Genomic DNA, 53415 nt, shown 5'->3' on the forward strand with positions numbered 1-53415 from the left:
ATTCCACCGATGAGTCATCCATGGAAACATGCTTCGTTTCAAAATTATTTACTAACGATGAAGCATCGTAATGACTGTACTAATGTTTAACTATTTTTGAGACATTTTCAAAAACGGTTGACATGATTTCTAAAGAATTCTAGAATCCATAGCCTATACAACTTTAAATTTTCATAAAAGTTTATTTCTAAAAGAAAAATAAATATATAAATACAGCGAACATTGCTAGCGTAAACAACAAACTCTTTTCAATATCTTCGCCTTCTCTTTTTCTTTGCATAAGTTGTGAAAAGCTAATATATCCATAAATTGCTAAAGCCCCAATTTTGGCATAAACCTGTAAAAAAGGCCATACCATTGATACTATAAAGAGTACAATTATGCCTACGATACCAATCATTCTTAATGTATTTTGATTTTTTTTCATATCATCACCAACCGCTATAAGGATATCATACCTGCTACATATTATCCAATCTTTTTTAAAAGATAAATATTTATATTGTGTACACAATCATCAATACTTATTATATATACTCCGACATATTTGTATGTTATACTTTGAATATAAAGTATTTCATCATGGAGGGAAAAAGATGAAAAAATTACTATGTTTTGTACTATTAGTTGGTTTGTGTATTGGTTTGACAGGTTGTGAAAATAAAAGCGATGAGGATATCGCAAAAGATGTAGACAAGAAGATTGAAAATGCGGGTTGGAAAGTTCAAGACAGACCTAAAGAAGGTACGGTGGCGCAAGATAGCGTACTTATTATAATCGACAAAGATAAGAACTTCGGTATCTCAAGAGATATAGAAAAAAACAAAATATTAAGTATTAGTTTTTTATATTCAACCTCTGAAATTTATATGGTATCTTATAAAATAGAAGACGAGAAAACAGTCGGCAGCCATTTTAGTTCAGATTCCGTGCTAAGTTGTGTTGGCTATGATATAGAAAACGATAAAGTAGATGAAAAAATGGCAACGGAAGGTGTATGTGACGCAAAACAAGTAACAGGACTAAAAGATACACTCAACTCTAGAGATGAATTACTAAAGAGTGCTGATATTGAAATTGAAAATCTTCAAATTTGGGCTACAGAACATTTTAAAAATATAAAGGAGTAAATTTTCAAATTTAATCATAGACATAAAAAGAACGCCATGAGGACGTTCTTTTTACTAGGTTATCGAAAGGAAATGTATTAAACAATGTCAATGTTCAAAAAACCCCTTATTTATCGTGTATATAAATATATAGAAAGAGAATTTGTGAGATAACTGTGAGATACGGCACATTTTTAACTGCTTTTAATCGAATTTTAAAGATTCTTCGCTATCTATTTCATTCATTCTTTTTTCTATTTTCAGCAAGATATCTTTGTTAAAAATCGCTTCTAGATTTGGTTGAACTTTTAACATTTTCATCATAATTAAAATTGCGAATGCGTGTGCATCTATTTCCATATCTTGATTGTTATATTTTTCAGTATCGTTTGAAGAATTGTTTATATATGAATCAAAATCATATTTTTTATAATCATACTGCCATATGTGACGCATTTCATGAGCAATGGCAAAGAATAAATCATAACTTACATTCCCTTTCCTTATATATATAGTTTTTTCGGGAAGCATAACACAAGCCATTTGAGTATCCGTTTCGAAATATGATTCATCATGATCCATTTTCGGTTCTGCAATTTTAAGTATTTCGCTCAACACTCTTACAAAATCATTTGTTTTCATATTCTCTCTCAATTTCATCTCGCACTAATTTTTTGAAAAGGGTTTGTAAATTCTTCCCCTTTAAAAATTCAATAATATCTTGATCGGTATTTTTATTTAACTTCAAGTACTTCCCTACCACATTTTCTTTATCATATTTTGCACTAGCCTTTTTTTGCGCTTCGCTTGTTGCCATTGTAACACCTCATTTCTATTTCATTATATATGGATATACTTATAATGTCAATTAAAAAAAACTTCACACAAATGTGTTGACAATATAAGTATATACTGATATAATATATATGTAATCAAGGTAGTGATATCTAGATTGACGAGAAGGGTGTGATAAAGTTGTCAAGTATTAAAAAAGAGATACTAAGTTATGAAGCATGGTGTGTCGCAAATGATTTCGCAGTCAACCGACACAGTAGCTTAACAAAGTATCTCAAATCATTTAGAGCCTAGGCTCGTAAGGGTGGCTAACCACCACCCTTATTATAAATTAAATTATGATAAGTGGCAACCCCACATAAGGAAAAAAGAAAAATGAAAAAAGTTACTTTTGAGCAAGTTAGAGATATCTTTAATAGACATAACGAAATAAATGGAACAAATAGAAAATCGAATGTAAATGTATTAAAAGCAGTAGTTGTATTTTCTTCTGATTCATTTGAAGATGAATATACAGAAACTGAACGTAGCTACGAAATACGAAGTGACGCAAAGATGTTTAATGCAGATATGATATCTAACTCTTTGTTTGGTAATTGCCTTGATGGAAAAGATATGGGTGTACGATTAGATCATTATATGTATGATGGGTGGAAAATAGAATATTGTTATGTGGTAACCCCACTAGGAGAATTGTTATGAAAGATTATATTGTTTGCGAACGTTACCATTTAGATACACAAGATAGCAAAATTTGTAGATGTGAAACATTAGAGGAAGCTAAACAAGTTGTTGATAACCACAGAAATAGCGATCATTATTTGCAATATTCATATACAATATACAAAACCAGTAAAGAAACTAACAAACTAGAACGTGTCGAATACTAAAAGCAATGGATCAGTCATTGCTTTTTTTATATTGATTATTTAAAAAATATCATATCTGTTAATTTCTTAATATAAACTATCGTATTTGTTAACTTTTAAGTTATTCTTCCTTATATATGATATAAGTTATTTGGAGGTGGTAATGTGTTCGATGAACTTAATGAAGAAGAAATCGCGATATGGGAACTTATGAATGCGCTCATTGAAAGACTGAAAGAAATCCGCGAAGAGAAGAATAAAAAGAATAGAGCATAAAAAATCCTACCCTTATTATAGAGTAGGTTTTTTAATTAAAACATTGAGTTTACTTTTTCTTGTACTGCGTTGGCATTGTATCCAGCACTGTTTAATTTGTTAATACGTTCTTGACCGTTTCCCCAGTTCCCGATCCCTCTGTAGATTTCCAAAGCAACTTGATCTACGGACTTCTTAGCCCCTGGGCTGTGCGGGTCGCTGTCGATTCCTTCATCGTTTGTCCAGCCTGTTCCATTGTTTAATAGATAAGGGTAAGTTGTTCCTTCTACAATCTTTGTGATTGTGCCTTCCCAATCTCCTTTATAAACCTTATCGCCTGTGCTGGAGGTTGCTAAGGTGTTTGTACACACTGGAAGACCAACTTTGTATTTGGCCTTAGATGGTTTTGCAAATAAATCCTTATAGCATTTAGGTCTTAACGCTCCTAACATACAACTATAAGAGAAAGTAACTTCGTTAAATGCGCCAGCAGAGCCACCTTGATTTTGTCCAAGGAATACGCCTGTTCCGTTTCCGTTATCAGCAACGAATATAGCGATATGGCTATAAGGTGTTTCGCTCGTTTCTGCAAACACAGCGATATCACCTTGTTGCATTGTAGAAACAACTTCGCATGATTCCAACATGCCGTTACTTGCACGATTGTTCCAAATGTCTTTTACGTAGTTACTTGAAGTGCAAAAAGCGTAGGCATATCCTAACCATTTCATGTAGTAAGCATATCCATCCCAACATTGTGCGCCATAGTATCCATCAATGTCAAATCGTTTTCCTAATACTTCATTTCTAAAATCTGTCGGTGTTTTCATTTTATCTCCTCCTATTTTGGTAAAGCAGTATCTTCTTTTTTACCTTCAATGAATCTTGTAAACGCTTGGTGCATACCCGTTGAAGCCAATCCTGTGAGCGCTCCATATACAATAGATTCAACAGAAATACCACTTACAAAAACATTCAACAATGTTCCTATACACGCTAAAATTGTAGGTATGTATTTGTTGGGTACAGAATCAAATGAAGTCTTCAAAATATAACCAACAATTAAACAAGCAATCAAAACTACAAAAACAAAATATTGTGTTAATTGACTAAAGTCCATGATATAATTCCTCCTTTATATCACAATCATATAGTAAAAAACATGATACTAGGTATCATGTTCATTTAATAGGTAAATCCCTTATTTCGTCGTTCATGTCCGTTATCATCCCGTTTCCACCAAGTGCATGGTATGATTTGAACATTTCTTCCCAGCGTTCTCGCTGTCTGCGGGTAATGTATCCCTGTGAAGTGGCTTCTGCGTGTAGTTTAACAAGATGTTCTCTAAGCACCGAACACATACCTATACGCATAGCTTCTTCTCTACCTTCATTTTTATTCTTCCTTTCACTACGTAGTCTTTTTGTGTCTTTATATAAGCCCACTACGATAGCGCCTAAAAGTGTTGTAGTTACGCTTAATATAATAGTCGTAATTGTTTCTATCTGCTCATTTCCTCCTATGAGATTCTTTCCCATACATACTTAGTTATGTATGGCTGTAAGTTTTCGGCATTACCAGTACCAGTATTTGAAATTGTTGCACTGTGTCCATGACTTCCTCCATTCCCAACAGATATAGAATGTGCATGGTCTCCGCCCCAACCTATAGAAGTAGATGCACCGTGTCCATGGCTATTGTTTAATTTCAAATAAGCGGCCATGGCCGAAGCATTTCCCGATGGATATGGTTCTCTGCTTGATGGGTCATATATGCCTAATGACCCCGAGTTTCCACCAACCCACGCTGGATGCGCCAATACACGGCACTGTCCTGTGATACTAGCGCTACTAATCGATGTACTGGCGCTATGATTGTGACCTCCAGCACTTCCACTAGATGCACTGTGTCCATGTTCTCCTCCACTCCCAACACTAACTCCATGGCTATGTGTCTGTAAATTCTTGTGCCCCCCTATTTTATCTACCGTCGCAAATTCAGTTTGTGATTCATCAACACCGACAATAACGCGTCCTTTTCTGCGAATCCATGTGGTTCCAGCGTATAATACATTTGGATCAAATGAAGCTAATCCATTTGTGATAACATGTCCAACTGGTAGAAACAAATCTATCAAACTGGATGCGGATGATTTTTCAACTACACTAATTTCAAAACTACTTTCTCCATATTTAACTATAACTTGCTCGCTACCGTTTAAATTCACTTTGTTCGCTAAAGTCAAATATGTAGAATTTCCTTCACTGCTTAGCAATCTAACTTTTATAGTCCCTATCCCTTTCCAATAATCAAAAGGAATTGTATAGCTAATTCTTCCGTCGATTAGCGAAACAACATTTGACGTATGCAAGATTGAAGCATAATCAGTAACCTCAATCTTGAAGTTTGTCTTTTGTGTTTCATTTGGAACGATTGACAGTTCTACAGTGTTATAGTCGGTCGATGCACTAGAAACGCCATTTATCTTCGTGCGGAAGTTAATATCAAGTATATTTCTCATACTTATACCTTCATTAAAACTAGTTTAAAACTAAAAGTAGCATTAGTTGACGACGCCGTTCCACTGTTATAGTTAATGTTTATTCCATCATCGAAATAAACCTGTCTCTCTCTTCCTCCTACAACATTACCCATCGATGAAGTTGTATATCCTTCCGCGTAACCGTAATTGCTTGCTTGAGCATTATTCCTAGACATAAAAGACACAATAACACAATTATCTTTGTTTAAACCGCTAGGGAAACCTACTTTTGTTGATCCACTTCCACTCGACAAAGTTACCGAACCAGTCACAATCACAAAATCACCTTTGAATTTATATCTTGCATCCGCTTCCCCTTCGGTATAATATCTGTCGTCGTGCGTATGTGATGTAGAAGACTTTCCACTCAATAGATTATTCACTTCTGCTTCTGTATAATACCGTTCGTCATGAGTATGTGAAGTTGGATTTCGTGGGTCACTTAATCTAGGATCGTTTCCTTCGCAAACGGTTCCAACAACATTGCCGAAATTTTTATTGAATGCGCTGTTTTTATCAAATACATTCTCTTTCTTTTCTAGTTCAACAGGCAACTTTGATTCAAGTTCATCAATCTGCATTTGCAAACTACCAGCAATATCTTCTCCTAACTTCCCTTTTATTGTTTCGAACCATTCATCAAAAGTTAGCTTTCTTCCATCACTCCATACAACGAATTGCGCTTCTTCATCCTCTTTGAACTCTTTTAAGTGAGTCTGTATCTGCAAATAAATAGTTTGAGAATCTGCCTCTTTAATCGTACCACATACAATACCACATAGACTTATCTCAGCCCTTGTGTCCGTGATATCAGATTGTTTAATTGCTGTAGCGTTTGCTGGTCGATAAATGCTCGCTATACACAAATCATAAACTGATGTGATTCTAGTAAGGGGCGGTGGAGTTGGTGAAGCTGAAGGCGTTCCTGTTAACACTTGAATAGAAATGTTTCTTGCCGAAACGTTATCATCAAGTCTCACGATGATTCTGTCGATTCTAGGTTGACTACTAGCGTTTTCTAGTGTGATATCAAGGTCTTCATCTTGTATCCCTATAGCGCCGTTTATATTGCAATCTCCTTTTTTCACAGTCACTACATTTCCAGCTTTAGCGACTACTTGTAATTCTGTGGACGGGTTCATAAATACTCCGTTTGTAAAGTATCTACTGAATATGCGTCTAAATGTAATACTGTTTACGGCTCTATCGCCGTTTTTACTATCAAATGGGAAACTAATTATTAGTAAATTCTCCTTTCAACCTTTTCTACTGGTTTTAATATCTTGTTACCTATTTCTAATGTGATCGTGTGCTTTGAATCTTTGATAACTTCATATATGCCGATTATTCTAGCCTCAATCAACAAGTGTAAATCTGTAATCATTATATCGCATTTATCTCCTAAATCATAATCTATTAGATATCTATAAGATGATGCCATAGGTTCAAATTCGACGTTAGAAACATTCTCATAAGAAAGCAAATTTTCAAGCCCTAACTGCACCAGTTTGGAATCGTATTGTTCCCTGGACTGTTCTGTCGGATTCCACCGTTCGTTTCTCTTGTCGATGTATATTTTCTTTTTATATCCGCCGTTTGACAAATCAACACAAACGTCGATTCTTTCTTCTGCTTGACCTTCTCCAGCAACCACGGCAAAGTTCTTGAAGTTAGAGTTATCTTTGTCAGCTTTTACACTCAAGATGTTGCCCCACGAAGTAGAGAATGTGACGAAGTTGTTCTCGCTTTGTGATTGCGTTCTGTCGATACCTTTGTATATTTCGACTATAAATTCATTCTTAGGGAAATCATAACGGACGCGGTATGACATTTCTTGTGTTTGAAGTACTTCATTTGCCTTTTTCCCTAATTCCATTCCAGTCTCTTGGAAATCAACCTTTCCTCCAGCATTCAATAGCTTTACTGCTGATATCGGTATATCTTCCTTGTACTGATCGATCATGTTTTTTACAACAGAAGAAATTTCTCCAATTCCATAGAAAGTAGGATGCACGATCTTGTCGTTAAGCCATCTTTCTACAAAGTAGCCACTAATAACTATGTTTTTCGTATTCTTAGAATCTGAATACGAAACCTTGTTAATCATTCCGAGTTCGGGACGGTCCTTCGTATAAATATATTTCATATCGTCCGTATAGTTATCTGCTTGAATTTGTATTGCAAATGATCCGTGTTCGTAATATTTCCTACTCCACTGAATATTTGAAGAAACTATTTGATCAACTATAACGAAATCTTTGTCCAATGCTAATAGTTCCATATTAAATACCTAAGTAACGTTTATTAAAATAAATCGTTACATCCAACATATTTGAACCATCATCTGCATCATACCCGATCATGTTAGTGCCTACGTTGAATTTCATTTCATTAAATGATGAAGTTCTATCGGTTTTACCTATAACATTTTCTCCGTTTTTAGTGATTGATACTGGTTGCTTTTCAAGATCAATGATGATTACATCGCCACTTTCCAAGACGTCTAATATACGTATATATTTATCGTCTTTAATTAAAGATGGGTTTGTAACGTTCCCCTTGGCTGTGATAACCGCCTTACAAAACGTTTCCACATCCCCATCGTTAATGAGTTCAACCTTATTCGCAAATTTATAGCTTGAGAACTCCCATCGTTCGTTAATTTCCTTGTTATATGGAAAGTCGAATTTAGGTTCTATCAATGCTATGTTCTGCGCATAATTATCTTCACTAAGCATAAATGGCATTGTGCATAGCATTGTTACTTCTAGTGTTAACTTACCATTCTCTTTTACAGTTGGTAGGGAAACTGCATACAGTTCCCCTTTACACCAACGTGTAACTCCTTGATAAGTTATATAAACGCTAAACTTGTGTTTCACATTAAAGAAACCACGTACGATTTGTCGCATATCTTTACTCAGCGATTTGTTTTGTAGAACCGCTTTAACGGTCCTATCTTTTTCGGGTATCCTTTTCGACGTTAAATATGATCCGTCAGTGACGGCATTATTTTCCGTAGTAAGTGCTATTCCTGTAAAGTCAAACCCAACTAAACCGTCGGAAGGAATCCTCCAAATTTTATCGTCAATCGTAAATTCTGCGTTATCGTCTCTAATGAATTTTGCTGTTGCTATCCTATCAACCCCATTCTTGCATCGATTCTTAATCTTCTTGATACATCATCGGGCGTTTCTACTGGTTGGTAGAAATTAACCGTTTGACTGTTTTCTGTTTTACTAGCTTGTGGCATATATTGTAGCATTTGACGTGCCACTGATTTTGTCCAATATTTATTTTTGTCTAGCGGAATAACTGCTTCTGCTCCATTTCCTTCTAAGTAGCCTGTCTTTCCTTTTGGCAGGATTCCTCCTCTTTCGAGATAAGCTACTCTTCCGAAAGAAACCTCGTTCAAATCAAACCCAAAGTGTCCCCCACCTAACCAATCGGGTAAATCGAATGATAATCCATTCACAGCACGAACGATATAGTTGATTCCACTTTCTACACCGCCAATCATACCGTTAACAAGCCCGATTATTAAGTTGATCGGTATTTTAGCGATGCCATATATCGTGTCGAAAATTCCTTTAAAGGCTCGGACAATCCCGCTCCATGCTTTTTCCCAATCTCCAGTAAATACACCAACAATAAAATCGATGATTCCACCGAAGAAGTCAAGAATACCACCAACGATTTCTCCAATATTTTTAAGTAATGCGCCTAACAAACTCATTACTATTGATACCATGTTTCCAAATGTATCAGCAACCCACGTAAGGGTATTTACGATTATAGGTCCGAATACAGTTATGAAGAAATCAACGATAGGTTTAATTGATTCCCAAAATTCAGCTAATTTCATAACAAGATTAGCTATAAATTCCTTGAACGCATCCCATAGTGGCTTTATGCCGTTTTCCCATATATTTAGTAATGCGCGTGTAATTGCATCAAATATAGGCTTTCCGACAACATTCCAAAATAACGTTAATGTGTCCATGATTGAGTTCCAAGCGTTCATTACTGTTTGCCTAAATACCTCATTTTCATTCCACAGTTGATAGATTGCTGTTGTTACCAGTGCGATAACAGCTATAATTGCCACAGCTGTAGCTATAATAGGTGCTAATGCTGTGAGTAAAGCCCCGAGCGGTGCAACAAGGCTAGTCGATATCGCAGTACCTAAGCTAACCACTTCTCCAGCTATCGTCATGAATTTAAGCAAAGCAAATGCACCACGCAAACTTATTACCACCGCTAATACTGTTGCTAATACTCCAGCAAGTACGGAAGCACCTTTTATAACACTTTCTACATCTAGGCTACTTACAAATTCAACTGCATACTTTACTACATCTTTTAAACTATCCTTGATACCACCATAAAACTCAATCAACTTTGATGATCCAATAGCTTTAAGTCTCTGTAATTGAACATCAAATGTATCATTCATCTTTTCCGCTGCTTCTTTGGTCGAACCCGAAGAGTTTCTCATAGCTTCTAGGTTGTTGCAGTATGTTACAGCATTATCGCCAGCCATTGCCAAAGCTGATTTACCAGCCTCAATGGAACCGAACATATCAAGTAATGATTTACCGTTATCTTTTGCATATGTTTCCATATCAGCGATGATATCAACAACATTCACGCCTTCATCCATGAGTTCTTGGAAAGTCTTCCTTCCATAGCCCATGCCTTCGTACATGTCCATCATCGCAGTATTCGCAACCGTTCCACTCTTACCTAGTTCGGCAAGCATTTGATTTAGTTGTGTAGTTGCTTGAGCAGTTGGAACACCTTGCGCCGTCATTGTCGCTAATGATGCAGATACTTCTTCAAAACTAACACCCAAACTAGATGCAGTAGGTACTACGTTTGCTATGCTTGAGGCTAATTCATCAACCGTCGTTTTACCTTTATTTTGTGTCATTAAAAGCATGTCAGCGACTTTCGTTGCATCTTTTGACTCCATCTTATAACCGTTTAACACGGTTGTTAATGCGTCGACTGATTTTTCTGTGCTTGTAAAACCACCGCGAGCAAGCAAGGTAGAAGTTTCCAAGAACTCCATTGCTATACCCATATCTTTAGTAACAGGAATCCCAGCGGATAACGAAGAGTACAATCCTTCGTTTAATTCATTCGCCGATATACCAGTTGCTTCGGATAACTTTAAAATCTTATCTGTTAAATTCTCTGTATCTACATTGACATCCCCAAACATTGTGGATGCCTTTGCAAAACTAGTCTCGAATTGTGATCCTAATGAAATGCTTAGTGTTCCTAGCCCAGCCATACCAGCACCTAGAACACCTAGCATTTTCATTGAAGTGTTTTGCACTCCTTTGAGTTTATCGTCAATTCCATTAAGACCAGTTTCCAGTCCTTTAGAATCTAGCTTGGTTTCAAATAATAAAGTTCCATCTGCTATTCATTTCCACCTCCAAAATAGGCGTTAAATTCGTCTATTTCTTTTGAATCAATTTGTTTCTCTGCTACTGGTAACGCATACGCATCTTTTGCCTTTAACATACATTTTTCGTACGTGTCATTTGATTTCTTGTACAATCTAGCCTGTTTGATGTATCCAAACATTGTTGAATCTCCACTTATATTCAATACCAATGCTTGAAATTTATGCCAGTGCATTTCTATTTCAGCAATATCGATGCCATATACAGCGTACAGTGCAGAAAATATATAGTCTCCATCTAGCAAATAATCAAATGCTTTCGGTCCTGTCGAACGTTCCGCCTTAGGAGTGATTGGAGGATTGTAATAGAAACATAGCAATGCGTTCAAAACGTCCACTGTGATAATTGGAGCTTCATTCTCGAACACATAGCTAACATCTGTATCTGCCTCTTGATTCCTTTGGTACTCCTCAAAATCAATTCCGAATCGAATCCACAAACGATAATCAGTTCTTAATTTAAAAGAGTCGCCATTGACCGTAATGGCTTGTGGCAACTCCTTTGTTAAATCAATCATAGCGAATTTCTAGCATCCATTACATGCTTAACTGAATTACCAGCATCAATTATGCTTTTCACTGCTTTGCTACCAGCTACTTCGTTTGCTTTTTCTAATTGTTGATGGTTTGTTTTTTCGCTGTATGCGTTATCAATTAAGTTTGTAACATAAGTCAATTCTACTAGGTTGACTTCGTTCATGACATCAGTACCAAATATATCGACAAACATTTCTCCTAGACAGCATTTTACATAGTTGAATTGCTTTTCGTAAGCATCAACTCTTGATGTTGTTCTTAACAACGCATCCTCTGCTTCTGCGATTTTAATTGTTTTGATAGGTAATTCATATTTTTTACCATTGTATGTGATACTTTCCATGTATTCCTCCTACGCGCCTTGCGCATTTTCTGTAAATGTTACTTTTCCAGTAGTTGTATCGATCTTAGCAACACCCTTTTTAACAGTTCCTCGTATGTTTGAATCAAATGAAATAGTTTTGTCTACTAAATTCATTTCATTGCACACGATTAGTAATGAGAACTGCCAAGCCATATAACCATCTCCTACTTTCTTAGGATAAACGATCATGCCTTCCGTTACAGCGTCACTTCCTGTTTTCAAGTTATAGAAATATTCCCAAATCATGTCAAAGTCGGGTTCCCCTTCATACATAGTCAATGGAAGCCCACTAATTGATGGAGAATATGAACTTAACTCTGTGGTTTTGCTTTCGTCTGCTATGTAATCAAAGTCCTCTGTTTCGGGATTTAAGGATATTGTTAATTCGGTAGCCTTTTGGATACGGATGTAATCTTCAAGCTGTTTTATGAAGAACATTGTTTGATGCTTCTTCCATAGTTTTACTAATTTTGGTGTTTCTGCTAATACATTTGCTGTAGCTATTTTTATCGCTCCTTTCGATATTGGATTTGAATTGTGAGCATATAAATACTTTCGTGTTCGTTATTCTCAAATAGATAGTAACTGCCCGAAACCGTTACTTCCTCACATACTCTTTTTTTATCTAATGTTGGATAGTTTTCATTGTAGTTACAATCATCAATCCAACTTTCTAATTCTTCAAAAAACTTATCATTCGTAATGCGCTCGTCATTTAACTGTGAACTTTTTTTAGCATAGAATGAATAGTATTCAGTTCTACGTTGTGAACCGTCTGCGAACATGTTTACGATATTCGTAGGAGACTTGGACAACACATTCTCTCCAATACTTCCACCTAATAATTCGGTTTCAATAACTTCCGCTACATCTAGCCCGCTAAAACCTCGTAGCCATTCAATAATACTTTCACTTATTGTCATACTTTTTTCGCTCCTGTCATTCGTATAACACCTTCAAAGATGCTTTTACGTCCACCTTCGTTCATAGTACGTTCGAACCACATGTTTCCACGTTTTGGTGCGCCTGTAAATTTAGCTGGATTGTAGTACCATTTCTTACCGTATGGCGCTTTCGCTCCGCCTTGCTTTACAAGTCCACTTCCTATGTCGGTCATTGTAGTTGCACTATCAATTAACGGACCGCCCATTTTAGGGGTGTAAGGAGACATTAAGCGAAGTGCCTCACTATCGATGTATTGCTGAACTTTTCCGCGTTCTTCGAGGTTACGCTCTTTTAATATAGCTTGCATTGCTTTCATCTTCAATGTAACCGTTACTTTGTCTATTTAGCAGTTACCTTCCAATTTTTCAAACAATCAACAAGCGTGTTGTCACTCACTGATGCAAGCGTAAACACATCATAATCTTTGCGCAAGCTAGTAATCGTATAGTCGGAATCAATCGTTTCTACGACCTCTCCCAGCACCACAATATCTTTGTTACTATCAGAGTTTAATGTCCAATATTTGAGCATTTCCTCCGTTGGTAACTTTTCATACTGTCTAGGTGCTATGTAACTATCGCAACAAGGGATGGTTAAGGATATTGCGTCATCTACTTGTATCTTTCCGTTGGCTACTGTTTTAACTGTCTTTTTACGCCACATACAACCTTTGAGTATGGTTTTATTCCATGCCTCTTTTCGTGTCTGTGGATCAATGTAACAGTTAAACAATGTCACTGTGTCGTTAAACATACTAGAATCCGATATAGGATACAATTAGGTAACCTATCCATTCGTTGATAATGGAATTTATAGAATCGTTAAACGTTGCAGTGTTTTCGTAACTTTCGGAATATCCGTCATTTGATGCGCTTGTAACCCCTGTATGGCTTTCGGCCACTTGAAGATAGTTCAATACATTACAGATGCAATCCTTAACATCGGTTGTTTCATCTTCGGTTAAATCCTTTTTGATAAGTTTCTTTGTGACTATTCTTTGAGCCTTGTAGATCAATTTGTTAAACTGATCTTCTGCTAATTTTGGAAAGTGGGAGTTGTAATACTCCCACGTTACCTCAATCACAATTACTGTCCAGCGCCTTCGTTTAAATTACCTTGTGAATCTTCAAGTAATTTAAGTAAGTCGGCTTTTTTCGCTTTCTTATCGTATTCAATACCGTTTTTATCCAGTATTTCTTTCAACTCATTAACGCTAGGCTCATTGGATTTTTTGTTGTCTTGCTCGGCTTCAAACACAAGCCCTACAATTCTGCTCATAAGTTCCTCCTATGCCTTGTGGCTTAGGTAAACACCAGCCACTTTGTTTTCGTAGATATCAACAATTCCATACTTACGATATTTTGAAATATCGCTGTCTGCATCAGCATTCATTGAAGCTGGGATAATATCGCTTGCAACATGCTTGTCGAATTTAATGATTGCTGGTTTGTGAACAATCATAAAGTTGATATCTTTAGCGTCTGTTGCTTTTTTGTAATGTCCTACTTCTTCTCCAGCAGTCTTCCCATCCAATAATTCGATAGCTGTGTAGAAACGACTCTGTGGAACTTTTCTAGTTACGTTGAATGACGCAAGGATTTCACGTGATTTAGTTGTATCTAATGCCATAACTCCATTTAATAAAGTTGGAGTAGCATATAAAATACGTCCTTCTTCTGGTACTTCATCCTCGTCCATCTTGTTTTTAGCTTCAATCAAAGCAGATAGGAACGCAACTGCATCGCTATAAGTTGCTGGAGTAGCGATCGAAATGCCAGTTTTACTTGCTAGCTTAGCGAATGTAAACGCGTCAGCTTCGGGTGCAACCTTTGTACGCATAAGTTCTGCCCCAGCCATTCCAAATGCTAAATTGCGTGATTCTTCGTTGTCCATCGTGTCAACGCTGATTTTTGTTCCACGGTCATAGTTGAACTTAGCTGTTTTCCATTCTAAGTTAACCGCTCCGTCAGTGTATCCGCTGTTACGCCCATAATCTCCTAAGCCTGTAACACTGATTTGTGGATAAATGATCTCATTTGCATTTGCGCCAGCGCGCACCATGCTTGAATCACTTGTTAAGTCTGCCGTTACTGATGCACCTTTGTATACTTCATCTAATAAACTTGTGTAATTTTTTGCTAATGCGATTGTATTTGGTATTAGTCTTTTCCTCCTTCGACAGGTAACCCCATCGCCTTTCTCATGGAAATATCTCCTTCTGTAAGTTTTCCATCTGTTCTACCGATAATATTTAACTTATCAATAGGATCTGTTTCTTCTTCTTTGAATAGAATCGGCTTGCTTTCTTTAAGTGTGCTGAATGCTTTTTCGATATCTGCCGACAAGTCCTTACTTGCTAACAAATCATCGACATTCAACAAACCATGCGCTAATTCATAATCGACGCAACCTAATTCAACAGCTTTCTCTTTCAAAGTGTTTTCAAGGTTTGATTTCGCCTTTTCTGTTTCATACTCTTTTTCTTTGTTCGACAAGGTGTCTGTGAGTTCAGTGATTTTTGTTCTCATACCTTCGACATCTACCCCGTCAAAACCTTTTTTGAACTCATCAAACGCTTTTTGCGTGTCACTATTCTTCTGTTCCGCTAGATTTAGCTTTTCCGTTTGATTTTCATAATCTTTCACGGTCTTGTAATTTTCAAGAGTAGATTTTTCGATTGCTTTTGATTGTTCGTCGTTAAGTTCAATTCCATTTTCTTGCAAGATTTCTAAAATGTTTTTCATTTTTCCTCCTAAAGTATCTTCTTAAACGCACCTTCTGCGTTATGGGTTACTTACATATTAAATAAAAAAAGACGATACCGAGTATCATCTTTATAATCTGTCATTTCTTTTGTAAGTTCCGAACGCTTTACAGAAAGAAGAATATTGAGCATTTTTTATTTTAAGTTTGTACGATGCTTCTTTATCGTCAAAACCATTTTCATTGAGCAATGTTTTTTCTCGTTTTAAAGCCCTTATTTCGCGTTCTATTTTTCTTTGCTGTTGTGCAGCGGAATATCCGTCGTATTCTTTCCCGTTCCATACAAACGGCTTTGCGTTTATGCTCTCGAGATCCTTTTTACTAAACATGTACGGATCATCTTTACTAAACACAGGGAATCGAATGTGTTTACAACCAAATTCTTCGTGTTCTCCATGTGTTAGTTCATTTAACGTTGGATAGTGTCTTCCTGTAGTGTCGTATCGCTTGCCTTGCCATTGTTGATGGCTGGGACGTGCGTTCGCGTGTGCATCGAACTCCCATATTGTAATACCATTCTTTTTAGCAAATTCTTCTCTCAATTCGTGTGTTGATTCTTTGGATGCATATTGTATTTGTTGCCTTACGAATACATCTATATTTCTTGTTGTTCCATTCTCATAGTTAATGATTTTAAGACCAGTACTAGATAATTCGTTTATAGCCTTTTTAACTGCATCGTTTACGGATGTCGTGCCATCTACTACACTCTTAACATTTTGCTCAATGAATGTATTAAAATACTGCAATACACGTTGATTCTTTCCAACCACATAATTGGTACCACCGCTTCGCATATATTTCCTAAAGTATTCGTCGCAATCGGCAACATATCTGCTATTCCCCTTGTATTCGATTAGTTTAGGCGCCTTTTCCTTTAATGAATCATATTCCCTGTCATTAGCGATCGTGATAGCTGTGTTTGATGCTTCCTCTAATGATTTCAGTGCGTTTTTTGTTTCCTTTGAAATAGACTTGCGTATTTCACTTAAAGCAAGTGCTTTAGTTTCATCTTCGCTTAATGTCTTTGATATATGATATGTCAAAAGAAGAAGTATGCTAAGTTCAAATTCCTTCGCTTGTTCCACGGCTTCTAGTGAATCTTTTTCGATGTTATTCTTCTGTTTCATCTCCATCATCTCCACTATTCATTTCGGATAAAAGTTCGACCGCTTCATCTTCCGCAATATTATACCTTTTCATCAAATACCATTTTGTAAGTGTAGGTATCCCGAATGAAAGAGCGTCATTCCTCATAGATTCAGCAGTAGCTTTTTTATCTTCCACATAAGAATCATCAAAATCGATCATGATTTCTTCTTCTATGTTTAAACTCGCTTTATTTAATGCGTTATACATCCATTTGATAGCTTTTACCAAATCAATGATATAATTCTTACTTTCGGATCGTTGCTTATTGATTTCTTGCATGGAATCCTGTCGATCCCCAGCATACTCTGTAGCGGATACTATTCTTCCATCCTCAAACGAATATCGTTTAGTTCCATACCCGAATGAAATTGACAACATACTTAATGCAAGTTCAAAACTCTTTGTAACATCATCGATACGTACTGTTGGGTTGTATTCTTGCCATAGTGCATTTTCTTCGGGCAGTTTAGAATTTTCGCCAAGTTGAACAAATATTTTTTTCATTTCCGCTGTAGGAGGAAGCGGATTTCCGTTTTTATCTTTCCTACATAGGATATCGTTCATCAAGACTATTTTGTCGGATTTTTCAAGATCACGTTTCCACATAGTATAGGATAAATCTAATATCTTCAAATTAGGAATTGCATTCCATAGTTTTGGAAAACCATATCCAATCATATCGAGGTTATTAACTTCTGCTGTCCTCATGATTGAGAAAGGTTTTACATCTCCAAGCGTAATTGTGCTTTCTCTTTCTTTTTGTTCAACTCCCAAAGAATTAAAGACCACATTTTTACATATGTATTTACCATTTTCAAGCGTAAACATTACCAATGTTATATACTCGTCTTTTTTATCTCTTGAAACACCAGTAAAAGCACATTCGATGATTTGGTTATTTTCAACATTAAGTGGAATTATATTCAGCGAATTGCAATAGTTAATCTTGATATCTCCACCTTTAAGTGTTCCATCTTTCATAAGACCAACATTATCAACTCGGATATAAGCACCAACTGTTCCATTGGCACTCATTTCTTCTGTTTGTTTCCTGTACATTGCTTCAAATTCATTGTTGGTTAGAATTTTGTTTATAAGGTCGTTCTCATTCGTGTTTTTGGATACATTCACTTCCACTACTTCAATTAAGTTTGCATCATCCGCGCATAATCTTTTTGCGAAATTCATTCTTTCAAGGTCGTAAGATTCTCCATTGATTGTAAATGCTTGATGAAAGTCTTCTTCATTATTTTTATACCACTTGTTTGTTTTTTCGATGATCGTTTGTGAATCACTGTCAATGTTATATCCTTGAATAGCTAAATAATCTTTAATACATTGTTTTATTCGTTGTTACCTCCTTAACTCAATATATTGAGTATGTGTTATAAACGTATAACAGAATGAATCCCAATCATCATTTATGTTACCTTTGTTCTCATCCTCGGGTTCATCCTTTTTCTTTTCGTCCCATACTAGGCTTTTCAAAGCCTTTCTAGCGTTTTTACACTTTCGGTTGATTTCTAGTCGTCCCGAACTCAATAGTTCGTCTACAGTCTTAGGACGGTCACTTATGGGGTTCTTAACCACACCAGCAATGCAGTTGTATGGAAGTCCAGCTTCACGCGCTGCTGTTCTTAATGTGTTAATCAATGTGTTGGATGCACTATCACAAAATATCCATTCGGGTTGACCCCATTTTTCAATAACTAGCTTATAAAATTTAATGAACGTCTCACAAAGCATTTTAGCATCTATACCGTTAGATTTTTTCATATCAGTTTCATCTAGTGCTTTCATCTTCTTCCAACTATCGATGAATCCGCTTAAATGAAATGAATACTTACTACCGCTATCTCCGAAATCAATACCCATAATCAAATGACTAAATCGCCCCTTAAGTTTAAGTAACTCTTCTTCATCAGCAAGATATGTCTCTTCATCATCTGCATAATATGGGAATATCAGCCCTTCTGCTGTCTCTCTATGACCTAATATATCTCTCTTGTACCATACAGAATCTTTTTTATATGTACTAAGTTCTTTTTTTATTTTTTCGTCGCTTAGAGACATATTATCGGCTATTGAAGTGTGTCCGTAGTTGTAGCCATATGATTTATTAGTTTTTTGGGAATCTTCGTGAAACTGTAAGAAGTCAACGTAATACCAATGGTCTTTATCTTTAGGGTTTAAGTCATGAAACACCTTTCTGCGACTACTGGAAAGCGTTCTGTCCATAGCTTCTTGCAAGAACTCCTTACAACATAGATTTGCTTCTGTGATATACACTGAACCATACGTGTAACCTCGTATATCTGCTTCACTGCCCTTTTTCTTGCCTCCAGCAAAGAAGATAATCTTTTCACCAGCTTTTGTTTGAACATAATAGCAATCCTTTGCTTCGTACTTTCCTTTGCGATATCTTCCTTCAAAGTAGTTGAACAATCCATAGCCATCACAATCTCCGATGTTAACACGCGGGCTTGACTGATCTACACCAGCAATTAAATGGAATCTATCGGGATGTGTTTCTAAATTCACACAGAACGCATATGTATTTAATACATTCTTACTTCCACGCTTCCCACCTTCCAACACATTGAACCATGAATCAAATGTATGAAATAGATAGTTTATCTGCTTTTCATTAAATGGTGCTGGTATATTCATTACTCTAGATCCTCAATATCACGATTCTTTACTACACTCTCAACAACCGATTTATTTAATGCTTCTACCTTCTTAGCTATTTCATTCGCCTCTGTCGATACTATCTCCTGTTTGTCTCTCCATGCTTGCGATCTACGATTCTTCAACCAAAATATTTGAGCTGTGGTATCTGCTGGTATATGTACTTCATCTATAGCTTGTACAAGTTCCTCTTTATCCTCTATTAACTTTCCTGTCGTTTCACTGAATTTTTTCGTTCTTACCTTGAAAGTCTTTTTAACTTCAACGTTATATCCTTTAGCCTTTTTAAGTAAAGAGTTTTCTACTTCAATATCCACTACTTCCTTATCCTTTTTTAAGGCTTCTTGAATCTCTTTATAAGTGGCTTTCCATGTTTGTAATGTAGAACACCCAATACCCATGTTGTGGGCTATTTGTGTATCTACTAAGCCATCTCGAGCCCAAGCCTTTAGCCTAAGTAAATTATCGGGTTCTAACCACTCTTTATATTTTCCTTTCGCTATTGGTCCACACCTCTCTTATATGACAAAACCAACCCTTTGAGGTTGATGTTATTCCTATTGGTTGCGGGAGGGATAATCGAAATCCCGATATCCAGCTAATAAGACTGGCGAATTAACCACTATTCTATCCCGCTACTTAATTATCTTAAAAAAAACACGATACTAAGTATCATGTTTATAAAATTTTCGATAGTGCTGTGTCAATGTTCCTGTACATCTGCATTTCGCTTAGACTGTATTTGATTGACGTCTTTGTTTTAGAGAATCCATTTACCCATAGGTCGTTTACAATTCCCCTTGTTCGCGGATCGCGTATTGAACTAATCACATCATCCACATAATTAAGTCTCAATGTTATGCTTTCCTTTTCTTTCAAAAGCGCTTCTTCTCCATACATGTTTTCTTTGTAGTTGTTTGCTTTAGCACGTAGGATATCGTTTATGTACTTCAATTCATTTTCAATTTCATTTAATCTTTTCATCATGAAATACTTGCTTTTACATTCCCTTTTGAAATAGTTTCTCTTCTCTTTTGTAAACATCGTTTATTCCTCCTAGTTTGTATGATATAATTTAACTAGGTTTTACCTCTCTTTGCTTTGGTCGGCGGTGGGAGGTTTTTTATTTACTTCTTTATCGGCTCTATATTACCGCTTCTTATTACTCTTCCATAATTGATTTAACGTTTTCTTTTCGTACCCACCAAATATCTTTATACTTCTAATCAAATCAACTGCACTCACTCCAACACTTGCTCCAATAATAGTCATCTTTTTTATAGCTTTAAGCATACATTTATCGAGATAACTCATATTTCTCTCTTTGATTATTCTTATTGCTCTCCACCGTGTATTCACTCATTTACCTCTATTTCTTCCTCAAGATATTCTTTTAAATTCCTAATTCTAAATTTTAAATTTAATGCTATTTTTAGCGCCTCTAACAATTGCTTATGCCAAGGTAATGAGTTTAAATAATCTACCCTTCTAGTTTTCATCCTTTACCTCCCTTGCGAAGAAACAACCATCTCGATAACCATAAGTTTCTTTATACTGTTTCTTGGTGCTTATCACATCAATTTCTTTATTTGCCCCATCTCTAACTGCAAGTAATAGAAACCATTCTTTACGATCGTTATTAAAGATAGGCTTGCCAATGAGTTGTTTCAAATTGTTCATGTTCAAAGGTGGATTGTCGAAGTGTTCGTTGATCTTATGGATCATTTCTTTTTTGAATGGTGGCAAATAACAACCGCAATTATTATCTTTATAATTATTACAATATTGACACCAATGCATCTGTAGTTCTCCTACCAAACACAATGCCATTTCCTTATCGAATTTCTTTTTTTTAAAGTCTTCGTGAAATTTTATTCTAGGTAAATTAAAATGTTCTTTTTCATTCATTTTCACACCACTCTTTCCAATATTCATATTGACTATCTAAAAATTGAGTTCCTTCATCATTATCCAAAGTTATTTTTTTAATAGCCTTATCCAACGCTTTATCTTTTGCTTGGAGTTGATTCCTTAACTCTGTTATTTCTTGCTTTTGACTCACCATAGAAGCATAAATCATAGCGTCAGCAGTATCGTCGGTTCCTCTGTACTTTTTTAACTCTGCATTCTCTTTTTCGAGTTGTTCGAAATTAACAATTATATTTCTTATAATTCCTTCTATATGTCCATAATTTATAGAAGTTTTATCTTTAGGTAAAAGACATTCTATAAGATATTCTACTTCTTTATTTTCCATGTTGGTTCTCCTTTAAAATTCTTCTACTTCAATTTCTTGAATATCTACTTTTTTATATTCTTCAATAAGTTTTTTGATATTATTCTCTTGTTGCAACAACAATTTTCCTTGCTCTTCAATTTCTCTAAAATTTTCATTAAGCCTATCCAAACGCCTTTCATGATCTTCGAAATTTGATTTATAATTTTCAATTATATTTCTTATGTCATAGTAATGATTGCCATTGACTGATAACAAGGAATCATGCCGTCTTCTTTCTTTGTTAAAAACAATTCCTTTTCTATATGTATTATCTTTTTCATCGTTATAATCATTGAAAAATATTTCTTCATCAACCAATACATAGCCTACCGTGTTCCATCCATTTATTCCTTTAACTTCTTTATAAATAAGTTTATTTTTGATATAGCTTAATACTTTTTCTACCTTATCAATGTCCTCATTTATTTTCTTTTCAGTAGCTTTTCTTTCTTCTTCTAACTTTTTGTTTACATTCTCATATGCTAATTCTTTAATTTTTGATATTATATCTTTTTTTTCATCTTTCATTCTTCATTTCCTCCAACTTCTTCTCTGCTTCTTCGTAAGTTAAGAACAAATCTTTTCCATAACACGAAATAGGATATTCATAAAATATATCTTTTTCCGATTCTCCTGTGAAATAAAAAGCTCCTTGGCTATATTGGTTCATATAGCCCTCTTCTTTTTCTACTTCTACAATTTCTAATTGTTCAGTATCCTCATTTTTTACAATGACATAAAAGAAATCCCCTGTATGAAACATACATGTGCAGAAATCTTCTAACGGCATTCCTATTTGTTCTTCTAAATCTTCTAGTTTGCCTAGTTTTTGAAAGATTACGTTTTCCATAGCTTCTCCCACATCGTCAGTGTTAGGTGCATAAAATCGTCCGTTTTCATCTTTGCATTTCTTTGTTAATCTTTTCATCTAGTTACTCCTCTTCATCTTGATTATCTTCAAGGTATTTTTCATATGCTTTATCACAAGCACAACCTTCACACAAATTCCAAGGTCCTGTATTTATTTTTTCAAAACCATAGTCTGTGCATGGACAATATTTACATAGTTCTCCATCTAACTCTTCTATTGTTTTTGGCATTCCTCTTCCTCCCACATTTCTTTTTGCTTGTGTAAAACTTCTATGATTTGCTTGTGCTGTTCTATTAGCCCACTATAGACAGCTAAGTCCGAAAACTTACCTTCTCTTTCAAACTTCCGAGCTTTTTTTTCTAAACGATCAATGTTTTCTTTCACGACAATGCAAAGCATTTGTAAATACTTATATGGTATTTGAAGTTTGATAAGTTCGTTAAGTTTATCAATGCAGTAATCTTTTGCGTTATCATAATCAAATTGTGAAGTATAATCATCATCACGAGAAAAACCTTTAGCGAATTTATCCATTTTATTTTCATCATACAAACAATCTAACGCCTCTTGTGCCTTATGTTTCATTTCTCTAGTACCTCAATTCCTAGGATGCAATATCCTTTTTGTAAACCTTCATAGTTCTTTAACACGAATGTAATAACACCTGTGTATTTTCTGCCTGTATATCCTTTTTCAGTTTCATGACAAGTGCCAAAAGGGCTTCCTTCTAAACACTTTTCATTTGAGTATTCATGTGAAACAAATAAATCTCCTACTTGATATTCTCTGTCGTTCTTACGAAGCTCAAATTTCTTTATACCTAATCTCCCAGCATCGAAGAATGGCTGAACTGTTTTGACATTATGCGTTTTCATATTCTTTACTACTTCTCCCAAGTCGATACTTGTTGCCACTTTTAAATCATCTTTAGTGAATGTATTATTAAACATTTCATTGAATGAAACGATGGTGTGCATTTGTGATATATAATAATCATAGTTACCATGTTTGAGGTAACTATCGTATCCATAACATATGTTGTAATCATCATTAAAATGAGTACAAGTAACATCATCCCACATCCATCTCATACCATTTTCAAAGCACCACTTAATAAATCTTTTTGCCTCGTTTTCAGTTTTACAATTTACAACTATCTTTCCTCGTTTAAACCTTTCTACTAATTTTTCATTCATTGTTTTTTACCTTCATCCTCCCACGAAATCGCTTGTCCACATTCTCTACAGAACTTTGTTTCTACATCTTTACAATTAACCGATAAGAAACAACCGCATACAGGACAATCACATTGATATGAACCATGTTCTTTACTGATAATTGTTACTTTTACTTTCTTTTGAGTAGCACGATCAATTAACTTTGTTATTTCTTCTTCTATACAATCAACACATGACAATTTTTCATGCTTCAATTTGCATTTATTATTTGCTTTACAAACTTTGCAACAGATAGAATTTGGAACACCATACAATGTTTTCGCCACATCTCTTAATGTTTTAAGCATCTAACCACCCCAGTTCTTTCATTTGCTGGTGGATTGCTTTAAATAATCTTAAATCCACATCAATAAGAGTTTGACTTTGCCAATATCCATACTTTGAGCAATATGTAATCCAATCAGATATATCTTTATTTTCGTATACATCTTTATACCAATTATCAATTCTAGGTATCCATCTACTCCATGTAACGCAATAACTTTTTATTTCTTCATTAAAATACACATTTAATTTGTCTGTTGGACTTTCACAAATATAAAAGTAACTTTCTGCTAAAATAAAGCCTATTTTTTTAAACATCTCTTGTGCTGTCATACTTCCACTTCCTCGTCTAATGGCATGTTGAACACAATTATAGAAACGTGTTCACAACTACTCCATTCACTGTCTTTCGAATATGGTAAATATTTAGTTTTTGCTTCAACTGCTTTTGCTATTTGGTTTTGTATCATATCCAACACCTTGATAGCTTTTTCTTTTGATGAATAAATACCCATTCCACAAACTTTGTATACTGTTATAAAGTTTTCCTTACCGCCTAAAACACTGCCATAGTACTCTTTAGTTTCTTTGTGTTGATAAAGCATTTCAATATAAACGTTACTTACTTCTCTTAACGTTTCTTTATCTTGTGAGCGTATCCATATACCCATGTTATTTACCTCCTACCAAAAATACATATTTACTCTTTTCGTTGCACAAAATTTAAACATATTGAGCCATTGCTGGTGCATGTCATATTCGTTCATTGTCGCATAGTTATGACCTCTCATATTTACTTTCAAATCTTTCATAACATCATAGATTTTCTTACACTCTTTCCATGTCAATTTACCTCCACAATCACTATGATTTAAAAACAAATCTAAATCATCATTACATAACTCATTCCAACGCTTTATATCTTCTTCATTACTTTCGTAAAAGAAATTTTTATATGGCTTTTCATAGATTTCTCCAAATTCTTTGTTATAAGCTGTCGCAACAGCACATCTATACAAACCAAATGTAATATATCCACAATGGTATGTATCTTCATATGACATGCCTTTTATACTAATATCCAATCCCATCTCATTTACCTCCAAATATAAGTTGTACAGCTTCCCATTTTGCTCTCAGTTCATTGAGTTCCTTATCTTTTTGCATAATTTCTTCACTCTGCTTCATGATAGTTGTTGCATGGCGTGATGATAATTCGCATTCAGATTTATACATCACTGTAAGTTTATCTATTTCTTTCTTCAAACTTAATCGTTCCGCTTCCCAATCACAAGGCACTTCTTTGTCGAGTTCTGCTTGAACTTTATCTAAAGCATTATAAAATCCTTTTGCATAATCTATGTTATGAAAATTATCACATGCAGAATTTTCTCTCACTATATCTACTGCGTTCATATGTTTTCCTCCTAATCACTAGCCTTGAAATTATAAATAGGCTTGATAATATCAATCACTTCCACTGTGTCTCTTATACAGTCTAAAATTTCTTGCATAGGTTTATAAGCCATTGGCGCTTCATCTAAAGTATCTTTACTTATTGAAGTAGAATAAATGCCATTCATCGCTTTTTTATACTCTTCCATAGATAACTTCTTATTAGCTTCACTCCTGGACATGATACGTCCAGCACCATGAGGCGCAGAACAATTCCAATCTTCATTACCTTTTCCAACGCCAACAATACATCCGTCTCTCATATTTATCGGAATTAGTAACGGTTCATCATATTGTGCTGAAACAGCTCCTTTTCTTACGATGTTATCCTCTCCAATATAATTGTGAATGGTATGAAATCTTCCATTTTCTATCAAATCACACTTACTTAAAATTTTATCTGCTATGACGCTTCTATTATGCTTGGCATACTCAATGCAGATTGCCATGTCCCATAAATAATCTTCTTTATCTTTACCTTCCAAGTAGCATAGTTCTCTCGGTAATTTCAATTTACCTTCATATTCTTTTTTGATGCGCTTAATAGTTTTTTCAATTTCGAACTCTTTTCCACTTGCTTTAAGGTTACTTATTGCTTCTCTTGTCTCAGATTTACACTCTTCGTCAAATGAACAATGTTTAATTGCCTTCTCTTGATAAATTTCAGCAACTTGCTTTCCTATGTTTCTTGACCCTGTGTGAATAACAAGAAATTTACACCCCTCCTTATTTTCGTCAATTTCAATAAAATGGTTTCCTCCACCCAATGTACCCATACTTCTATAAAGCCAATCATCTTTATTTTTGAGTTGATCCTTGCATCTTAATAAATCAATCAATTCTTTTCCATTCAGTTCCTCACTAACGTTCATTCCTGATGGAATATTTTCTCTTATAACTTTATCAATCAAACACAAATCAATATCTTTGTTCTCCAGTTCTACTAACAACATTCCACATCCAATATCTACGCCTACAATGTTAGGAATTACTTTGTCTCCTAAATTCCCTGTAAATCCAATAACACAACCTTTGCCAGCGTGAACGTCGGGCATTATCCTTACCTTGCTATCTTTAAATGCATCTTGTTGCATAAGTGTAAGAACTTGCTTGTGTGCTTTTTCTTCGATATTGCTTGTATATATTTTTAAATCCATATTTCCTCCTAGAACAACCTTTGTTGTTCGTTATTCTTTAATCTATATCCAATTCTTCTGTATTCTTCATAAACTGGCTTCCAAATGTATTCACATTGTTTGCGTTCATTCGGTAATAATCTTGCCATTGTCTCCAACTGATCTTGCAGTGTTAATGCAAACGGACATCCTTTGCATCCAGTACGCACAAAGTTATAAGGCGGATAATACAGCTTACACAATTCAATGTTGCGTTCTGTGATATACCAGTTTTCCCATTCATTTGTAACTTTTAATAGTGGGTGGAATTTCTTTACCCCCCCCATTTATTTTTGATTATACAAGACGGAATGCTTTCACGAAGTCCTTTCTCTGTTGCCATCATTCCTGTTATGCAAATAGACTTATTATTTAACTTCGACCATTTTTCAACAGGCTCTTTTTTTAATTTAAGACAACATTTATCACTTATTTTCAAATCAAACTGTTCTGTGAATAAAGGCTTTAAAATATTAGGGCATTGAAATTTCCCTCTGTCTCCGTTTAGATATCTAATTACAGATGGCATCATTCCGCCATGTTGATAGATTGCTAATAAGTGTGAAAATTCCTTACTCTTAAATGGGTATCCATATTTATCAAGAACTTGCTTAATATTTTTACTTGGATTGATTATTTCTATTCTTTTATCGTCTTTAGTCATCCCATATACAAAATCCTTAATTGCGTCATATTCGATACCAGTATCGACGAACACACGAGTAATCATATTATTAGGTATTGCTTCATCAAGTAGATAATGTAATACTGTACTATCTTTACCTCCACTGAACGAAAGATAGAAGTTCTCTTCTCCGTATTTTTCAACCACATCACGAATTACATGAATGCGATCAAATAATGTTAGTTCATTGTCCATTTCCAATAAACCCCTGTCTATACAATTCTTTGAATATTTCCATCAGCATATTTACTACTATGCTATTTCCCATGAGACTAGATATTTGCTTGTCATTCAATCCACTATTTTTAAGTTTATAGTAATCATCATCCTCAAATCCTGTTAATCTAACATGTTCTTTTGCAGTTAAATATCTTAATTTCCCATCGTAATAAATTACTTGCTTTGGATTTGTTGTTAATGTATTCGCTATCTGCTTTCCAACTCTTCCTCTACGTGTTTTACTATTTGGTCTTTCAACATTTACTACATCGAACTCTTCAACCAACTTATATCCAAGTTTCGTGGCTTCTTTAACAAATAAGTTTCCATCCATCTCAAAGAAAAGAGATTTTTCATTTTCTGACAATTTATAATCATCAAAGTTCGTATCATAATCTATAAATTCTTTTATTGATATCCTCTGTTCATTGCCTTTTGGAAATACGAACGGAATACCATTTAATGTGCTTACAACAATTAGACGTTCACGCTTTTGCGCTATTCCAAACTTACTAGCGTCTACTATTTGATAGCTGTTCGTATAGCCCATACGTTCCATACTTTCAATGTAATGTACAAAGTGTTCCCTATGTCTTTTTGATAGAAGGTTTGGAACATTCTCCCATACTGCCACTGGAGGTTTATAAAATAATTCTATATCAATAATTTCGAGTGTTCTTTCATACAGGATAGATCGTCCAGTATTTATGTTGTTCAAACCGTTTTTACTAAAGTCTTGACATGGACTTCCATGAACTAAAATATCTATATTCATATTCCAGTTGATAATGTCTTGAGGTATATAATCGTTGTTGAATATCTTATTGTATGCAAATACTGCATATGGCAATATTTCAACATAGTCTTGTGATTTGATATTGAAGTTTGCCTTCTCCATTCCTCTTCGCGGTGCGCCAATACCTCCAAACAGTTCTAACAACTGGATAGGTTTTGTGTTACTTTTAGGTTTCATTTCTTAACCTCTTTATTTTTTCTTGTAATTCACTTTCATCGAAATCTTCTACACCAGTATCAATGTTACTTTGATCTTTATACCATGCTGGCAACTCTTTATTGTTACGTGATTTCTCTTTTTCATCCTTCCTACTCCATTGAAGGATAGTGGCATAATGATTCACATAAGGTTTTCCTTTTTTATTAGGAATGTATAAAGATAAATCATCGATGTAGGATAATAAATTCAATTCAATAATCTTTGAATATTCATCATCTGTGAGGAGAACATTGGAGAGTTCTCCATACTCTTTTTTATCTTTTATTGTTTTATTTGTTTTTATTGTTTTATTTGTTTCTTTTTTAGTGTTGGCTTGCTGTTGCCTTCGTAGATTGTTCGGTGTTGCCTTCGTAAAATCTTCATTGTTGCTTTCGGTGTTGCCTGTGTAATAAGAAACATCTTGATAAACGTCGTATTTTACTATACTTATCAACATTCCTCGTGTTGTCTTCGTTGTTGCTATCATTGGTTGTTTACTGTTGCCTTCATTGTTGGGTTCATTGTATGCTTCATACGAACCTTCGTAAGAGGTTCTTAACCACTCTAAAATATCGAATATTTGGCTCTTGCTAGGTATCATTTTTTTAAACCCAACATACCAATGATTATCTTCTTGTATCTCTTTGATAGATACAAACAACTGACCTCTTTTTATATTACCAAAATCATCCCAGCAAGCCTTAGCTAATAGATAACTCCATACTTTCCAATATAAAGGTGGCTTGTGCCATATCTCGGATTCGAGTGTTTTTCTAGCCACTATGTAATAACCCTTAATCATGTTTATGCCTTCTTCTATGGCATTTTTCACATAGAGTTATTCCATTATTTACGTCATATCTTAATTTAGGATAATCCTTAAATTTTTTTAAGTGATGTGCATTTAATGTGCCGCCCTTTTTGTTACAATCTTGGCAAATGTAGTTATCTCGTTCAAATACATTTTTACGCCATTTCTTATACTCTTTTGTTTGCCGATAATCTTTATTAGTTTTTTCAAAATCATATTTTTCATTTTTGCGTGCTATGTAAATTTGCCCTTCATGAACTATTGCTTTTGCGTCTATGCAAATTCCTACATTGTTCAAATATTGTTGACTTGTTATAGCACCAATTTTAAATGCACAATCAGTACAATAATATTTACCGTTTTCAGTAAATTCACATACTGTTTCTTCTTTGCATACACAACAAACCCCAATAGGAACTACAATACTTGCAAATTCTCCTAAGTTGTATTCTTCATATCTAATGACATTGTTGTCTACTTTCCCTAGTTCCTCCAATTTTTACCACCTCAATTCATTAAAATGGTAAATCATCTGATGATATTTCAAATGTACTACTGCTAGATGCATTTCCATAGCCTGTATCACTTGTTTCTTGATTAAATGTATTCTCGTTCATTCCATTGTTTTCGTCACTCTGTGCGCTTGATTTGGTGTCCAAGAACTGCACGCTTTCTGCAACAACTTCTGTAATGAAAACTTTTTTCCCATCGCTTCCATCGTAACTTCTTGTTTGTATTCTTCCTTCAACACCGATTAAGGCACCTTTGTGCGCATATTTAGCTATGATATCTGCTGTTTTATTCCAAGATATATTGTTAATAAAATCAGCAGTTGGTTGACCTTCAACTTTTATTTTTCTGTCACATGCTAGCGTAAATGAAGTAACACTAGCTCCAGCAGAAGTTTTTCTTAATACTGGGTCTTTAGTAAGGCGACCAATAAGCACTACTCTGTTAATCATGTTGCGTCCTCCTCATATTTATCAAATCAACACACTACTTCTAAAATGTAGTCGGTGTCAGTTTGATTCTTTTTTGCGTCTGGGATCAAATGTTCACATTCGCTCATTTCACAGACAAAACCATGTTTTTTTAACTCTTCAATTATTTTTTCTTTGCCGTTAGACTTAACAACGGAATTCGGTACAACTGTATTTCTATACAATCGTAATTGATTCATAATACTAGCTAACACTTTAGCTTTCATTTATTTCTCCTCTTACCTTCTTGTCGTGATATGTCACACCTACAGCTATAGCTTGCCAAACGTCTTTTGAAACGCCATAGAACCAACCTTGATTCTTCTTCGTTCCAACAACTCCGAAACGGTCTATAAGAGCTTGCCTTATATTTCCATCTTTTGCTTTCATGTTTCCGCATAGGTTAATCTTTTCTTCTCTGCGCATCAAATATACAGGCTCAAATCCAGTGTATAAATGATATAATTCTGTAAATCTCCCAATCCATACACATGTATCGAAAACAGTTTTACCAGCTGGCATCCCTGTACCATAATGACCTATCATTTCAATCACCATAGGAATATTTAGGATTTCACATCCACTGTATTTTGAAATAATTAAATCTATCATTTCTTTGTTCGTAATTTTTCCAAACTCAATAGGTTTCAATTCCTCATTGAGGAGGGAATAAGCGCTGTACTCATTCCCAGGATCAATTGATAATATATATGACATACTCTTCTACAACAACGTTGCGTTGCCATCTAGGTCGGTTTTGACTTCCCCTGTTTTTGCATCATATTTGATATCAGTGGATTCCTCAAACTCTGCATCAAAGAACTCATTAGGAATTGATGACATATCATCAGATAAGTTTGTTTTAACCGTTTCATCCTCATTGATTTGGTGCATAAATTCTGTTCGCATTGGAGCATATTTAAGAACTTTCTTGATAACGGTCTTCTTTGCCATTTCATCAAAGTTAGTTTGCCAAGGACCGTTACTAAATGTTTTAGAGAATGATTTAGCATGTTTTAATACATCATCTTTACTCATTACCTCGAAACCTTCGCCTCCGTTTACAAGTTTAAATACTGCATAATACCAAATAGGCTCCCCTCTGTCTTTTTTTGCAGGTATATGTTTGAGAACAGGGTTTAGCCCAAATTCAAATGTAAATTCATCATTTTCATATACAGCTTGTGCCATGATTGTTTTTACATCTCCACTACGATATGCTAGATCAATGATTCCTTTATAGCCTAGTTGAAATTGACACGTGTTGCCGTATGGAATTAAATAAGCCTGTCCTAGCGGTGTATTAGGTTCTAAACCAAGTTGAGCTGCATTCATCATTGCGCCCAAGAATGATGCAGGCGTGCAAGAAGATAACTTAGGCGTATTCGATACAGCAGATAGACAAATTCTTGTAAATCTTTCTGGTGTCATTACCTTAGGCAGTGCCTTTTCAATTTCTGGCATCATAACCGCAATATAGTCTTTTATTGTTTTTGGTTCTTTCTTCGCTACGCTTGGATTGATTGTTTTAGATAAAGCTCCCTGTTGATTTGTTGTTGGCATTTGTTTAGCCCTCCTCTTTTATAGTTAATCTTTTACTTTTTACAACATTTGAACATTCTTCATATATATTAGGATACATTGCTCTTAATAAATCACTGTCGACCCTTCTAGACTCCGTGGGGGATAGTTTTACTTTGTAAGTATCGCATTGACCATACACACAATTTTCTAAATCACGTTTTAAATTATTTTCAATTTCTCGTTTTTCTGTCTTAATTTTTTTTTCTAATAATTTCAATTCATCTAACCGTTTTAACTCTGTACCTCTGTATAAAATCACTGTTGAATTAAAATCGGAATCTGGATACATTTTCTTAAGTGTCTCCATTGTGCTCTCTGAACCATCAATAGATGGCTCTATATCCTCGGTGACACAATTCCAAAATTCATCTTCTAACTTGATTAGAGATAGTATTTCATCGTCATTCCAATTAACTTCAAACCAATAAAATTCAACACCTAACACAAGTATTGCAATATACCACTTTTTCTTTCCTGTTACCGCCATATAGTGCATACACTGAATGTAATATTGAAATGGGATATCTCCTTTATCGTATTTAGTTCTTGTTAATGCAGATGTAGTTTTGCATTCTAAACCAGCATCTTCGCCGACAATTAAGCGATCAACATTTGCCAACATGTGTGGATGCTCTTTTGACTGAAAACTAAATGAAGATTTACGAACCTTTTTTCCTGTCTTTTCTGTAAACCGCTGTGCTACGTAATCTTCTAAATCACGCCCTAATCTCATTGGTTCATTGTCTTCCTTATCGTTGTCAATACGCCCTGTTTTTTCACACCACAATGTATAAGTGGAACACCAAGGAGATTTACCAATAGATGCGGAAGCGTCAGAACCGCCTATACCAGCAAGTCTGTTCTTTTTCCACTCTTCTCTGCTTTCTGGAATTTTATGTTTTATATAGGACATTAAAACACCTCCTGTGTCGCTTTTCTATCTCGTTCAGCTTCCAACACATCGCCCCATACCACACAATCATTTGATATTTCATCAAGCTGACACTGTTCACAAGCGTAAGCACTATCGTGTCTTTTATAAACATATTGGCTCGTTGTCAGAGGCTTTCCACAAATAACACAACATTCACGTTCTTGCTCTTTTGCTACTTGGAGCATTTCTTCTCTTTTTTCTTGTTGAAAATCAATATTATCTAATACGTTATTTTGGTTAGGCTCAAAAGAATCCATTATTCGACCACCTCGATGAACTCGGCATCGTAATTATTCATTTTTACTTTCCTCCATTTATTTGTTTCCATAGACCAATGATTTCGTCTATGTCCTTTGTCTCACACCACTTCTCTCTTACCTCTATTGCAGTAGTTCTTTTGCCTATGTATGCAATAGAACCATCAACATACTTACGCAATAGCTGAAACATCGACTCTATACCGTCTTCCTTTGTGTTGTAAGAACAATAATCCAATCCGCATGTAATTCCAGCAGGATTGTTTCCGTTGATCCAAGCTGGGCTATGTTTACCCCATCCTGTCTCTTTGATGAAGACCGCTAAAGCATATCCTCCATCAATTCCATAACTTTTTGACAACTTGTAGAATGATTCAACATCAATTTGTTCTGATAATCCATTATCATTAACGAATCTATTCAAGTTGTATTCTGTTGTAATTACTTCATCAATTCTTGTAGTTGATGAAATGGCTCTTCATTTCGCTTGTAACTCTTGAACCTCTTTAAGTTGTGATTGAAGATTGTTATTTTCTTTAACTAATTCTTCGTAAGCATCTTTGCTTACTGAATTTTCTTTTAACGTTGCAATTCTTTCTTCTAAAATATCTTGTGAATTATCTGCACTAACTGACATTTTGTTGATAACAATTCCAAAAACAACGTTTAACAAAAAAGAGCACACCAACACAACTACTATGTAAATGAAAACTCTTTTCTTCCTTATTGCCACACTCATGTGTTTCCTCCTGTTATAAATCCATCTTTTCTTGCGTTTGTTCACGAATATATTTGTTATATGTAGCGATACATTTGAATGTACTCTTTGCTCTTTTAATACGTTCGTTCTTAGCGTGAATAACTTCATCTACTGAACTTGGCAAGAAATATCCTTTGTATGATGATGAAGAACAAATAGGAACTTCATCTTCATCGATAAGAGATACAACCACTCGCCGAATCATTCTTTCATCAGTATTCAATCTGCGAGCCAATTCGTAACGATCAATTGCATTCTCACTACCGTGTTGCAAAGCTTCTAAGACTTGTTGTTTTAATGTTTCGAACTTCACTAAAACTCCTCCGTTCTTGCTTTTTGGTTTAATTAGACATATAATCTAATTGGGTTATCTATACCCTTGAATCTTAGCTATCCAAAGACCGTCAAATCAGTTGGGTAGCTTTTAATTCGCTTTCTTTCTAAATTCGCCATTTTATGTATGTCGGATTCTTTGATTCCAGCACATTCAAGTACATACTCGTAATATGCTCTTTTCTCTAAATTATTCTTACCTTTATCAACTGCCATTTGTCTGGCTTTTTCATAAATAGCATCAGATACACTCCATGAACGCCTCAATAACTTTTGAACATCAGTTCGAGTAAGATACAACTTAGAAATTATTCTTTCTCTCTCGATACATGGATAATTATTTGGTTTTGTCAAAGTATCCCTCCTATCTTTTATTTCTTTTTAAATTTGATTCTTGTGGCGATGAAACCATACCGCTAACAGCTAACCTAACAGATTGACCAATATCATCAATAACCTTCTTGTTATCAATCAGTGTTTCATTCGAACTAGGTGTTACTGCATCTAGTTTTTTATTGATAGAACGTAATTCAATTAAGATATCCTCAAGGATTGCTTTTAATTCATTGTTCATAAGTTCCCTCCTCTCTTTTGTTAATATCTTTGTAATTTACTTTTCTCTTAAATCGTCTATAATGTAATTAAGAGAAAGGAGAATAAATATGCCAAATATATATGTTGATTCAGATGGTAACACCATTGATTTAGACAAACTAAAATATGATTTAGCAATGATTTATGCAAATCGTAAATTTAATGAAGTTAATTTTACCCAACCTCAATCATCAAGAATTCCTGATTACATTGAACATGTGAACTCTATACTTGAAAATTTTGGTGTTGCGTATCAAGAATTGTGTAATCTAGGAGAAGATTACTTAATTAACAAAATAGATATTACTCATGAATATAAGTGCGATGATTGATTTCGTAGTCTAACTTTTTAAATAATTTCTCTATTTCATCAATATTTAATTCATTTTTCTTGATAATCAAAATTATTTCCTCAGCTACCCTCCCTATTTTATGAGGGTCTTTTTTATATTTTTTTTCCATAACCATCCCTTTCTTCTTTAATTCCAAATACCAATGAATAACCAAAATACATTTCTTCTTTATTTCTCATATCACTCCTCCTCTCTACAATAATTCTTCTAGCGGTACGCCAAAGTACTCGGCTAGAATTTTAAGTTTGTCTACCTTGGGTTTACAGCGGTTTGTTCTCCAACTACTTATAGTCGCTTGACCTATTCCAGTATCTTTTGATAATCGATATACTGAAATACCTCTTTTACCCATAAGTATTTCAATTTTTTCCCACAAATTAACACCTCCAGTCTTGTATTACTCAACAAATGTGATATACTATATTTGAATTTAATTTATAAATAGCAATCACTATGCATTTGTTGACTACAAACGTAGTATACTATCTGTTTTATAGTATGTCAACTACTTTTACTATGAATTTGTTGATTGCTAAAAAATGGAGGTATATTATGTATGAAATATACGAAAGATTATTAGAAGAAAAAGGTATTACATCATACCAAGTATCTAAAGCTACTGGTATATCACAAGCAGTCCTAAGTAGTTGGAAAGTAAAACGAAGTAAACCTAAATATGAAGCAATAAAAAAAGTTGCAGATTTTTTAGGAGTTTCAGTTGAATATCTAACTGGAGAATCAAGCGACAGAATACTAAAGCCAGAAAAAAAAGAGCACACTGTACAAATGCCCTTGTATGCTCAAATTTGTTGCGGTAATGGTGGATTTGTTGATGATGATATCATTGAGTATATTTCTCTTCCAGATAGCATCCTAAACGGAAGCAAAGAGTACTTTGCGCAATACGCAAAAGGCGATAGTATGGTAGAGGCAAATATAAACGAAGGCGACTTACTTATCTTTGAAAAGACTAATGTTCTTGATAACGGACAAATTGGTTGCTTTTGTGTAGATAATAACGATGCTACATGCAAAAAGTTTTATAAAACTGATTCTGGTATTATCATGTTACAGCCAGCAAATGATGCGTATGATCCAATTGCTGTAACGATTGAAAATACATGTTTTAGAATATTGGGGAAACTTGCTTTAACAATAAGCAAAACAAACTACTAGGAGGAAACCGAGGGATGAAGAAGATTTTAGCAGTATTGATGTGCAGTCTTATGATTCTAGGAATTAGTGCGTGTGGAAAAAAAGCTAATACAGAAATATCGCACAAGGACGACAAAGAAATCATTGAGCTAATGGATGAAAACGGATACGAGTTGAAAAATAGATATGATAACGAAAACCAATGTACTGAAGTGTACTTTAAAAATGAAAAAACAGGAAATGCGTTCAGTTTGAATGAAAAAGTGGAAAACGAGTATTACGGAACTATCATTTTTCAATATAACTCAAAGGATATGATTTTAATAGGTCAGGACATTGTTGCTATAGGCAATGAGCCATATAAAAACACCTATCATAAATATACTGATGAGCTTAAAAGACTTGATTTATTAGAAGAAGATTTATTAGACTTGTTACAAGGCGAATTAACCAAAGCAATCACAACGGAAGAATCAAATAAAGAAGCGGTTGAAAAGGAAGAAAAGGATAAAAAAATAAGCACATACCTTGAAAAACTAGATAATAATGAAGTCGCTTCAAAAATCAAGAACAACGGATATGAATATGTATATGATATTAACAGTCCCCTAGGCGATACTCGATTCGAGAAGAAAACCAAATCAGATAACGATGTAGATTTATATTATAATATTGATCCAAAAAAAGCTTTATTTACAATTTCTGATGGTAGTGAAAAAAGGGAATATTATTATCAAACACAGTTAGGTTATAGCAAATATTGTGTTTTAGATTTTACAAATGGGCGGTATGACACAACTAATTCCTTATTTATTTCAAAAACAGAATGTAGGCCATATGCAGAAAACATGAACTTTTTAAAATCTGTATTTGAAAAGGAATTAAACTTGATTGGTCTATCGATAGATGATTTAAATAATTTTGCAAATGCTTTAGAATAAAAAAAACACCCCTGTTGGCGCAGAGGTGCAAGTTAGAAAAATCATGTCGAGCGAGGACAATACTTTTTCTATACCATATTTTACCAAAAAAGGAGGTATTTAGCAATGGCTGTAAAGAAAGATGAACGAGAAGTAAAGAGCAAAAAGAACAAGAGTAAGACTGTAAAAAAGATAACTTATAAGTGTGAAGGTTCATACATCGATATAAACGGTGTTTCGCACCGTTACCACAAACGAGGTTTTTCATCTAGCGAGGAAGCCCAAGATTGGGAACGAGTGTTTCTGATTAAAGCAAAACAGGAAGCAGATAGCAGCACAACATTTAAAGAACTTTACAATTTGTATATCATATCTAAGAAAAACACAGTAAAAGAACGTTCTTTATATGATATACAGAAAGTAATCGAAAAGCACATACTCCCCTATTGGACAAGTATAAAATTATCAAAGATTAAGATGCAAACAATAGATGGATTCCAACAACAACTATTGAACTCTAAGAAAAGTGATGGTTGTTTGTACTCTAATGAAACACTTGAAAAAGTTCAAGTTAGACTTAAATCTATCTTTAAATATGGTTTTGAAAATGGTTATATTAGCGAATACAGGATAACTTCATTCAAGAATGTATCAAGAGTTGCTGAAATCAAAAAAGATATGGCATTTTGGCAACCTAAAGAATTTGATAAATTCATGAGTATCGTTGATGAAACAGTATATATTGCACTATTCAATGTTTTATATTGGTGCGGTTTGAGAATTGGAGAAGCACTCGCCCTTACTTGGAATGACATTGATCTAAATGATAAATCAATTAGAATCTGCAAATCATATACAAAGCATAAGCGACAAACGACAACACCTAAGACACAAAACAGTATTAGAACAGTCATAATGCCTATAAAGTGTTTTAACGCCGTAGAGAAGCTATATAACGAGCATAAAGATATCGTAGGTTTTGATTTAGGTAAATTGTTGTTTAATTTCAACAAACCTCTTGACGATAATACAATTAGGATAAAAAAAGAACGTTGGGTTTCACAAGCTAAAATCAAGAATATACGCATTCATGACTTTAGACATTCCCATGTTTCTTTGTTAATAAATCTAGGATTCAATCCATTTGATATTGCAAAGCGTTTAGGACATTCTGTTGATATGGTAAACAATGTATATGGACATTGGTTCAATGAAGCGCAACAGAAAATGGTAGATAAGCTAAATAATATCTAAATTTACACCAAATCCCACCAAATTTAATTTTTGCATTAAAAAAGCCCTTTAATTAAGGGCTTGCTTACTTAATGGGGCGGACGATGGGAATCGAACCCACGCATGACTGGACCACAACCAGTAGTGTTAACCACTTCACCACGACCGCCATGTTTGTTAAGCGAGTCTAATTATAGCGTAAGATGTATGGTTTGTAAACACTTTTTTATGAATTTTTTAAAATTATTCTTGATAAAACTTATTCTTATATAAATCATAGAAAAAAAAGCCAGATATTTATCTAGCGCTTCTACTTTCCGACATTGTTCAACGATTGTAAATTATCAATAAAGATCTTTTCAAAATCCTTGTTATCTTTTGTAACAAACCACTCATCATCTTCCTTTACAAGTTTTATTGTAACTTCCTTTTTTAGAGACATTTTTGCTTTGTTTAAATTTTTGAAAATAACCGTATTAATTTCTGCTTGTGCCCTAGCATCGGTAATATCTTCTTGACGACTCAATTCTTCTGCTTTTGTAGTTGCTTCTTTTATCCCTTGGGTAACCGTAGGTGTAAAATCATATAACATCAATGTAACTTGTACACTCGCACTATCGCCGTTGATACTTTCTTTGCCTTCTTCATCCTTAAAAGATAACATTTTAGCATAAACTTCTTTTTGAAGTTTTTTATCAACACCATCGATATAATCACTTTCTTGGATATCAAGTGCTTTTAGTGCATAATCTTCCCATTTGGAGAATTCTTTTATCTTATCCAAATCTTTTGTACGACAAGCCTCAAAGAATGCAGCTGTTACTTTTGATGGGGTGTCTTCTTCTCTTTTATTTTGACATGCTGCTAATGTGATTAACATACATGTGCATACTAGTAATGATATGATTTTCTTCATATTGTCCTCCATATTTTTATCCACCCTATTGTAACAAACCTAAAATAAAAATACAATCTATTACGAAATGTCATAAACCATCGAAAAATTAAACTAAAATGATAGTTTTTCTATACAAAAGTGTTAAAATAAAGATATATAGGAGGTATCTACTTATGAATAGTTTTAGTGAAGACTTGAAAAAAATTATGTTAGCAGGTGTTGGTGCAATTGCGACAACTGCAGAAAAGAGCAAAGATGTAATTGATCAACTAGTAAAAAAAGGTGAACTTACCATCGAACAAGGAAAAGTATTAAACGAAGAACTCAAACATGATATTAAAGAAAAATTTAGAACACCTGCAAATGCAGATGAAATTAGCAAAGATTTAGAGAAACTAAGTAAGGAAGAACTAGATGCTATAAAAGCAAAGATTGAAGAATTAGAAAAAGGCAATGAATAATACAGAAACAAAAACATTAAGTAGTAAACGTCGCCTTGCACAGATTCTTTCAATCTTAAGAAAGCATCACATCACGAAAGGTGTAAATCCCATCACCTTTCGAGAAATCTTAGAAGACCTTGGTCCTACCTTTGTAAAAATCGGACAAATCATGGCTTCTCGTCAGGATATGTTTTCACAACGCTATTGTAAAGAACTTATCAAATTACGTGATAATGTATCCCCTATGAGTTTTCAAATCGTACGTGAAGTCATTGAAGATGAGTATGGTTGTCCATTAGAAGAAGTATTTGAACACTTTGACCAAGAACCTTTGGGTTCTGCCTCTATCGCCCAAGTACATCACGCTACATTGAAAGATCATAGTGAAATTGTTGTGAAAGTACAACGTCCTGGAATCTACGAAACTATGGAACGTGATATTTCTCTCATTCGTAGAGCTAGTAGATTGCTTCACTTATCTGAAGTACTTGGAAGTGTGATTGATATCAATATCGTACTTGATGAATTCTGGTTTACCGCGAAGCAAGAAATGGATTTCTTAAACGAAGCAAGCTTCGCTCAGAAATTCGCAAAACTTAACAAAGATATCAAATATATCGGATGCCCAATCATAAATAGCGACCATACGACAAGCAAAGTTCTTGTTATGGAATATATTGATGGGTACATCATAGATGATTACACAACTTTAAAAAGTGATGGATATGATCATAAAGAAATTGCGAGTAAATTAGCAGAAAACTACATCAAACAGATCGTAGATGATGGTTTCTTTCATGCAGATCCACACCCTGGTAATTTACGTATTCGTGGTGGTAAAATTGTATGGATTGACTTTGGAATGATGGGATTTTTAAATCAAAGTGATAAAGATCTTATGAAAAATGCGGTTATAGCCATTAGTAGTAATGATACAGAGAAAATGGTTGATGTCGTTTTGACTTTAGGAATACATGATAAACCTATGGATTATACACAACTTTACAACGAAATGGAAACCTTTATGGCAAAGTATGTTACTTTGAACTTACGTGAGATACATCTTGGTGAAGCCATGCAAGAAGTTTTTGGGATTGCTCATAAATATAACATCAGTATGCCAAAAGGAATTAGTATGCTTGCTAGAGGTCTAGTAACAATTGAAAGTACCATGACCTTATTAGACCCTGATACTAATATCATAGAAATTGCCGCAGCACATGTATCTAATCATATGCTTAAAAAACTTGATATAAAAGATAGCGCATTAAATACTTCAAAGAAAGTATATGAGAGTGTAAAACGTACCATAGAGCTCCCTATCCAATTATCTGAACTGATGCGTTTGGTGATGAAAGGGAGAATGAAAGTAAACCTAGAGATTATGGATTCTAGTGTTCCTCTTACCCGTATCAATCACATGGTGAACAAATTGATTGTTGGCATTGTCGCAACTGGTTTGCTCATGGCAAGTGCATTGATATGTACGACGAATATGACACCAAAAGTCTTTGGTATTCCTGCCCTTGGTTTCTTTGGTTTTATGAGTGCTGTAGTACTAGGATTCTGGTTGTTATATACGGTGCTAAAAAAAGATAAAAAATAGAAGTCAAATTTCTGACTTCTTTTTATTCGACCACTTGTGATAAGACTTGTCCAATAGGCTCGCGAATTAACAAATCTGCGGTGTTATCCATGTCTGTCGCATCTTTGTTAATCAAAACTAGCTTTCGCCCCTTAAAATACTGTAATAGCCCTGCTGCAGGGTATACAACTAATGAGGTACCACCTACAATCAAAACATCTGCTTGTGAAATATATTGTATTGCCTTTTGTAAAACATTTTGGTCTAGACTTTCTCCATATAATACAACCTCAGGTTTTATTGTACGTCCACACTGTGGACATTTAGGAACTCCATCCTTTTGTTTTAGCATCGCATCTAAATCATAAAATGTTCGACACCCTCTACAACGGTTACGATGAATACTTCCATGTAACTCAAGGACTTCTTTTGACCCAGCCATTTGATGCAAACCATCAATATTTTGAGTTATAACTGCCTTTAACTTTCCCATTTCCTCTAAACGTGCCAATGCCTTATGAGCAGGGTTTGGCAAAGCATTCTCATAAATCATCTCGTGGAAATAGAAATCATAAAATTGATCAGGATGATCATAGAAAAAATCCGAACTAATCATTGTCTCTGCACGATATGGATATGTTTTTTTACTATAAATCCCACTTTGAGAACGAAAATCAGGAATGTTACTTTCTGTACTAACTCCAGCACCTCCAAAGAAAACAATATTATCACTTTGTTCAATAATTACTTTTAAATCCTCATACATTGTATTCACCTCACATCTATTTTACCATACCATTTTCTTATCCCATAGAAAAAGTGCATTCTTCAATATTTACTTATTGAAGGCTGCACTCAAAGTTAAAATCAAATCTTACGATTTAGCGTATTTTTTTCTTTTCATATAGAACACACATAAAAGAAGCCCACTAATAAGTAATGTTTCAAAATAATAGTTTTTCGTATCCATTGTCGCTGGTCGCTCTTGTGGTTTTTGAGGTGTATCTGGACTTTCAGGCTGTATTGGATCATTGCCATCTTTAATTTTTTTATTTGTGCAAATAAGCTCTGTAATGATAGGTTCTTCTTTTGTATAGTTAGCATCTGCCGATTCAATAGTCACTGTGTATCGATTATTCTCTTCGTCAATCGCATAACCATCTGGTGACTTAATTTCTTTGAAATAGAAGGTTTGTTTAGATACTATATTTCCAATAGAAATTTTTCCTTCTTTATTTGTAACTAATGTAGAAGTACCTTGTTCATTAGGAATATACATATTCTCTGTTTCATCATAAGTAAATTTCATCACTTCATCATTACTTGTATACATTTCAAAATGCGCATCTTCTAACAATGCATTCGTTTCCTTATCTTTTTTAATAAGATCAATTTGATACTCAATTAAATAGTTATCAACAAGTTTCACTAAAGTTGCACTGTCTTTTTGAATATCAGTTTGTGTCACTTCCACAACAATTGGATCACGTTTCAACTGATAATTATCCAATGTTTTAGTTTCTATAAAATAATATGTACCTACCTCTAACTTATCTACCAGTATTTCTCCGTATTTATCACTTATCAAATCCGTTGCTATTTTCGTATCACTTTGAATATCAATCGTATCTTTATCCTTGCGATACAAATCAAAGACAACTCCTTTTAGAGGTTTCTTTACCTTGATTTGTGTATCCGCATTCTCATAAAAAATTTGATCTAATGTTTTCTCAATACCGTCAACTTTTACACTTGCTCCAAGTGCACGATCATACTTAATCAGCTTAATACTAGCTTTCCCTTTCTGATTTACAACTTGATTCTGAGCAACTTCCTCCATAACATCTTCATTCAACGTTCTCGATGCGTTCAACTTGCTTTCTATTGTAGATGAATCAATCGTAAAATGGTAGTGCTTATCATTTAACAAATACCCATCAGGAGCTTTTACTTCTTTCAAATAATAATCCCCTTCTGGTAATGAACTGATTGAAATATCCCCATTATTATTTGTAATCAATGCGTCTTGTGCCATATTGTTTGCCGTTATAAAAGATCCATTTTTATTGAACTGAGTAGCATCTATAAGGCTCCATTCATCATGATTACCACTTGACCATGATGCACCTGTATTTCTTTTATAAAGCTGGAAATGCGCATTTTCTAAAGGTATACTTGTATCTTTATCATCTACTTTTTGCATACTAATAGAAGCCTTTTGCTTTAGATTATAGATATCACCTAAATCAATTGTTGTAATATCATTTGTATAATCTTCTTTTAATTCAAATTCATGTTTTTCATCTGACAAGATATATCCAGGAAGTGCTGTAACTTCTTTAAGATAATATTTACCTGCCGGCAAATTCCGTATCGTTAAAGTTCCATCTGCCAGTGTAAGCAATGATCCTGTATCTGCTGCTTGATTCGTATACGTATAATACTTTTTCCCTTTGATTTCATCTACTTTAAACCCATTTAAACGTTGGTCATTACTATCAAACAACGCAAATTCAACATTCTCTAATTCCTTGTTATCTTTTTTATCCAATTTATTTAGGGTTACACTGCGTGATACATTTTCAATCAATTTATAGTTTACTTTTGTAGAATCAACAGTAAATGGAATCTTTTCGTTATCTCCATGATAATACCCATCTGGTGTACTCACTTCTTTTAAATAATAATTATGAGTTGGTAATAAACCTGAAATGACAATTTTACCATCCGCATCTGTAACTAATTCACTTGTAAAATCACTTCCAGATGCACTTGTGCCATAAAATTGATATTCTCCACGTTCACTTAAGGATGGATTAAAGAAATATAGTTTTTTATCTGTATCTACATCGTATGCTTCGAATTTGATATCCTTCATTCCAACCAAATTTTTTGATGAAGACAAATCACTTTCGGTATAACCATACGTTTGATCCGCTTTCATAAGAACAATATCCCCTTTTGAGAATACCCCACTTATTCCAGAATCGTAGGAATGATTTACTTCAGAATCCACATCATATTCTAACTTACCTGTTGTAATTTTAGCTTCATTCGAAACTTTTCCTGTCGATGTATTTACAATCTTTGTTTTATATTTCAAATTGAATCCATAAATACGATTTTCTTGTAGACCATAGTACGTTTCAGCCTTTTTAAGTGCTTCAATTGTATCTGCAACATTTTTTATATATTTCGCATCACAGTTTATACCAGATTCACCACATTTGGTTTTAGCTTTCTCATATTTCTCAAGTTGTTCTTTGATCAAAGTCGAAAGATTTGTATATGGAGTCATATTGTCTTTACGAGTTGTAATCATATCTGCAGTAATACCCATCTTAGAATCTGTAGTTCCAAGCGCGCCAAGATTGATTACTAACTTTTCTCGATTAGAAACTTTCACAATTGTCCACGAAAGTGGAGTGCTTCTTACCTCTTCCTCTGTATTCAATTTTTTAAATTTATCTGAAGTAGGTTTGATAATATAAAATGAATTTCCGTTACCTTCTGTATTTACCGGATTTATAAATCTATCTGATTCATCGGTATAATAACCTACTGCGCTTTGAGTGCCAGGCAAAATCACTGGTATATCTAAAAAGAATGGTACATTAAAACCACTTTCAACTTCTACAAACTCTTGATTTTCATCCAGAATATCTTCAATAATTAAATCTGAAAACACTTTATCTGGCTTATTGTTTAGATCTGTTTGAATTTTATGAATTAAGTCAGTGAAAACTATTCTCCACCCAAAAAAAGGATCATTGAAATCTTTGAAATACGTCGATTTTCCCATCGTTATCAATTCTTTGTAAATAGGTCGAACGGATGGTAATCCAACACCTGGTTCACCATCTCCACCTGGAGGGTCTACTCTATCGATGATGGTTATAGATCCTTCAGATCCTGCTTCAAATTCAATTTTGACTACTTTATCTGTTGGTTTATCTACGAAAGTAGTATAACTTGTAAAATTACCTTGTAAACTTTCAAAATATTTAATACTTTCATTAAACGTTACCGAATAGACTAGTTCATTTGCATCATATGTAAGTTTTGATTCAGCAACTTTAATACCATTTATATATAAGTTGCTAGTCTTTGCTATGTTCATATTAAGTCCAGTGATTGTACCGATATTTATATGGAATGTATCACCACTACTAAATCTTTTTGTACTATCTTTTGCTTTCCAATTTAGTGCGAATTTAAAAGAAGATCCTCCGTATATGGTATCCGGAAAAGTACTTCCTTTTCCTTTTTCATATACAAGATTACCTGCGATCCATGCTTTTAAATTCACAACTTCTATTTCAGATGTTATATCGTTTCCTACAGTTCTTGTATCCATAGAAAACATGTTTATTTCTGTATCGAAGCTTTCTACTTGTGTCCCATTAATTTGATTCGTTTCTTCAAGTGAAATTTCTCCATTCGCACTTTGTGCTACTATATTACCTGAGTATATTGTCCCAAATCCAATTGTAATTGCCAACAATATACTAATACATTTTATTATCCTTTTCCTCATTATATTCCTCCTTATACTCTTACATTGTAAAGGAATAAAAAAATATTGCAAGATTTTTTTCACATCAATATGTGATACAAATAACAAATATAGCCTATCTATCATACAATAATAACACGATAGTCACATATAAGTCACAAAATATAAAAACCACACATATCACTGTGTGGCTTCTGTTTCTTTTTCAGGTTTTAAAACAGTATAGTCTCTACTAAATGGAACGGGTAAATCATTGAATTTCCAACGTACTGCCATTTTTTCAGGAATGTTTTCTACACTTCCCCATGCGAAGTTATATGTTGTACGTGCGGTCACACGATTTCCGCTTGTTTTTACTTGTGTATCTACGAAATTTACTAATGGAGTTACAACGAAATCATCATTTGTAATAATGGTTGGTGTATGAACAGGATTTGTATCCATATATACATATTCTAAGGTGATATCTAAAGACGCTCCTTTTAAGATGACTTCTTGCCTAACTGATATAATATAGTCGACATATACAGTTGTTTCTTTGATAATACTTTTACCATCCTCTAGTATGACTTCTAATTTTATCTTATTATCTCCAGTTGGAAAGTTGTATACGCTTTGGGTGAAAGAATAAGAACTAAATGATGTTACATCTAATGGCTCATTATCATTCAAATACAGCTTAATTTCTTCGATGATAGATGCGTTTTTACTAATACTCCAATTAATCGAAATAGAGTTACCAATAGCAGAAGAATTGTAGTTCGCAGATAGTGACTTGATAACTGCTTCCTTATCACTGTCATCTTTTCCTGGTACAACAGAAGGTGGATCTACCGGTATATTGGAAGTGTTCTTATCTTGAATGATATATACTCCTAATGATAGAATCACAATCATCGCTATGGATAATAAACTAACAAAAAATTTATTTTTAATGATAAAGCGTTTCATGTTGTCCCTCCTGTTTTTATATATTATACTGTTTTATCTAGTAGAAAGCCACATTTTCACGCAATTTAACATTATTCCATAAGAAAAGAGTGCATTTTCACACTCTTATATTTTATTCTACTGGAACTTGAGGAACAACGATTCCATCATATTTTTCATTGATAAAATCTCTTACATCTTCAGTATTTAACGCATCAATTAACGCTTTTATTTTTGCGTCATTTTTATGAGATGGTTGTACAGCAATGATGTTTGCAAAGAATTTTGATAATTCGCCGTCTCTTGCCTCTGTGATAATCACTTTATCTGTGATTTTAGCGTTTAATGCATTGTTTGTATTTACAACAGCGTAATCCACATCTTGAATATTAGATGCACATACTTCAGCCTGTAATTCAACGATTTCTACTTTTTTGTTATAGGTTTCGATATCTGCCTTTGTAGCATCTAAACCTTTTCCCTTCTTCAAAGTAATGATTCCATTATCTGCCAATAATTTTAATGAACGACCTCCATTTGTAGGATCGTTTGGAATAGCAATTTTAGAACCTTCTGTTATTTCATCTAAAGAAGTATGTTTAACAGAATAGATTCCAATTGGTTCAAAGTGTACTGCGAAGATGCTTTCAATGTTATCTGTTTCTTTTGCTTTTTTAGCCCAATTTTCCATGTATGATTTATGTTGGAAGAAGTTTGCATCAAGATCTCCTACAACTAATGCTTGATTAGGTTTTACATAATCTGTGAATTCTTTAATAATCACTTCATATCCTGCTTTTTCTAATACAGGTTGAACGTGTTTGATAATTTCAGCATGTGGTGTTGTACTCGCTCCTATACGGATCACTTTATCATCATTTTTAGTGGAACCACATCCTGCTAATAATGCAACTGCAAATAAACTAACTAATATTTTTTTCATTTTCTTTCCCTCATCTTTCTTTTTCATTCGACTCTGTTTCTTATAGGCTACACATTCGACAGATTCGAACTGCCTGTTTTAATATATGTTTCATATGTTCACCTCTAGTGTGTTGTCTTACGCACAAAGATATTACCAATAAATTGAATCAACGATGTGATTAACAATAATACGATTACACAAACAATCGTTACATCGTATTGGTAAGAGTTAAAGCCATAACGAATCGCAAAATCTCCAATTCCTCCTCCACCAATCGCCCCTACCATGGTAATAAATCCAAGTAAGGAAATCAGAGTAATGGTAGTTGCACGAATGATACCCGGGATGCTTTCTCTTAAATATACTCGAAAGATAATTTCAATAGGAGAACTGCCCATAGCTTGACTCGCTTCAATTAATCCACGATCAATTTGTGCTAATGCACTTTCTACTTGTCGGGCGAAGAATGGAATTGTACCGACAACCAAAGGTACTAGGGCTCCTTCTACGCCAATTCCTGTCCCCATAATCATGCGTGTTATTGGAGATATAAAACCAACTAAGATAATAAATGGAATTGCGCGAAACAAGTCTACAATCTTTCCTAAAATAAAGTAAACCACTTGATTTTCAAGGATATCTCCTTTGCGTGTTACCACTAGAATCACACCAAATACAACACCAAACAACAACGATATAACACCTACAATACCTAGCATAATAAAGGTATCTATAATAGCTTGATAGAAATCTGGAAGTTTATCCATAATGTTTGGTATGAAATTGTTCAAAAATTCATTCATGCTTTTAACACCTCTACTTTCACATCATGTTTTTCTAAATACACGATTGCATCATCAATCGCTTTCTTTTCGCCACTTAAGATAACCACCAAATCACCTAAAGGTGTACCAGAAATAATTTCCACATTTCCAAAGATGATATTCGTATCTACATGATAATCACGTGATATTTCTGAAATTAATGCTTTGGAAGTATTCACTGCATCATAATTCAACTTCACTAAGCGTTGACCTTCTTGGATAGAAGTTAATGCAGAATTATCTTCTATCATTTCATAGACACGAGAAATATTACTAGTAGATTCGATGAAGTTTTTGGTCACTTCCTTTTGGGGTTTACTAAATACGTTGAGGATATTCCCTTCTTCTACTACGTATCCATTTTCCATAACCGCTACACGATCACATACTTCTTTTACTACTGCCATTTCATGAGTAATCAATACAATGGTAATGTTCAATTTTTCATTGACTGTTTTCAATAGTTTTAAGATACTTTTTGTTGTTTGTGGGTCAAGAGCACTGGTTGCCTCATCACACAACAACACTTTAGGGTCATTGGCCAACGCTCGCGCAATCGCAACACGCTGTTTTTGACCACCTGATAATTGAGAAGGATATGCATCTTTTTTATCCTGCAAATCTACAAGTTCCAATAAAGAAGCAATCTTCTTTCCTTGTTCTTGTTTACTAAGTTTACTTCCTTTGAATGGATATGCAATATTCTCTTCTACTGTACGAGAGCGCATAAGATTGAAATGTTGAAAAATCATTCCTATTTTCTTTCGCTCTTCTCTTAATGCTTTCTCTTTCATCTTTGTCAAGTCTAAACCATTCACAATCACATTTCCAGAAGTAGGTCGCTCTAATAAATTTATACAACGTACCAAAGTAGACTTACCCGCTCCACTAAATCCAATGATTCCAAAAATTTCACCATCTTGAATTTCTAATGAAACATCTTTTACCGCATGAATTTCGTTGTCTTTACCATGAAATGTCTTTGTGATATTTTCTAATCGTATCATACAATTCCTCCTATACTATACAAAAAAGCTTCCATCCATAGGACGAAAGCTAACGTTCGTGTTACCACCTAAGTTTATCCACCTCTCACAAGATGAACCTCTTCAAGTACGCTTATTGCTAAGTTATACTCTATCGCTGTAACGAGCGAACACGTCATAATCTAAAATCTTCGATTATGCAACTCCAAGACCATTTTCCACAGATAGAATCTTTATTCTCTTTCACCAAATGAGAACTCTCTTTGAAAGTCTGTTCTGTGTACTCTTCTTTTCAATGTCATTTTGTTTATGTGTGTATATTACTTTATTTTTTTTGATTCGTCAACACATTTACTCTATTTTTTTTATTACTGAATTTTATATTTCAACTTATATGTTTTTCCTTCGCTTTCATCATCGAAGTATTCCGTGTAGCTAAGCATAATTTTTTTTGCGGATGAAGAAATAATAAAAATCAATTTCCCTTTTACTTCTTCTTGTGGTTTTAAAGCATATTCATCTGCTAATTGTTGCTCCGCCCCAAAGTACTCTTCCGCTTCAAAAGGTCCTTCATCATCAAACGTAATCATAAAATCATCTTTGTACATAGCCAATATTTCATTTGTAATATTTTTAATACTCACATGCAAAATTAAAAATTGAGCACTTTCATCTACTACAAATCCTTTCATTTCTTTTCCTGCAAGTTCTATCTTCAATAACTTACAAGTAAAGAATATCGTTTGAAACTCATTTGTCATTGCCTGATTTGGACAATAATCTTGCGTAAGTAATACATTTAATTTATCCCTGTTCATTTGCATGATTTCCATAATCTTCACCTCTTTCAACATACTATATGATGAAGAGAGTGAAAACTGTCGGTTTTTGTCTTTAAATAAGCAAATTTGGATAAATACGCACGCCTTTATGAATAATTTGTGAGATACAGTTTTGATCTAACGAGTAGAAAAAAGAATGAATATCTTTTACAGATAGTAATATTATATTTGCACATTTTCCTATATCCAGTACACCTAAGTCTTCTCGTTTTAAAAATCTTGCTGGATTGATGGTAATTGCCTTTAATAATTCATAGGCATCGATATGATCTTTCATAGCTAACAATTGTGCTGCCATCATTTGACTTTGTAAAGATACTTGTTCATGAGAACTACTGATACAAAAATTACATACTTGTAAATGTGAGGTCGTATTCATATGAGAAAGTGTATGTACAACCGGATATGAGGTGTCCACTTCCACATCTTTTAGCACTTCATAATGATAGTTATGTAATAAATCTTTTCGAATAGCGTGTTTCATATGGATACACAATGTACCATTTTTCATATAGCGCATAAAATACTCATTTTGTTCAAGAAGACCCTTTTTTTCATTCTTTGACATACTACCATTCACTTCGATAAATGCAGGTACAGCGATATGATTTGTACCATCTAAGATGCGCGTATCTTTATCCACGAGATGCATAAAATCATGCGTACCTAAATCTATAATTTGATCGTGATGTATCGCAATAAAACCATGTTGAAATTGGATGTTTTGATTTCCTTCTTCCTGCATGGTATATATGGTATGGATATGTTTGATTAGTAACGTTGCTTTTTTTCCCACTGGCATCTCCTTTGGTATCTACCCTCTATTATAAAGCAAAAACCACTGGAAAGGAAAGTGAAATATGTTATAATGAGGCATAGAAAGGGTGATCGAATGTTTGAGAAATTAAAGAAATGGTTATTAAAGGAAACTTTAACCCCAGAAACACTTCCCCCTGTCGTTGTGACAATCCACGGATATGGAAGAAGAAGAAAACATGAATATGACAACTTTGTCCTTTGGGGTCAAAAAGATGGCTTTGAGATCATTCAATTTGATATGTACGATTTGTTCGATGAAACAGATTGTGATTGGATGCATTGGGTCGCTAAAGCAAAGGAAGTACTGGATAGCTATAAACAAAGTGGTCGAGATATCTATCTCGTTGGTTTTTCCATGGGTGGCGTCATTGCCTCTTATTTGGCAAATGTAACACCTGTTAAAAAACTTATTTTATTAGCTCCTGCTTTTCAATATATGAATATGGATATGATCACAGATGTCATAGTTAAATCCGCAACATCTTTTATGTCCAATGAAAAGAAAGAGGAAATCCCAATTCCTCGTGCGTTCTATGGCGCATTTACAGATTTGATTAAAAACCTAAAAAAATATATAAGTAGCGTAGAGTGTCCGGTATTGTTGCTTCATGGAGATCAAGATGAAGTTATATCCCCAAAAAGTTCACTTTATGCTTATGATAAAATTCCACACGCTCGTAAAAAACTTGTTTATTTACATGGAGGTCATCATCGTTTATTTATGGATGAAACAGTAAACTGGGAATGTTATCAAATCATGAAGCTGTTTATGGAAGATAAGATTTTAGGTGAAGATGAAATACCACAAGCTATAGACATTATGGAAGAGCTATTATTAAAGTATAAAAGCCTTCATCAAAGCGATACAAATCACGAAGAGACAAAAAAAGAAATCGTCTGATTTCTTTTTCATTGCTCTATTTCTTCGCAATATTCCTCTGGTAGAATTTTTCGTATACATCTACAAAGAAATTGCTTTTTCCACTTTTTATATAACGTACAATGAAGATTGTTAACAACAATCCTGCTACCGTAGCACATAACATATCTGTAATAGAATCATGTACACCTTGCGTTCTATGATTGATACAATCGTTATTAAAGAAGATCAACATTGCATATTCATAAAACTCCCAAATAAGCGCAATTGCCATATTCCCTGCGTTAATAAAAATTAAGAATATCCAACGATCCGATTTCGTAGATAATTCATTGCTCTTACGAATATAGAAAAATACGATTACCACAAGCGTTAATAAGAATATACCACTACAAAAATGTAATACTTTATCAAATCCCGTATACGAATACCAATGGAAACTACTTCCTATCAATGAGGCAAAATATACAAATATGGTAGAGATAATATAAATCTCATACACTGGTTTAAATTTCAACATTTTAAATCCAACGGGTACAATAAGTGGCGTTAAGATTGCCACAAACGCCATACCCAAAGCTACATAATCTTTGATGATGAAATTATGTAGTAAGGCATACACAAGCGTTACAAGATATACAAATACGCATACATAAAAGATATTCTTTAATCGTTTTTCATGTTTTGTATCGGTATTAGACATGCTTTACATCCTCCAGCATCTTTAATTTTAAGTCTAAAAGTTTCTTACTTAAATCCACATAATACGTTTGTGGATATTCAAAACGTAATACTTCATCCCAAATATGAGAAAAAGCTTCTTTGCTATGTTCTCGAATTTGATGTAAGTTTGGTACATCATAAACAAGTTTTCCATCCACAAAAACAGGAACTAAAAGATTTTCAATACGATAACTTCCAGCTGATATCGTTTTATTTTTCCAACTATTGGTTTGATGATAAATTGTTAAATCTTTTTGTACATCCATTTCTTCACCATAAATGGTCATAATATCACCAATAGCTTTCCCGCTTTCTTCATCATATATACGATAAAGGTCCTTATATCCAGGATTGGTTACTTTTTCAACATTCTCACTCACTTTGATCTTTGGTATCATAGTGTCACCTTCGAAGATGGAACTCATCTTATAAACTCCACCAAACACTGGTGTG

Annotated in this window: 80 protein-coding genes, 2 tRNA genes and 1 other annotated feature (1 of these 83 only partly in view); of the genes, 10 read left to right on the forward strand and 72 right to left on the reverse strand. The window is 34.1% G+C overall.

The genetic code is table 11. The annotated features are described in order from the left end of the window. Positions 1-187: 187 nt before the first annotated feature. Complete coding sequence (locus tag ACWG0P_RS07020) at positions 188-427, reverse strand: hypothetical protein (protein WP_455801104.1); 240 nt, start codon at positions 425-427, stop codon at positions 188-190. A gap of 169 nt (positions 428-596) precedes the next feature. On the opposite strand from ACWG0P_RS07020, the gene ACWG0P_RS07025 reads away from it, so the two are divergent. Further along, positions 597-1130 (forward strand): hypothetical protein, encoded by a 534-nt coding sequence (locus ACWG0P_RS07025; protein WP_455801105.1) that lies wholly within the window; start codon positions 597-599, stop codon positions 1128-1130. Positions 1131-1313: 183 nt separating this feature from the next. Here the strand turns inward: ACWG0P_RS07025 and ACWG0P_RS07030 are convergent, their stop codons facing one another. Continuing rightward, entirely contained in the window at positions 1314-1751 is a 438-nt protein-coding gene (locus ACWG0P_RS07030; RefSeq protein ID WP_455801106.1) for a hypothetical protein, read from the reverse strand. Next, on the reverse strand, positions 1738-1926 hold the full coding sequence (locus tag ACWG0P_RS07035) for a hypothetical protein (protein WP_455801107.1): 189 nt from the start codon (positions 1924-1926) through the stop codon (positions 1738-1740). The genes ACWG0P_RS07030 and ACWG0P_RS07035 overlap by 14 nt, the downstream gene beginning before the upstream one ends. A 353-nt stretch (positions 1927-2279) precedes the next feature. On the opposite strand from ACWG0P_RS07035, the gene ACWG0P_RS07040 reads away from it, so the two are divergent. Both ACWG0P_RS07040 and ACWG0P_RS07045 read left to right on the forward strand, forming a co-directional pair. Beyond that, the gene (locus tag ACWG0P_RS07040; RefSeq protein WP_455801108.1) at positions 2280-2606 is read left to right on the forward strand and encodes a hypothetical protein; all 327 of its coding nucleotides are present in this window, start codon (positions 2280-2282) and stop codon (positions 2604-2606) included. Beyond that, positions 2603-2794, forward strand: coding sequence for a hypothetical protein (locus tag ACWG0P_RS07045; protein WP_455801109.1), 192 nt, complete (start codon positions 2603-2605; stop codon positions 2792-2794). Before ACWG0P_RS07040 ends, ACWG0P_RS07045 begins: the two co-directional genes overlap by 4 nt. Before the next feature lie 290 nt (positions 2795-3084). Here the strand turns inward: ACWG0P_RS07045 and ACWG0P_RS07050 are convergent, their stop codons facing one another. The 55 genes from ACWG0P_RS07050 to ACWG0P_RS07320 all read right to left on the reverse strand — a co-directional run bounded on the left by ACWG0P_RS07050 (position 3085) and on the right by ACWG0P_RS07320 (position 34910). Continuing rightward, positions 3085-3858: a CHAP domain-containing protein gene (locus tag ACWG0P_RS07050; RefSeq protein ID WP_455801110.1), complete on the reverse strand. Its 774-nt coding sequence runs from the start codon at positions 3856-3858 to the stop codon at positions 3085-3087. An 11-nt stretch (positions 3859-3869) separates the two neighbouring features. Next, a complete protein-coding gene (locus ACWG0P_RS07055; RefSeq protein WP_455801111.1) occupies positions 3870-4148 on the reverse strand; it encodes a phage holin family protein in 279 nt (92 codons plus the stop codon). Positions 4149-4209: 61 nt separating this feature from the next. Next, positions 4210-4566, reverse strand: coding sequence for a hypothetical protein (locus ACWG0P_RS07060; RefSeq protein WP_455801112.1), 357 nt, complete (start codon positions 4564-4566; stop codon positions 4210-4212). Further along, on the reverse strand, positions 4548-5549 hold the full coding sequence (locus ACWG0P_RS07065) for a phage baseplate protein (RefSeq protein ID WP_455801113.1): 1002 nt from the start codon (positions 5547-5549) through the stop codon (positions 4548-4550). The genes ACWG0P_RS07060 and ACWG0P_RS07065 overlap by 19 nt, the downstream gene beginning before the upstream one ends. 2 nt (positions 5550-5551) lie before the next feature. Continuing rightward, on the reverse strand, positions 5552-6712 hold the full coding sequence (locus tag ACWG0P_RS07070; RefSeq protein ID WP_455801114.1) for a hypothetical protein: 1161 nt from the start codon (positions 6710-6712) through the stop codon (positions 5552-5554). A gap of 98 nt (positions 6713-6810) precedes the next feature. Further along, the gene (locus ACWG0P_RS07075) at positions 6811-7851 is read right to left on the reverse strand and encodes a Gp37-like protein (RefSeq protein WP_455801115.1); all 1041 of its coding nucleotides are present in this window, start codon (positions 7849-7851) and stop codon (positions 6811-6813) included. 1 nt (position 7852) lies between these two features. Continuing rightward, complete coding sequence (locus tag ACWG0P_RS07080) at positions 7853-8482, reverse strand: phage distal tail protein (protein WP_455801116.1); 630 nt, start codon at positions 8480-8482, stop codon at positions 7853-7855. A gap of 221 nt (positions 8483-8703) precedes the next feature. After that, positions 8704-10899, reverse strand: coding sequence for a phage tail tape measure protein (locus ACWG0P_RS07085; protein WP_455801117.1), 2196 nt, complete (start codon positions 10897-10899; stop codon positions 8704-8706). 101 nt (positions 10900-11000) lie between these two features. Then, a complete protein-coding gene (locus ACWG0P_RS07090) occupies positions 11001-11564 on the reverse strand; it encodes a Gp15 family bacteriophage protein (RefSeq protein WP_455801118.1) in 564 nt (187 codons plus the stop codon). Next, positions 11561-11926 (reverse strand): hypothetical protein, encoded by a 366-nt coding sequence (locus ACWG0P_RS07095; RefSeq protein WP_455801119.1) that lies wholly within the window; start codon positions 11924-11926, stop codon positions 11561-11563. Before ACWG0P_RS07095 ends, ACWG0P_RS07090 begins: the two co-directional genes overlap by 4 nt. Positions 11927-11935: 9 nt before the next feature. Continuing rightward, positions 11936-12385, reverse strand: a complete 450-nt coding sequence (locus tag ACWG0P_RS07100; RefSeq protein WP_455801120.1) for a hypothetical protein — start codon at positions 12383-12385, stop codon at positions 11936-11938. A gap of 68 nt (positions 12386-12453) precedes the next feature. Beyond that, positions 12454-12870, reverse strand: a complete 417-nt coding sequence (locus tag ACWG0P_RS07105) for a hypothetical protein (protein WP_455801121.1) — start codon at positions 12868-12870, stop codon at positions 12454-12456. After that, the gene (locus ACWG0P_RS07110) at positions 12867-13199 is read right to left on the reverse strand and encodes a hypothetical protein (RefSeq protein ID WP_455801122.1); all 333 of its coding nucleotides are present in this window, start codon (positions 13197-13199) and stop codon (positions 12867-12869) included. Before ACWG0P_RS07110 ends, ACWG0P_RS07105 begins: the two co-directional genes overlap by 4 nt. Before the next feature lie 32 nt (positions 13200-13231). Next, complete coding sequence (locus ACWG0P_RS07115; protein ID WP_455801123.1) at positions 13232-13555, reverse strand: hypothetical protein; 324 nt, start codon at positions 13553-13555, stop codon at positions 13232-13234. 91 nt (positions 13556-13646) lie between these two features. Next, positions 13647-13976 carry a hypothetical protein gene (locus ACWG0P_RS07120; protein WP_455801124.1) on the reverse strand — a complete coding sequence of 110 codons (330 nt, stop codon included), beginning with the start codon at positions 13974-13976 and terminating at the stop codon, positions 13647-13649. 2 nt (positions 13977-13978) lie between these two features. Beyond that, positions 13979-14170 carry a HeH/LEM domain-containing protein gene (locus ACWG0P_RS07125; protein ID WP_455801125.1) on the reverse strand — a complete coding sequence of 64 codons (192 nt, stop codon included), beginning with the start codon at positions 14168-14170 and terminating at the stop codon, positions 13979-13981. Between the two features lie 9 nt (positions 14171-14179). Continuing rightward, positions 14180-14953 carry a hypothetical protein gene (locus tag ACWG0P_RS07130; protein WP_455801126.1) on the reverse strand — a complete coding sequence of 258 codons (774 nt, stop codon included), beginning with the start codon at positions 14951-14953 and terminating at the stop codon, positions 14180-14182. A gap of 98 nt (positions 14954-15051) precedes the next feature. Further along, positions 15052-15636 carry a phage scaffolding protein gene (locus tag ACWG0P_RS07135; protein ID WP_455801127.1) on the reverse strand — a complete coding sequence of 195 codons (585 nt, stop codon included), beginning with the start codon at positions 15634-15636 and terminating at the stop codon, positions 15052-15054. Between the two features lie 90 nt (positions 15637-15726). Beyond that, positions 15727-16785 (reverse strand): phage minor capsid protein, encoded by a 1059-nt coding sequence (locus ACWG0P_RS07140; RefSeq protein WP_455801128.1) that lies wholly within the window; start codon positions 16783-16785, stop codon positions 15727-15729. Next, positions 16769-17995 (reverse strand): hypothetical protein, encoded by a 1227-nt coding sequence (locus ACWG0P_RS07145; protein ID WP_455801129.1) that lies wholly within the window; start codon positions 17993-17995, stop codon positions 16769-16771. Before ACWG0P_RS07145 ends, ACWG0P_RS07140 begins: the two co-directional genes overlap by 17 nt. 165 nt (positions 17996-18160) lie before the next feature. Continuing rightward, positions 18161-19477 carry a phage terminase large subunit gene (locus ACWG0P_RS07150; protein ID WP_455801130.1) on the reverse strand — a complete coding sequence of 439 codons (1317 nt, stop codon included), beginning with the start codon at positions 19475-19477 and terminating at the stop codon, positions 18161-18163. Next, complete coding sequence (locus ACWG0P_RS07155) at positions 19477-19899, reverse strand: hypothetical protein (RefSeq protein WP_455801131.1); 423 nt, start codon at positions 19897-19899, stop codon at positions 19477-19479. The genes ACWG0P_RS07150 and ACWG0P_RS07155 overlap by 1 nt, the downstream gene beginning before the upstream one ends. A gap of 160 nt (positions 19900-20059) precedes the next feature. Further along, positions 20060-20135, reverse strand: a tRNA-Ile gene (locus ACWG0P_RS07160). 41 nt (positions 20136-20176) lie between these two features. Then, on the reverse strand, positions 20177-20542 hold the full coding sequence (locus ACWG0P_RS07165; protein WP_455801132.1) for a hypothetical protein: 366 nt from the start codon (positions 20540-20542) through the stop codon (positions 20177-20179). Between the two features lie 105 nt (positions 20543-20647). Next, on the reverse strand, positions 20648-20791 hold the full coding sequence (locus tag ACWG0P_RS07170) for a hypothetical protein (RefSeq protein WP_455801133.1): 144 nt from the start codon (positions 20789-20791) through the stop codon (positions 20648-20650). A gap of 62 nt (positions 20792-20853) precedes the next feature. Beyond that, positions 20854-20997, reverse strand: a complete 144-nt coding sequence (locus ACWG0P_RS07175) for a hypothetical protein (RefSeq protein ID WP_455801134.1) — start codon at positions 20995-20997, stop codon at positions 20854-20856. Beyond that, complete coding sequence (locus ACWG0P_RS07180; protein WP_455801135.1) at positions 20987-21433, reverse strand: hypothetical protein; 447 nt, start codon at positions 21431-21433, stop codon at positions 20987-20989. The genes ACWG0P_RS07175 and ACWG0P_RS07180 overlap by 11 nt, the downstream gene beginning before the upstream one ends. Beyond that, positions 21399-21755, reverse strand: a complete 357-nt coding sequence (locus ACWG0P_RS07185) for a hypothetical protein (protein WP_455801136.1) — start codon at positions 21753-21755, stop codon at positions 21399-21401. Before ACWG0P_RS07185 ends, ACWG0P_RS07180 begins: the two co-directional genes overlap by 35 nt. 12 nt (positions 21756-21767) lie before the next feature. Then, entirely contained in the window at positions 21768-22304 is a 537-nt protein-coding gene (locus ACWG0P_RS07190; protein WP_455801137.1) for a hypothetical protein, read from the reverse strand. Continuing rightward, positions 22294-22704, reverse strand: coding sequence for a hypothetical protein (locus tag ACWG0P_RS07195; protein WP_455801138.1), 411 nt, complete (start codon positions 22702-22704; stop codon positions 22294-22296). Before ACWG0P_RS07195 ends, ACWG0P_RS07190 begins: the two co-directional genes overlap by 11 nt. Positions 22705-22708: 4 nt before the next feature. Next, the gene (locus tag ACWG0P_RS07200; RefSeq protein ID WP_455801139.1) at positions 22709-22876 is read right to left on the reverse strand and encodes a hypothetical protein; all 168 of its coding nucleotides are present in this window, start codon (positions 22874-22876) and stop codon (positions 22709-22711) included. Further along, positions 22861-23232 (reverse strand): hypothetical protein, encoded by a 372-nt coding sequence (locus tag ACWG0P_RS07205; protein ID WP_455801140.1) that lies wholly within the window; start codon positions 23230-23232, stop codon positions 22861-22863. The genes ACWG0P_RS07200 and ACWG0P_RS07205 overlap by 16 nt, the downstream gene beginning before the upstream one ends. Further along, a complete protein-coding gene (locus ACWG0P_RS07210; protein ID WP_455801141.1) occupies positions 23229-23843 on the reverse strand; it encodes a DUF3850 domain-containing protein in 615 nt (204 codons plus the stop codon). Before ACWG0P_RS07210 ends, ACWG0P_RS07205 begins: the two co-directional genes overlap by 4 nt. Further along, positions 23840-24172 (reverse strand): hypothetical protein, encoded by a 333-nt coding sequence (locus tag ACWG0P_RS07215; RefSeq protein WP_455801142.1) that lies wholly within the window; start codon positions 24170-24172, stop codon positions 23840-23842. The genes ACWG0P_RS07210 and ACWG0P_RS07215 overlap by 4 nt, the downstream gene beginning before the upstream one ends. Continuing rightward, on the reverse strand, positions 24165-24482 hold the full coding sequence (locus ACWG0P_RS07220) for a hypothetical protein (protein ID WP_455801143.1): 318 nt from the start codon (positions 24480-24482) through the stop codon (positions 24165-24167). The genes ACWG0P_RS07215 and ACWG0P_RS07220 overlap by 8 nt, the downstream gene beginning before the upstream one ends. Next, positions 24479-24820, reverse strand: a complete 342-nt coding sequence (locus ACWG0P_RS07225) for a hypothetical protein (protein ID WP_455801144.1) — start codon at positions 24818-24820, stop codon at positions 24479-24481. Before ACWG0P_RS07225 ends, ACWG0P_RS07220 begins: the two co-directional genes overlap by 4 nt. A gap of 12 nt (positions 24821-24832) precedes the next feature. After that, a complete protein-coding gene (locus ACWG0P_RS07230) occupies positions 24833-25240 on the reverse strand; it encodes a hypothetical protein (RefSeq protein WP_455801145.1) in 408 nt (135 codons plus the stop codon). 1 nt (position 25241) lies between these two features. Further along, positions 25242-25565 (reverse strand): hypothetical protein, encoded by a 324-nt coding sequence (locus ACWG0P_RS07235; RefSeq protein WP_455801146.1) that lies wholly within the window; start codon positions 25563-25565, stop codon positions 25242-25244. A gap of 11 nt (positions 25566-25576) precedes the next feature. After that, positions 25577-26761, reverse strand: a complete 1185-nt coding sequence (locus ACWG0P_RS07240) for an RtcB family protein (RefSeq protein ID WP_455801147.1) — start codon at positions 26759-26761, stop codon at positions 25577-25579. A gap of 8 nt (positions 26762-26769) precedes the next feature. Then, the gene (locus ACWG0P_RS07245; protein ID WP_455801148.1) at positions 26770-27066 is read right to left on the reverse strand and encodes a hypothetical protein; all 297 of its coding nucleotides are present in this window, start codon (positions 27064-27066) and stop codon (positions 26770-26772) included. Further along, the gene (locus tag ACWG0P_RS07250) at positions 27054-27659 is read right to left on the reverse strand and encodes a phosphoadenosine phosphosulfate reductase domain-containing protein (protein WP_455801149.1); all 606 of its coding nucleotides are present in this window, start codon (positions 27657-27659) and stop codon (positions 27054-27056) included. The genes ACWG0P_RS07245 and ACWG0P_RS07250 overlap by 13 nt, the downstream gene beginning before the upstream one ends. Beyond that, positions 27649-28656, reverse strand: coding sequence for a DNA cytosine methyltransferase (locus tag ACWG0P_RS07255; RefSeq protein WP_455801150.1), 1008 nt, complete (start codon positions 28654-28656; stop codon positions 27649-27651). The genes ACWG0P_RS07250 and ACWG0P_RS07255 overlap by 11 nt, the downstream gene beginning before the upstream one ends. Beyond that, positions 28646-29479: a hypothetical protein gene (locus ACWG0P_RS07260; protein ID WP_455801151.1), complete on the reverse strand. Its 834-nt coding sequence runs from the start codon at positions 29477-29479 to the stop codon at positions 28646-28648. Before ACWG0P_RS07260 ends, ACWG0P_RS07255 begins: the two co-directional genes overlap by 11 nt. Then, positions 29472-29984, reverse strand: a complete 513-nt coding sequence (locus ACWG0P_RS07265) for an HNH endonuclease (RefSeq protein ID WP_455801152.1) — start codon at positions 29982-29984, stop codon at positions 29472-29474. The genes ACWG0P_RS07260 and ACWG0P_RS07265 overlap by 8 nt, the downstream gene beginning before the upstream one ends. Positions 29985-30003: 19 nt before the next feature. Continuing rightward, on the reverse strand, positions 30004-30450 hold the full coding sequence (locus ACWG0P_RS07270) for a single-stranded DNA-binding protein (protein WP_455801153.1): 447 nt from the start codon (positions 30448-30450) through the stop codon (positions 30004-30006). A 26-nt stretch (positions 30451-30476) separates the two neighbouring features. After that, complete coding sequence (locus ACWG0P_RS07275; RefSeq protein WP_455801154.1) at positions 30477-30695, reverse strand: hypothetical protein; 219 nt, start codon at positions 30693-30695, stop codon at positions 30477-30479. Continuing rightward, entirely contained in the window at positions 30685-31185 is a 501-nt protein-coding gene (locus ACWG0P_RS07280; RefSeq protein WP_455801155.1) for a hypothetical protein, read from the reverse strand. The genes ACWG0P_RS07275 and ACWG0P_RS07280 overlap by 11 nt, the downstream gene beginning before the upstream one ends. Positions 31186-31191: 6 nt before the next feature. Beyond that, on the reverse strand, positions 31192-32031 hold the full coding sequence (locus ACWG0P_RS07285) for a recombinase RecT (protein WP_455801156.1): 840 nt from the start codon (positions 32029-32031) through the stop codon (positions 31192-31194). Positions 32032-32035: 4 nt separating this feature from the next. Beyond that, complete coding sequence (locus ACWG0P_RS07290) at positions 32036-32965, reverse strand: YqaJ viral recombinase family nuclease (protein ID WP_455801157.1); 930 nt, start codon at positions 32963-32965, stop codon at positions 32036-32038. Then, on the reverse strand, positions 32965-33243 hold the full coding sequence (locus ACWG0P_RS07295; RefSeq protein WP_455801158.1) for a hypothetical protein: 279 nt from the start codon (positions 33241-33243) through the stop codon (positions 32965-32967). The genes ACWG0P_RS07290 and ACWG0P_RS07295 overlap by 1 nt, the downstream gene beginning before the upstream one ends. 43 nt (positions 33244-33286) lie before the next feature. Continuing rightward, positions 33287-33667, reverse strand: coding sequence for a glucosaminidase domain-containing protein (locus ACWG0P_RS07300; protein ID WP_455801159.1), 381 nt, complete (start codon positions 33665-33667; stop codon positions 33287-33289). Positions 33668-33721: 54 nt separating this feature from the next. Continuing rightward, positions 33722-33982, reverse strand: a complete 261-nt coding sequence (locus ACWG0P_RS07305; RefSeq protein ID WP_455801160.1) for a hypothetical protein — start codon at positions 33980-33982, stop codon at positions 33722-33724. A 13-nt stretch (positions 33983-33995) separates the two neighbouring features. After that, positions 33996-34316: a hypothetical protein gene (locus ACWG0P_RS07310; RefSeq protein WP_455801161.1), complete on the reverse strand. Its 321-nt coding sequence runs from the start codon at positions 34314-34316 to the stop codon at positions 33996-33998. Positions 34317-34393: 77 nt separating this feature from the next. Then, positions 34394-34690, reverse strand: a complete 297-nt coding sequence (locus ACWG0P_RS07315; protein ID WP_455801162.1) for a hypothetical protein — start codon at positions 34688-34690, stop codon at positions 34394-34396. Positions 34691-34700: 10 nt separating this feature from the next. Continuing rightward, complete coding sequence (locus ACWG0P_RS07320; RefSeq protein ID WP_455801163.1) at positions 34701-34910, reverse strand: hypothetical protein; 210 nt, start codon at positions 34908-34910, stop codon at positions 34701-34703. Positions 34911-34998: 88 nt separating this feature from the next. Here ACWG0P_RS07320 and ACWG0P_RS07325 point away from each other — a divergent pair, with 88 nt between their 5' ends. Continuing rightward, positions 34999-35262 (forward strand): hypothetical protein, encoded by a 264-nt coding sequence (locus ACWG0P_RS07325; protein ID WP_455801164.1) that lies wholly within the window; start codon positions 34999-35001, stop codon positions 35260-35262. Here ACWG0P_RS07325 and ACWG0P_RS07330 read toward each other — a convergent pair. Next, positions 35234-35419, reverse strand: a complete 186-nt coding sequence (locus tag ACWG0P_RS07330; RefSeq protein WP_455801165.1) for a hypothetical protein — start codon at positions 35417-35419, stop codon at positions 35234-35236. The two genes, ACWG0P_RS07325 and ACWG0P_RS07330, sit on opposite strands and share 29 nt — an antisense overlap. A 57-nt stretch (positions 35420-35476) precedes the next feature. After that, positions 35477-35659, reverse strand: coding sequence for a helix-turn-helix domain-containing protein (locus ACWG0P_RS07335; RefSeq protein WP_455801166.1), 183 nt, complete (start codon positions 35657-35659; stop codon positions 35477-35479). Positions 35660-35835: 176 nt separating this feature from the next. On the opposite strand from ACWG0P_RS07335, the gene ACWG0P_RS07340 reads away from it, so the two are divergent. The 3 genes from ACWG0P_RS07340 (at position 35836) to ACWG0P_RS07350 (ending at position 38612) form a co-directional block, all read left to right on the forward strand. Then, positions 35836-36459 (forward strand): S24 family peptidase, encoded by a 624-nt coding sequence (locus ACWG0P_RS07340; protein ID WP_455801167.1) that lies wholly within the window; start codon positions 35836-35838, stop codon positions 36457-36459. A 14-nt stretch (positions 36460-36473) separates the two neighbouring features. Continuing rightward, positions 36474-37379: a hypothetical protein gene (locus ACWG0P_RS07345; protein WP_455801168.1), complete on the forward strand. Its 906-nt coding sequence runs from the start codon at positions 36474-36476 to the stop codon at positions 37377-37379. A gap of 105 nt (positions 37380-37484) precedes the next feature. Continuing rightward, a complete protein-coding gene (locus ACWG0P_RS07350) occupies positions 37485-38612 on the forward strand; it encodes a tyrosine-type recombinase/integrase (RefSeq protein ID WP_455801169.1) in 1128 nt (375 codons plus the stop codon). Positions 38613-38684: 72 nt separating this feature from the next. Here ACWG0P_RS07350 and ACWG0P_RS07355 read toward each other — a convergent pair. Both ACWG0P_RS07355 and ACWG0P_RS07360 read right to left on the reverse strand, forming a co-directional pair. Next, positions 38685-38760 (reverse strand) — tRNA-His (locus ACWG0P_RS07355). Positions 38761-38901: 141 nt separating this feature from the next. Further along, positions 38902-39507, reverse strand: a complete 606-nt coding sequence (locus ACWG0P_RS07360; RefSeq protein WP_455801170.1) for a hypothetical protein — start codon at positions 39505-39507, stop codon at positions 38902-38904. Positions 39508-39662: 155 nt separating this feature from the next. Between ACWG0P_RS07360 and ACWG0P_RS07365 the strand changes: the two genes are divergently transcribed. Together ACWG0P_RS07365 and ACWG0P_RS07370 are read left to right on the forward strand one after the other, a co-directional pair. Then, a complete protein-coding gene (locus ACWG0P_RS07365) occupies positions 39663-39950 on the forward strand; it encodes a phasin family protein (RefSeq protein ID WP_455801171.1) in 288 nt (95 codons plus the stop codon). After that, entirely contained in the window at positions 39943-41538 is a 1596-nt protein-coding gene (locus ACWG0P_RS07370; RefSeq protein WP_455801172.1) for an ABC1 kinase family protein, read from the forward strand. Before ACWG0P_RS07365 ends, ACWG0P_RS07370 begins: the two co-directional genes overlap by 8 nt. Before the next feature lie 22 nt (positions 41539-41560). Here ACWG0P_RS07370 and ACWG0P_RS07375 read toward each other — a convergent pair whose 3' ends face one another. From ACWG0P_RS07375 to ACWG0P_RS07410, 8 genes are all read right to left on the reverse strand, one after another. After that, a complete protein-coding gene (locus tag ACWG0P_RS07375) occupies positions 41561-42283 on the reverse strand; it encodes an NAD-dependent protein deacylase (protein ID WP_455801173.1) in 723 nt (240 codons plus the stop codon). A gap of 108 nt (positions 42284-42391) precedes the next feature. Continuing rightward, a complete protein-coding gene (locus ACWG0P_RS07380; RefSeq protein ID WP_455801174.1) occupies positions 42392-46054 on the reverse strand; it encodes an MSCRAMM family protein in 3663 nt (1220 codons plus the stop codon). A 159-nt stretch (positions 46055-46213) separates the two neighbouring features. Continuing rightward, positions 46214-46984, reverse strand: coding sequence for a hypothetical protein (locus ACWG0P_RS07385; protein ID WP_455801175.1), 771 nt, complete (start codon positions 46982-46984; stop codon positions 46214-46216). A gap of 112 nt (positions 46985-47096) precedes the next feature. Then, positions 47097-47906 carry a MetQ/NlpA family ABC transporter substrate-binding protein gene (locus tag ACWG0P_RS07390; RefSeq protein ID WP_455801176.1) on the reverse strand — a complete coding sequence of 270 codons (810 nt, stop codon included), beginning with the start codon at positions 47904-47906 and terminating at the stop codon, positions 47097-47099. Between the two features lie 104 nt (positions 47907-48010). Next, on the reverse strand, positions 48011-48691 hold the full coding sequence (locus tag ACWG0P_RS07395; protein WP_455801177.1) for a methionine ABC transporter permease: 681 nt from the start codon (positions 48689-48691) through the stop codon (positions 48011-48013). Beyond that, positions 48688-49719: a methionine ABC transporter ATP-binding protein gene (locus ACWG0P_RS07400; RefSeq protein WP_455801178.1), complete on the reverse strand. Its 1032-nt coding sequence runs from the start codon at positions 49717-49719 to the stop codon at positions 48688-48690. Before ACWG0P_RS07400 ends, ACWG0P_RS07395 begins: the two co-directional genes overlap by 4 nt. A gap of 35 nt (positions 49720-49754) precedes the next feature. Next, positions 49755-50003 (reverse strand) — a binding site (T-box leader). Between the two features lie 63 nt (positions 50004-50066). Continuing rightward, positions 50067-50531: a DUF4352 domain-containing protein gene (locus ACWG0P_RS07405; RefSeq protein ID WP_455801179.1), complete on the reverse strand. Its 465-nt coding sequence runs from the start codon at positions 50529-50531 to the stop codon at positions 50067-50069. A 61-nt stretch (positions 50532-50592) separates the two neighbouring features. Continuing rightward, complete coding sequence (locus ACWG0P_RS07410) at positions 50593-51336, reverse strand: amidohydrolase family protein (protein ID WP_455801180.1); 744 nt, start codon at positions 51334-51336, stop codon at positions 50593-50595. A gap of 72 nt (positions 51337-51408) precedes the next feature. On the opposite strand from ACWG0P_RS07410, the gene ACWG0P_RS07415 reads away from it, so the two are divergent. After that, entirely contained in the window at positions 51409-52260 is an 852-nt protein-coding gene (locus ACWG0P_RS07415; protein WP_455801181.1) for an alpha/beta hydrolase, read from the forward strand. 16 nt (positions 52261-52276) lie between these two features. On the opposite strand, the gene ACWG0P_RS07420 is transcribed toward ACWG0P_RS07415, so the two are convergent. After that, entirely contained in the window at positions 52277-52942 is a 666-nt protein-coding gene (locus ACWG0P_RS07420) for a hypothetical protein (protein ID WP_455801182.1), read from the reverse strand. Then, positions 52935-53415 carry the final stretch of a nicotinate phosphoribosyltransferase gene (locus tag ACWG0P_RS07425; RefSeq protein ID WP_455801183.1) on the reverse strand. Its footprint extends 998 nt past the window's final position, so the window shows 481 of its 1479 coding nt (coding positions 999-1479); its start codon lies off the right edge, out of view — the gene reads right to left on this strand; it ends in the stop codon at positions 52935-52937. Before ACWG0P_RS07425 ends, ACWG0P_RS07420 begins: the two co-directional genes overlap by 8 nt.

It is taken from the genome of Amedibacillus sp. YH-ame6 (genome assembly GCF_053848845.1).

What these genes read in the sequence shown, in the direction of transcription:
- ACWG0P_RS07020 (WP_455801104.1), bottom strand. Translation starts at nt 427, where the DNA reads ATGAAAAAAAATCAAAATACATTAAGAATGATTGGTATCGTAGGCATA.
- ACWG0P_RS07025 (WP_455801105.1), top strand. Translation starts at nt 597, where the DNA reads ATGAAAAAATTACTATGTTTTGTACTATTAGTTGGTTTGTGTATTGGT.
- ACWG0P_RS07030 (WP_455801106.1), bottom strand. Translation starts at nt 1,751, where the DNA reads ATGAAAACAAATGATTTTGTAAGAGTGTTGAGCGAAATACTTAAAATT.
- ACWG0P_RS07035 (WP_455801107.1), bottom strand. Translation starts at nt 1,926, where the DNA reads ATGGCAACAAGCGAAGCGCAAAAAAAGGCTAGTGCAAAATATGATAAA.
- ACWG0P_RS07040 (WP_455801108.1), top strand. Translation starts at nt 2,280, where the DNA reads ATGAAAAAAGTTACTTTTGAGCAAGTTAGAGATATCTTTAATAGACAT.
- ACWG0P_RS07045 (WP_455801109.1), top strand. Translation starts at nt 2,603, where the DNA reads ATGAAAGATTATATTGTTTGCGAACGTTACCATTTAGATACACAAGAT.
- ACWG0P_RS07050 (WP_455801110.1), bottom strand. Translation starts at nt 3,858, where the DNA reads ATGAAAACACCGACAGATTTTAGAAATGAAGTATTAGGAAAACGATTT.
- ACWG0P_RS07055 (WP_455801111.1), bottom strand. Translation starts at nt 4,148, where the DNA reads ATGGACTTTAGTCAATTAACACAATATTTTGTTTTTGTAGTTTTGATT.
- ACWG0P_RS07060 (WP_455801112.1), bottom strand. Translation starts at nt 4,566, where the DNA reads ATGGGAAAGAATCTCATAGGAGGAAATGAGCAGATAGAAACAATTACG.
- ACWG0P_RS07065 (WP_455801113.1), bottom strand. Translation starts at nt 5,549, where the DNA reads ATGAGAAATATACTTGATATTAACTTCCGCACGAAGATAAATGGCGTT.
- ACWG0P_RS07070 (WP_455801114.1), bottom strand. Translation starts at nt 6,712, where the DNA reads ATGAACCCGTCCACAGAATTACAAGTAGTCGCTAAAGCTGGAAATGTA.
- ACWG0P_RS07075 (WP_455801115.1), bottom strand. Translation starts at nt 7,851, where the DNA reads ATGGAACTATTAGCATTGGACAAAGATTTCGTTATAGTTGATCAAATA.
- ACWG0P_RS07080 (WP_455801116.1), bottom strand. Translation starts at nt 8,482, where the DNA reads ATGCGACAAATCGTACGTGGTTTCTTTAATGTGAAACACAAGTTTAGC.
- ACWG0P_RS07085 (WP_455801117.1), bottom strand. Translation starts at nt 10,899, where the DNA reads ATGAAAATGCTAGGTGTTCTAGGTGCTGGTATGGCTGGGCTAGGAACA.
- ACWG0P_RS07090 (WP_455801118.1), bottom strand. Translation starts at nt 11,564, where the DNA reads ATGATTGATTTAACAAAGGAGTTGCCACAAGCCATTACGGTCAATGGC.
- ACWG0P_RS07095 (WP_455801119.1), bottom strand. Translation starts at nt 11,926, where the DNA reads ATGGAAAGTATCACATACAATGGTAAAAAATATGAATTACCTATCAAA.
- ACWG0P_RS07100 (WP_455801120.1), bottom strand. Translation starts at nt 12,385, where the DNA reads ATGTTCTTCATAAAACAGCTTGAAGATTACATCCGTATCCAAAAGGCT.
- ACWG0P_RS07105 (WP_455801121.1), bottom strand. Translation starts at nt 12,870, where the DNA reads ATGACAATAAGTGAAAGTATTATTGAATGGCTACGAGGTTTTAGCGGG.
- ACWG0P_RS07110 (WP_455801122.1), bottom strand. Translation starts at nt 13,199, where the DNA reads ATGCAAGCTATATTAAAAGAGCGTAACCTCGAAGAACGCGGAAAAGTT.
- ACWG0P_RS07115 (WP_455801123.1), bottom strand. Translation starts at nt 13,555, where the DNA reads ATGTGGCGTAAAAAGACAGTTAAAACAGTAGCCAACGGAAAGATACAA.
- ACWG0P_RS07125 (WP_455801125.1), bottom strand. Translation starts at nt 14,170, where the DNA reads ATGAGCAGAATTGTAGGGCTTGTGTTTGAAGCCGAGCAAGACAACAAA.
- ACWG0P_RS07130 (WP_455801126.1), bottom strand. Translation starts at nt 14,953, where the DNA reads ATGGTGCGCGCTGGCGCAAATGCAAATGAGATCATTTATCCACAAATC.
- ACWG0P_RS07135 (WP_455801127.1), bottom strand. Translation starts at nt 15,636, where the DNA reads ATGAAAAACATTTTAGAAATCTTGCAAGAAAATGGAATTGAACTTAAC.
- ACWG0P_RS07140 (WP_455801128.1), bottom strand. Translation starts at nt 16,785, where the DNA reads ATGAAACAGAAGAATAACATCGAAAAAGATTCACTAGAAGCCGTGGAA.
- ACWG0P_RS07145 (WP_455801129.1), bottom strand. Translation starts at nt 17,995, where the DNA reads ATGAATTTCGCAAAAAGATTATGCGCGGATGATGCAAACTTAATTGAA.
- ACWG0P_RS07150 (WP_455801130.1), bottom strand. Translation starts at nt 19,477, where the DNA reads ATGAATATACCAGCACCATTTAATGAAAAGCAGATAAACTATCTATTT.
- ACWG0P_RS07155 (WP_455801131.1), bottom strand. Translation starts at nt 19,899, where the DNA reads ATGGGTATTGGGTGTTCTACATTACAAACATGGAAAGCCACTTATAAA.
- ACWG0P_RS07165 (WP_455801132.1), bottom strand. Translation starts at nt 20,542, where the DNA reads ATGTTTACAAAAGAGAAGAGAAACTATTTCAAAAGGGAATGTAAAAGC.
- ACWG0P_RS07170 (WP_455801133.1), bottom strand. Translation starts at nt 20,791, where the DNA reads ATGCTTAAAGCTATAAAAAAGATGACTATTATTGGAGCAAGTGTTGGA.
- ACWG0P_RS07175 (WP_455801134.1), bottom strand. Translation starts at nt 20,997, where the DNA reads ATGAAAACTAGAAGGGTAGATTATTTAAACTCATTACCTTGGCATAAG.
- ACWG0P_RS07180 (WP_455801135.1), bottom strand. Translation starts at nt 21,433, where the DNA reads ATGAATATTGGAAAGAGTGGTGTGAAAATGAATGAAAAAGAACATTTT.
- ACWG0P_RS07185 (WP_455801136.1), bottom strand. Translation starts at nt 21,755, where the DNA reads ATGGAAAATAAAGAAGTAGAATATCTTATAGAATGTCTTTTACCTAAA.
- ACWG0P_RS07190 (WP_455801137.1), bottom strand. Translation starts at nt 22,304, where the DNA reads ATGAAAGATGAAAAAAAAGATATAATATCAAAAATTAAAGAATTAGCA.
- ACWG0P_RS07195 (WP_455801138.1), bottom strand. Translation starts at nt 22,704, where the DNA reads ATGAAAAGATTAACAAAGAAATGCAAAGATGAAAACGGACGATTTTAT.
- ACWG0P_RS07200 (WP_455801139.1), bottom strand. Translation starts at nt 22,876, where the DNA reads ATGCCAAAAACAATAGAAGAGTTAGATGGAGAACTATGTAAATATTGT.
- ACWG0P_RS07205 (WP_455801140.1), bottom strand. Translation starts at nt 23,232, where the DNA reads ATGAAACATAAGGCACAAGAGGCGTTAGATTGTTTGTATGATGAAAAT.
- ACWG0P_RS07210 (WP_455801141.1), bottom strand. Translation starts at nt 23,843, where the DNA reads ATGAATGAAAAATTAGTAGAAAGGTTTAAACGAGGAAAGATAGTTGTA.
- ACWG0P_RS07215 (WP_455801142.1), bottom strand. Translation starts at nt 24,172, where the DNA reads ATGCTTAAAACATTAAGAGATGTGGCGAAAACATTGTATGGTGTTCCA.
- ACWG0P_RS07220 (WP_455801143.1), bottom strand. Translation starts at nt 24,482, where the DNA reads ATGACAGCACAAGAGATGTTTAAAAAAATAGGCTTTATTTTAGCAGAA.
- ACWG0P_RS07225 (WP_455801144.1), bottom strand. Translation starts at nt 24,820, where the DNA reads ATGGGTATATGGATACGCTCACAAGATAAAGAAACGTTAAGAGAAGTA.
- ACWG0P_RS07230 (WP_455801145.1), bottom strand. Translation starts at nt 25,240, where the DNA reads ATGGGATTGGATATTAGTATAAAAGGCATGTCATATGAAGATACATAC.
- ACWG0P_RS07235 (WP_455801146.1), bottom strand. Translation starts at nt 25,565, where the DNA reads ATGAACGCAGTAGATATAGTGAGAGAAAATTCTGCATGTGATAATTTT.
- ACWG0P_RS07240 (WP_455801147.1), bottom strand. Translation starts at nt 26,761, where the DNA reads ATGGATTTAAAAATATATACAAGCAATATCGAAGAAAAAGCACACAAG.
- ACWG0P_RS07245 (WP_455801148.1), bottom strand. Translation starts at nt 27,066, where the DNA reads ATGGGGGGGGTAAAGAAATTCCACCCACTATTAAAAGTTACAAATGAA.
- ACWG0P_RS07250 (WP_455801149.1), bottom strand. Translation starts at nt 27,659, where the DNA reads ATGGACAATGAACTAACATTATTTGATCGCATTCATGTAATTCGTGAT.
- ACWG0P_RS07255 (WP_455801150.1), bottom strand. Translation starts at nt 28,656, where the DNA reads ATGAAACCTAAAAGTAACACAAAACCTATCCAGTTGTTAGAACTGTTT.
- ACWG0P_RS07260 (WP_455801151.1), bottom strand. Translation starts at nt 29,479, where the DNA reads ATGATTAAGGGTTATTACATAGTGGCTAGAAAAACACTCGAATCCGAG.
- ACWG0P_RS07270 (WP_455801153.1), bottom strand. Translation starts at nt 30,450, where the DNA reads ATGATTAACAGAGTAGTGCTTATTGGTCGCCTTACTAAAGACCCAGTA.
- ACWG0P_RS07275 (WP_455801154.1), bottom strand. Translation starts at nt 30,695, where the DNA reads ATGAAAGCTAAAGTGTTAGCTAGTATTATGAATCAATTACGATTGTAT.
- ACWG0P_RS07280 (WP_455801155.1), bottom strand. Translation starts at nt 31,185, where the DNA reads ATGTCATATATATTATCAATTGATCCTGGGAATGAGTACAGCGCTTAT.
- ACWG0P_RS07285 (WP_455801156.1), bottom strand. Translation starts at nt 32,031, where the DNA reads ATGCCAACAACAAATCAACAGGGAGCTTTATCTAAAACAATCAATCCA.
- ACWG0P_RS07290 (WP_455801157.1), bottom strand. Translation starts at nt 32,965, where the DNA reads ATGTCCTATATAAAACATAAAATTCCAGAAAGCAGAGAAGAGTGGAAA.
- ACWG0P_RS07295 (WP_455801158.1), bottom strand. Translation starts at nt 33,243, where the DNA reads ATGGATTCTTTTGAGCCTAACCAAAATAACGTATTAGATAATATTGAT.
- ACWG0P_RS07305 (WP_455801160.1), bottom strand. Translation starts at nt 33,982, where the DNA reads ATGAGTGTGGCAATAAGGAAGAAAAGAGTTTTCATTTACATAGTAGTT.
- ACWG0P_RS07320 (WP_455801163.1), bottom strand. Translation starts at nt 34,910, where the DNA reads ATGAACAATGAATTAAAAGCAATCCTTGAGGATATCTTAATTGAATTA.
- ACWG0P_RS07325 (WP_455801164.1), top strand. Translation starts at nt 34,999, where the DNA reads ATGCCAAATATATATGTTGATTCAGATGGTAACACCATTGATTTAGAC.
- ACWG0P_RS07340 (WP_455801167.1), top strand. Translation starts at nt 35,836, where the DNA reads ATGTATGAAATATACGAAAGATTATTAGAAGAAAAAGGTATTACATCA.
- ACWG0P_RS07345 (WP_455801168.1), top strand. Translation starts at nt 36,474, where the DNA reads ATGAAGAAGATTTTAGCAGTATTGATGTGCAGTCTTATGATTCTAGGA.
- ACWG0P_RS07350 (WP_455801169.1), top strand. Translation starts at nt 37,485, where the DNA reads ATGGCTGTAAAGAAAGATGAACGAGAAGTAAAGAGCAAAAAGAACAAG.
- ACWG0P_RS07360 (WP_455801170.1), bottom strand. Translation starts at nt 39,507, where the DNA reads ATGAAGAAAATCATATCATTACTAGTATGCACATGTATGTTAATCACA.
- ACWG0P_RS07365 (WP_455801171.1), top strand. Translation starts at nt 39,663, where the DNA reads ATGAATAGTTTTAGTGAAGACTTGAAAAAAATTATGTTAGCAGGTGTT.
- ACWG0P_RS07370 (WP_455801172.1), top strand. Translation starts at nt 39,943, where the DNA reads ATGAATAATACAGAAACAAAAACATTAAGTAGTAAACGTCGCCTTGCA.
- ACWG0P_RS07375 (WP_455801173.1), bottom strand. Translation starts at nt 42,283, where the DNA reads ATGTATGAGGATTTAAAAGTAATTATTGAACAAAGTGATAATATTGTT.
- ACWG0P_RS07380 (WP_455801174.1), bottom strand. Translation starts at nt 46,054, where the DNA reads ATGAGGAAAAGGATAATAAAATGTATTAGTATATTGTTGGCAATTACA.
- ACWG0P_RS07385 (WP_455801175.1), bottom strand. Translation starts at nt 46,984, where the DNA reads ATGAAACGCTTTATCATTAAAAATAAATTTTTTGTTAGTTTATTATCC.
- ACWG0P_RS07390 (WP_455801176.1), bottom strand. Translation starts at nt 47,906, where the DNA reads ATGAAAAAAATATTAGTTAGTTTATTTGCAGTTGCATTATTAGCAGGA.
- ACWG0P_RS07395 (WP_455801177.1), bottom strand. Translation starts at nt 48,691, where the DNA reads ATGAATGAATTTTTGAACAATTTCATACCAAACATTATGGATAAACTT.
- ACWG0P_RS07400 (WP_455801178.1), bottom strand. Translation starts at nt 49,719, where the DNA reads ATGATACGATTAGAAAATATCACAAAGACATTTCATGGTAAAGACAAC.
- ACWG0P_RS07405 (WP_455801179.1), bottom strand. Translation starts at nt 50,531, where the DNA reads ATGGAAATCATGCAAATGAACAGGGATAAATTAAATGTATTACTTACG.
- ACWG0P_RS07415 (WP_455801181.1), top strand. Translation starts at nt 51,409, where the DNA reads ATGAGGCATAGAAAGGGTGATCGAATGTTTGAGAAATTAAAGAAATGG.
- ACWG0P_RS07420 (WP_455801182.1), bottom strand. Translation starts at nt 52,942, where the DNA reads ATGTCTAATACCGATACAAAACATGAAAAACGATTAAAGAATATCTTT.